We start from the raw sequence: 56,774 nt of genomic DNA, 5'->3' as shown, positions 1-56,774 counted from the left end.
GGTACGCGTAGATCGCGTCCGAATCGGCGCGCGTGACCTTGGTGTAGCTGGTGAAGGGGAAGCCCGGGTAGAGCAGGCTGCCGTCCTTCGAGCGGCCCGTGTGCATCGCGCGATAGAAGTCGTCGGCGCTCCACTTGCCGATGCCGTACTGGTTGTCGGGCGTGATGTTCGGCGTGTACATGGTGCCGAACGGGGTGGGCATCGGCAGGCCGCCGGCGAAGGGCTGGCCGCCGCGCACCGTGTGGCAGGCCACGCAGTCGCCCACCCGCGACAGATACTCGCCCTTCTTGATCAGCGCGGCCTGGTTCGTGTCGGCGGCCGGCGCGGCGGCGCGCGCGGTGTCGATCAGGCTGCCCGCCCACTTGGCGGCGCCGGGCCAGACGGCGGGCGCGAGCGTCGCGGCGGCGGCGATCGCGAGGGCGCCGAAGGCATACAGGGACTGGCGTTTCATGGCGTCTGTCTCCTGGAGGTCATTGCGGTTCGCTGCCGCAGGCGAGCGGCAGCTTCAGCGAGCCGGCCGCCGCCGGGACCGGATTGGCCGGCGCCGCCTGCGCGGCGAGCCAGGCGGTCACGGCGGTGACGTCCTCGTCGGTGAGCCGCGAGGCGATCTCGTGCATGCAGTCGGGTGCCTTGGCGCGCCGGTTGCCCGAGCGCCAGGCGCCGATCTGCGCGCTGAGGTAGTCGCTGTGCAGGCCCACCAGGCCCGGGATCGCAGGTTGCATGCCCGTGAGCTGCGCGCCGTGGCAGGCGATGCAGGCCGGGATCTTGCGCGCCGCATCGCCGCGCGTGGCCAGTGCCTGACCGCGCGCCATCACCTCGTCCGACACGCTCGGCTTGGCCGGCGGCGGATAGGGCGGACGCTCGTTGGAGAAGTGCACCGCGATCGCGTGCAGGTAATCGTCGCTCAGGTAGGTGAGCAGGTAGTTCATCGGCGGGTACTTGCGTCGCCCGTCGCGGAAGTTGATCAGCTGGTTGTAGAGATATTCGGCGGGCTTGCCGGCCAGGCGCGGGAAGTAGTCGTTGTCGGTGCCCTGGCCGTGGGTGCCGTGGCAGGCGGTGCAGCCGCGCACGCGTTCGGCCATCGTGTCGGGTGCCTTCAACGGGGCCGCCGCGGCGGCGCCGGAGGCGGGAGCTGACTGGGCTTGCGAGCCGACCGGCAGGCAGGCGGCGCTGATGCACAGCGCGGCGAGCAGGGGACGGAATACACGTATTGAAGACACGCGAGGCTCCAATTTTTTATTCGTCGGGGACCTGGCCGGCTCTGTGTCGGCTCGGGCTTTGACTACACGTGTTTCGGCAGCCCTCTCCTGTCGGCTGCGCTGCGAAGTTTAGCATCGATGCCTGGCCACGGCTATTTGGGCAGGACCCGCTCGCGCCTCGCGATTCGATGCGGCAACAACAGGCGGATGCGGAAATCCTACGCTTTTTGGTGAACCCGTGTGGGCGTTCTCGATCGAAGGCCGTACACTCGCCACTCGCGCGTGGTCGGCCTGCCCCGGGCCGCGCCGCCGATTCGTTGCCACTCCGAAATACTGATCCCCGCCACGATGTTGCCGACCTCTCCAGCCTCAGACGATTGCCGTTACGCGTTTTCCCCGATTCCCTCTTGCGCGGCCTTGCCGTCGTGCCGCCGCGCGTTGGCGCAAGGCGGTGCGCGATGATGAAATTCGACAGCCTCTGGAGCGGCCAGGTCGCGATGGCCGCGCTCGCGCAGATCGCCTTCGCCGTCGCGCTGGGCTCGCTGCTGTTCGGTGCCTGGCTCGCCGCCGAGGGCGCGCGCGCCACCGTGTCTCCCGCGCATGGCGCATGGCGGCGCGCGCAGCGCTCGCTGGCGACGGCGGCCCTGGTGTTCGTGCTGGCCGAGCTCGGCTGGATCGTCTACGAGGCGGCCACCATGGGCGGCACGGGCCTGGGCGAGGCGTTCGGCGCGTTGCCGGCGGTGCTGGGCGACACCCATGTCGGCCATGCCTGGAGCCTGCTGTTCGGCGGCGCGCTGGCCTTGCTGGTGCTGGCCTTGCTGCGGCCCGGCGGCGTGGCCGGCAAGCTGCTGTTCTGGCTCGCGATCCTGGTGGTGGAGGCCGGCAATGCCTCGATCGGCCACGCGGCCGACGCGGGCCCCTGGTCGCCCGCGCTCGGCGTGCAGCTCTTGCACCTGCTGTCGACCGCCGTGTGGGGCGGCATCGTGCTGGCGGGCGGCATGGCGGTGCTGCCGGCGCTGGGCGCCTCGATCGCGCGCGGCGTGCTGATCCGCGTCGCGCAGCGCGTCTCGCGCGTGTCGATGGCGGCGGTGCTGGTGGTGATCGCCACCGGCATCTACAACGCGATCCGCGGCACCGGGGGCGACATCGCCGTGCTCGACGCCAGCACCTGGGGCCGCGTGCTGCTGCTCAAGCTGGTGCTGGTCGCGCTGGCGCTGCTGCTGGGCGGGCTGAACCGCTTCTCGGCCCTGCCGCGGCTGCGGCGCACCGCGGCCACCGAGGACGCACGGACCTTCGTCAACGTGCTGTACCTGGAGGCGGTCGCGATGATCGGCGTGTTCGTCGCGGCGGCCGTGCTCGCAGCCAGCGTGCCCGGCTTCGCCTCGCTCGCGCAATGACAGGGGCCGGCGCCGCGCGCCGCTGCCTGGCCGGAGCGCGCGGCCTCGCTGCCGGGCCCTGAGCCGAGCCCCGAACGCGAAGCGGGGGCGCCCCGATCAGGACGCCCCCGCCTTGCACCGCATCATCTTCCACGGCGCGGCTCGCGCGCGCCGCGCGCGATCACCACTCGGCGACGCTGCCGTCGGCGTGGCGCCACACCGGGTTGCGCCAGCGATGACCGAGCTTGGCCATCTCGCGCACCTTCTCCTCGTTGACCTCGATGCCCAGGCCCGGCCCTTGCGGGATGCCGACGAAACCATCCTCGTAGCGGAATACTTCCGGGTTGCGGATGTAGTCGAGCAGATCGTTGCCCTGGTTGTAGTGGATGCCCAGGCTCTGTTCCTGGATGAAGGCGTTGTAGCTGACCGCGTCGAGCTGCAGGCAGGCGGCCAGCGCGATCGGCCCGAGCGGGCAGTGCAGCGCCAGCGCCACGTCGTAGGCCTCGGCCAGCGAGGCGATCTTGCGGCACTCGGTGATGCCGCCCGCGTGCGAGGCGTCGGGCTGGATGATGTCGACGTAGCCGCCCGCGATCACGTGCTTGAAGTCCCAGCGCGAGTAGAGCCGTTCGCCCAGCGCGATCGGCGTGTCGGTCTGGTTGACGATGTCGCGCAGCGCCTCGGCGTTCTCCGAGAGCACCGGCTCCTCGATGAACATCAGGCGATAGGGATCGAGCTCCTTGGCCAGCACCTTGGCCATCGGCTTGTGGACGCGGCCGTGGAAGTCCACGCCGATCCCCACGTGCGGGCCCACCGCTTCGCGCACCGCCGCCACGTTGGCGATCACCTTCTCGACCTTGTCGTAGGTATCGACGATCTGCAGCTCTTCCGAGCCGTTCATCTTGACCGCCTTGAAGCCGCGCTCGACCACCGCGCGCGCGTTGTTGGCCACGTCGCTGGGGCGGTCGCCGCCGATCCACGAGTAGACCTTGATGCGATCGCGCACCTGGCCGCCCAGCAGCGCATGGACCGGCGCGCCATGGAACTTGCCCTTGATGTCCCACAGCGCCTGGTCGACGCCGGCGATCGCGCTCATCGTGATCGGGCCGCCGCGATAGAATCCGGCGCGGTACATCACCTGCCAGTGATCCTCGATCAGCAGCGGGTCCTTGCCCACCAGGTAGTCGGCCAGCTCCTGCACGGCGGCTCCCACGGTATGCGCGCGGCCCTCGACGATCGGCTCGCCCCAGCCGACGATGCCCTCGTCGGTCTCGATCTTCAGGAACAGCCAGCGCGGCGGCACGACGAAGGTTTCGAGGCGGGTGATCTTCATGGGTCTGTCTCCTTGGGTTGGGCGAACGGGGGACACATCGAGGCCCCGCCGGAAAGTCGATGGCGACGATCCTACACGATTCCGCGAAAAAGTAGTATTAATAGCACTATTGTGCACATAGTGGTCGGCCGCCCGCGGGCGGCGCCGGCCCACAGGGAGAAACGTGATTCAACGCGATCTGCATGGACAAACCGCGTACCGGCTCGCCACGGCGATCCTGCGCGGCGACTACACGCCGGACACGATCCTGCCGCGCGAGGCCGAGCTGATGCTCTCCTTCGGCGTGAGCCGCACCGTGCTGCGCGAGGCGCTGCGCACGCTGACCTCGAAGGGGCTGATCGAGTCGCGGCCCAAGGTCGGCACGCGGGTGCGGCCGCGCGATGCCTGGAACCTGCTCGACGCCGAGCTGCTCGACTGGTATTCGCAGGTGGCGCCGCCGCTGGCCTTCGCGATGAAGCTGCAGGAGATGCGCGAGATGGTCGAGCCGTACGCGGCAGGGCTGGCCGCGCGCGCGCAGACGCCGGCCGCGTTCGCCGCGATCGAGGCCGCGCACGAGGCGATGCGCGCGGCGCGCCATGTCGACGAGTGGGTGAGGGCGGACCTGCGCTTCCACCTGGAGGTGCTGGCCGCCGGCGGCAACGAGTTGCTGATGCCGCTGGGCGCGCTGATCGAGCGCACGCTGGAGGCGCAACTGCGGCTCAACGCGAAGCGCGCCGAGATCTTCAATGCCTCGCTGGCCGAGCACACGCGCGTGTTCGAGGCGATCCGCGCGCGTGACGCGAACGCCGCGCGCGCGGCGATGGCGGCGCTGCTCGGCACCACGCGCGCGCGCATCGAGCGCTAGGACACCAGGGCGCCCGCCGCGCGATGCGGCGAGCGAAAACCACGGACATGAAAAAACGGGCCGGCGTGTGAAGCGCCGGCCCGTTGCGTTTGCGGTTCGCGAGGCGTCAGCCTGCCGGCTTCGTCTCGACGGAAGCCGTCGGAGCGGTGGCCGCGCCCGGGGCCGAAGTCGCCGCCGCGTCGGCCCGCCCGCTCTGCCAGCCGAGGCCGAGGCTCTTCTGCAGGGACACATAGTCCTTGATCAGCTCGGCCTGCCCCGCGATCACGTTCTGCTGCGCCGACAGCGCGTCGCGCTGCGTGTCGAGCAGATCGATCAGCGAGGACACGCCGGCGCGGTAGCGCTGGTCCATCAGCGTCGCCGAATGCACCGCCGAGGTCTGCACCTTGTCGAGCGCGACCACGTGATCGCGCTGGTGACCGTAGCGCGACAAGGCGGTATTGGCGTCCTGCAGCGCGCCGAGCACGGCCTTGGTGTAGTTGGCCTCGGCCTCGTCGCGCGAGGCTTCGGCAGCGCGCACGGCGCCGCGCGTGCGGCCGAAGTCGAACAGGTTCCATTGCAGGTAGGGCGCGCCCACCCAGGTCCAGTTCTGCTTGCGGAACAGGTGGCCCGGGTCGCCCGCGCTGAAGCCCAGATCGCCGAGCAGGGTGACCTTGGGGAAGTAGTCGGCGATGTGCTCGCCGATCTGCGCATTGCTCGAGGCCAGGCGCCGCTCGGCCGCGCGCACGTCGGGGCGCTGCTTGAGCAGGGCGGCCGGGTCTCCGATCGGCACCGATGCGGGCAGGCTCGGCAGCGCCGGGTTGGCGCCCGAGAGCTGCGCATCGAGCGCGCCCGGCGCGCGCCCGGTGAGAGTCGCGAGGCGGTCCAGCGATTCGGTCACCTGGGCATCGAGCGGGATCAGCGAGGCGCGCGTGTTTTCCACCTGGGTGGTCAGCCGCTCGATGTCCGCATCGGCGGCCACGCCGCGTCCGCGCCGCTGCCGGGTCAGGTCGAGCTGCTGCTGCTGGAGCTCGGCGGTGCGCCGCGAGAGTGCCAGGCGCTGCTGCTGGTCGCGCAGGTCCACGTAGGCATTGGCGACCTCGGCCGCGATCGAGACCTGCGTGTCGGCCAGGTCCGCGTCGACCGCCTCGGCCTGTGCCGAGGCCGCCTCGATCGCGCGGCGCGTGCCGCCGAACAGGTCGATCTCCCAGGTGGCGTCGAAGCTGGCCGTGTAGAGCTGGATCGGGCCGGTGCCGGCCTGGCTGTTGCCGCCGTTCGCGTTGTTCGCGCCGGTGAGCGCCGACAGCGCGTTCATGTCGGGCGCGCGGGTGCGGATCGCGGCCAGGTCCGCCGAGGTCTTGGGCAAGGCGTTGGCGCGCTGCTGGCTCAGTTGCGCGCGGGCTTCGCGCAGCCGCGCCTGGGCCGCGTGCAGGTCGGGGTTGTGGGCCAGCGCCGCAGCGATCAGTTCGTCGAGCTGAGGGTCGTTCAGGCTTTGCCACCAGGCGGCGGGCGCGGGCGTGGCGACGGCCACGCCGGTCTGCGGGGCGCGCACGAAGGTGGCCGCGCTCGGCGCGGCCGGCGCGCCCTTGTAGTTCGGGCCGACCGTGCAGCCGGCGAGCGCCAGCGCGGCGGCGGCCAGCGTCAGCGCGTGACGGGGCGCCAGGCTCGGGGACTTCATGGAGGACTTCATCGAGGACTTCATCGTGTCAGTGGCCGGACGAGGACGGCGGCGGCGCGTTGCGCGGCGGCGTGCGCAGCAACAGGGCCAGCGGCACGCAGGCGATCAGCGCCAGTCCGAGCAGGTAGAAGGTTTCGGAATAGGTCATCACGGTCGCCTGCACGTTGATCTGCTGGGCGAGCTGGCCGAGCGCGCGCATCTGCGAGTAGGCCAGGTCGCCGGTGTGCGAGAACCAGTTGGCCGCGTACTGCGAGATGCGGTCCTGGCCGATCAGCGAGTTGGCGGTGACCGACTCCCGGATGGTGGCGGTGTGATAGGTGGTGCGCCGGTCGATGATGGTGCCGATGATGGCCAGGCCGATCGAGCCGCCCAGGTTGCGGGCCATGTTGTAGAGGCCCGCCGCGTCGCCCGATTCCTCGCGCGAGACGGCCGCCATCGAGGCCTGGTTGAGCGGCATCATCGCCAGCATCTGCGCCACGCCGCGGATCAGCTGCGACCAGACGAAGTCGTGGCCGACGCTTTGCGCGGTCAGCGAGATGTCGAGCATGCAGCTCAGGAAGAACAGCATCAGCCCCGAGATCACCAGGATCCGGTAGTCCACCTTGCCGAGCAGCTTCGGCAGGATCGGCATCATCAGGAAGGCGGGCAGGCCCGAGAGCAGCATGATCTCGCCGGCCTGCTCGGCGTTGTAGCCCGAGACGATGGCGAGGAACTGCGGCAGCAGGTAGGACACGCCGTACAGGCCCGCGCCCACCGCCGCGACGATCACGATCACGCTGGCGTAGCGCGGGTTGCGCATCAGCGAGAGCCGCAGCATCGGCCGCTTGGCGGTGAACTGCGAGATCGCGATCAGCACGAAGCCGGCGAAGGTGATCCAGCTCAGCGTGGTGATCATCGACGATTCGAACCAGCGCTCGCGCTGGCCTTCCTCGAGCACCACCGTCAGCGACGAGAGCCCGATCGACAGGCCCGCGATGCCGACCCAGTCGGCGCTGAAGAACTGCGGCCACTGCGGCTTGTCGGAAGGCAGGCCGAGCACCAGCAGCGCGATCAGGATCAGGCAGACCGGCAGGTTGATGAAGAAGCACCAGCTCCAGCTCACGTTCTCGGCCAGCCAGCCGCCCAGCACTGGGCCGAACAGCGGCCCGAGCAGCACGATCAGGCCGAACAGGGTCATGCCCACCGGCAACTGCGAGACCGGCAGCCGGGTGCGGATGATGGTCTGCGCGGTGGGGATCATCGCGCCACCGGTGAAGCCCTGGCCGATCCGGCCGGCGATCATCAGCGCCAGCGTGCTCGACCAGCCGCACATCATCGAGAAGGCGATGAACAGCGCCGCCGAGACCAGCAGGAAGTTGCGCAGCCCGAACACGCGCGTGAGCCACGCGGCCAGCGGGATCATCACGATCTCCGACATCAGGTAGCCGGTGGAGATCCAGGTGCCCTCGGTGCCGGTCGCGCCGATCTCGCCCTGGATCTGCGGCAGCGCCGAGTTGGTGATCGAGATGTCGAGCGTGGCCATCAGCGCGCCCAGCGAGCCGGCGGCCACCGCGATCCAGTCGGTCGCGCTGGCGCGCTCGGGATGCGGCGCGGCGGCGGGCGTGGCGGCCTCAGCCATGATGCTGCCCGTCGTCGCGGGTATCGACGTCGACGTCCACCGACAGGCCCGGCAGCAGCACGCGGCGGGTCTCGTCGTCGGTATCGACGTGGATGCGCACCGGCACGCGCTGCACGATCTTGGTGAAGTTGCCGGTGGCGTTGTCGGGCGGCAGCAGCGCGAACTGCGAGCCGGTGCCCGGCGAGAAGCTGTCGACCGTGCCGTGCAGCGCGCGATCGGGCAGCGCGTCCACGTGCAGCGTGACCGGCTGGCCCACCCGCATGCGGCCCACCTGGGTTTCCTTGAAGTTGGCGACCAGGTAGATGTCCTGCACCGGCACCACCGTCAAGAGGCGCGTGCCGGGCTGCACGTACTGGCCGACGCGCACCGTGCGATCGCCCACGCGGCCGTCCAGCGTGCTGCGCACCACCGTGTTGTCGAGGTCGAGCTGCGATTGCGCGGCGCTGGCCTGGGCCGCCTCGAGCTGGGCCTGGGCCTGCTGCAGCTGGGCGGTGCTGGAGTTGATCTGGGCGCGGGCCGCCGCGATCGAGGCATTGTTCGCCGCCAGCGTGGCCTGCGCTTGGTCGCGCGTGTTCTTCAGATCGGCGATGCGCTCGTGCGTTTCGGCGCCGGTGGCCGCCAGCGGCGCGTAGCGCGCGTATTCCTCGCTGGCGTGCTTCAGGTTGATGCTCGACACCTGGGCCTGCGCCTGCGCCTGTTCGAGATTGGCGCGCTGCTGGGCGATGTCGGCCTGGGTGCGCGCGATGTCGGCGCGCCGCGCATCGACGCTTGCCTGCGAATTCTGCAGGGAAACCTGATACTGGCGGACGTCGAGCTTCACCAGCGGGTCGCCGGCCTTGACGCTCTGGTTGTCGCGCACGTAGACGTCGGTCACGTAGCCCGACACCTTCGGCGCGGCCGTCATGCTGTCGGCCTGCGGTAGGCATCGTTGGTCGATTCGATGAAGCGGCCGACGGTCCACCAATGGACCAGCCAGACCAGGCCGGCGATCGCCGCGACGATCGCGATGAGGATCAGGATGTTGCGCCGGCGCGAAGGCCGCTTCGGCGCAGGTTCCGAGGTTTCCTGACGATTGCCTTTCGGCGGTTCTTGAGTGGTCGACGACATTCCGGGATCCAAATTATTCCGAGCGGAAGAATTATTCCAGTTGGAAAATTTGTGTCAAGTAGAATATCGTTCGGATGACAGTGAGGGGTCTATGACGGAAGCGAAGAAATTGCGTCGCACGTCGGCAAGCGGATATGCGCGGGGCGACGAGACGCGGCAGCGGATCATCGAGGCCGCGATCGAATTGTTCGGCGAGCGCGGCTTCGCCGGCGCGTCGACGCGGGACATCGCCGCGCACGCGGGAGTGAACGCGCCGGCGCTGCAGTACTACTTCGAGAACAAGGAAGGGGTGTTCCGCGCCTGCGCGGACACCATCGCCGAGCTCGGCTGCGCGGCCTTCGGGCCGGCGCTCGACCATGCGCGCGAGATGCTGGCGCGCGAGGCCGACGTCGAGACCCTGATCGAGTCCTTCCTCGGCATCATGCATGCGATCTCGGCCAAGATGTTCACCACGCCCAAGAACGCGCACCAGCGCATGTTCTTCGCGCGCGAGCAGGCGGGCCTGGAGCCGGCGATCGCCACCGAGATCCTGATGCAGCGGATTCGTCGGCCGCTGCACGACGTCTGCACCGCGCTGGTGAGCCGCATCGCGAACCAGCCGGCCGACAGCAACGCCACCAGGATCCGCGCCTTCAGCCTGCTCGGTCAGTTGTCGGTGTTCCACATGGCGCAGCGCTCGGCGCTGGCGATGCTGGGCTGGGAATCCTACGAAGGCGAGAACGGCGATCTGCTGCGCTCGGTGGTGGCCGAGCAGACGCGCGCGCTGCTGCGCCAGTGGCATGTCGAGGGCCAGGCGCGGGCCGGCGCGCCGCGTCGCGCGCTTGCCTCCCCGCTGGGCGAAGCGCCTGCCGCGCGCCGCAAGGGCGCCGCGCCGAAAGTCGCCGCCAAGCCTGCCGCCAAGTCCGCCGCCGCCAAGCCTGCCGCCGCGAAACCCCCGGTGCCCAAGGCCGCCGCTGCCAAACCCGCCGCGCCGCGCGCCTCGCGCGGCGCCAAGCACTCCTCGCACTGAATCCGCGCGCGGGCGCCCGGCGCAAGCGTCGGCCGCCCCCCGTTGCGCGACCTCGTTCATTACGACATCCTTACCGTCGAGCGCGCCACCGGGCGCCGCCGCCGGGTTCGCGCGAACAGGCCGTCGGTCGATGACATCGGCACGTCACGATCGCCGGTCTATCGTCGTGGTCCGAGGCGGCGAAGTTGGCGAAATCGGCGAAGGTGAGGGCCCTCGCTGCCTGTCCCCGTGTTTCCATCGCGATGCGGCGCCCGATCGGCGCCGCGCGTCAGCAGAACGAAAAATCGGAGCGAACCCGATGTCGAACCCGAATCTTCCCGAGACGTCTTGCGCGGACCATCACGCGGACTCGTACGAATACGCGCCCGTCACGCGCCGCGGCTTCCTGAAGCTGGCTGGCGTGTCGGGCCTGGCCACCGCCAGCGGCCTGGCCGGCACGCGCGCGGCCGCGGCCGTGCCCGACGGCACGCCCGAGCAGATCCACCTGACCTGGGGCGACGATCCCTGCTCCGAGGTGACGGTCTCGTGGGCGTCGCTGGCGCCGGCCGCCAATCCGCGCGTGCGCGTGTCGAGCGACCATGGCCGGCCGTTCACGGTGCATGCGGTGCAGCGCACCTATACCGACGGCCTGAACGGCGCGGTGGTGTTCACCTATCACGCGCGCCTGCACGGGCTGCGCCCCGGCGCGAGCTTCCGCTACGAGGTGACGGCCGACAACGACGCGAATGCCTCGCAGCCGTTCTCGGCCGGCTTCCAGACCGCGCCGCGCGGGCGCGCGCCGTTCCGCTGGACCAGCTACGGCGACCTGGCCACGCCGAACACGGGCTGGGTGCTGTCCTCGCCGCAAAGCCGCTACGCGGTGCAGGCCGTCGAGCGCTTCCAGCCGCTGTTCCACCTGCTCAACGGCGACCTCTGCTACGCGAACCTGAATCCGACGCACCAGCCCGACGTCTGGCGCGACTTCGGCAACAACAACCAGAGCTCGGCCGCGAACCGCCCCTGGATGCCCTGCCCGGGCAATCACGAGATCGAATTCCACAACGGCCCGCAAGGGCTCGATTCCTATCTCGCGCGCTACGTGCTGCCCGACAACGGCACGCGTTTCACGGGACGCTGGTACAGCTTCCGCGTCGGCGCGGTGCTGTTCATCTCGCTCGACGCCGACGACGTGGTCTACCAGGACGCGGCCGCCTTCGTGGCCGGTCCCGCGCCGCTCGTGCCGGCCGCCAGCACCGGCAATGCGCCGATCGAGCCGGGCACCTCGTTCTACGTGCGCGGCTACAGCGGCGGCATGCAGACGCGCTGGCTGGAGGACACGCTGCGCCGCGCCTCGCACGAACCCGGCATCGACTGGATCGTGGTGCAGATGCACCAGGACGCGCTGAGTTCGTCGAAGTCGGGCAACGGCTCGGACAAGGGCATCCGCGAGGCTTGGCTGCCGCTGTTCGACCGCTACGGCGTCGACCTGGTGCTGTGCGGCCACGACCACGACTACGAGCGCAGCTTCCCGGTACGCGGCTGCCGCCATCACGCCGGCGTCGACGCGGCCACCGGCTCGGTGGTCGACACCATGCAGCCGCAGCCGGTGGTCACGGTCGATCCCGAGGATCGCACCTTCGACACGCGCCACGGCACCATCCACCTGATCCTCGGCGGCGGCGGCACCAGCGCGCCGACCGACAGCTACGGCGACGATCCGGCCACCGGCCAGCCGCAGGCGATGGTGTTCACCAAGTCGAACCGGCCGGTGCCGGGCGCCACCGCCGACACCTTCGCGCGGCCCGGCGCCGATGCGCGCGAGGACGCGATCTGGTCGGCGCGGCGCGATGCCGGCAACGGCTACGGGATCGCCGTGTTCGACTACGAGCCGGGCGAGGCGGGCGGCCATACCCGCATCACGGTGAACTACTACCACGCGGCCGGCGCCGACAGCGCGCCGACCAGCGACTACTCGCTGTTCGAGACCATCGTGCTGAGCAAGCCGCGCCGCGGCTGAGGCGAGGCGGGCGGGAAGACAGGCGGGAAATGAAGCGGGGCGCCGGTCGCATCACGACCGGCGCCCCGCTCCTCCTTTGGCGCGATCAGCCTTGCGCGGCTGCCTTGGCGGCGGCCATGGCCGGCACCGCTTTTCCGGCGCTGCCAGCGCCGTTGCCGCTGAGCTGCGCCGGACGCGCGCCCTTGTCGGCCTTGGTGGTGGCATCGATCGGTCGCGGCGGCGCGTCGACCAGCGGCTGCAGGGCCGGCGTGAGCGACTTCAGCAGTTGCACCGCCAGCGCGCTGGTGTATTCGTAGCGCGCCGCGTAAGGCTCGTGCGCGTTGGCGGTGAGGACCCCGAAGAAGCGGTCGCCGATCCCGAACACGAAGGTCGCGCTGCGATTGACCTTGCGCGACTCGATCAGCCGCGCGCCCGGCGCGTAGACGTTGAAGCGCTGGTCGCCGGTGCCGGTCTTGCCATAGACCTCCAGCGTCTTGCCATCCGAGAAGCTCAGGCCCTGCGCGAGCCGCTTGCCGGTGCCGTTGGCCACCACGTCGCGCAGCATCGGCTGCACGGCCGCCGCGATCTCGGGCGAGATCAACTGATGCGGCGGCGTGCCCGCATGCACGAAGCGCGTCTCATAAGGCGTGTCCTTGGCGAAGTCGAGCCGCGCGATGCTTTCGGTCGGCATCTGCGCGCCGCCGTTGCCGATCAGGCCGATCAGCCGCGCCAGTGAATCGGGCTGGTCGCCCGAGGCGCCGATCGCGGCCGCGTAGGAAGGCGTGAGCGCAGCGAACGGATAACCGAGCGCCTGCCATGACCGGCCGATCTCCTGGTAGGCGCGCAGCTCGACCATGCGGCGGATGCGGCGATCCTGGGTGGCGTGATACCGGGTCTTGTACAGCCAGGAGTAGGCGGCGATGCGCACGTCGTGGCTGGCGTTCTGCACGGTGTCGAGCGTCGCGTCGGGATGCTCGCGCAGGTAGGCGAGGGTCCAGAGCGCGAGCGGGTGGACGCTGGCGATATAGGCGCGATCGTTGAGGTTGAAGCGATCGGCGCCGTACTTCGCGTAGAGCTTGCCGAGATCCTCGTCGGTGAGGCCCGCGGCCGGCGTGTTTTTCAGCGCGCCGCGCATGTTCGCGTCGAACCACGGCCGCGGCGCCTCGGGCGCCACGCTGCGCAGCACGGTGGCCACCTTCGGCGGCGTCTTGCGCACGGTCTTGAGCATCAGGGCGAGCGCGTCGTCGGCGGGCTTGCCCGCGTACTTCGTGTAGAAGCGCTTCACGTAGACGCGGCTCTCCTGGTCGACGAACTGCCCGAGGTACTGCGCGCGCAAGGCAGGATCGCCGAGCCACTGCGAGGACAGGCCCGAGGTCTGGATCATCTCGTAACGCACGATGTCGCGCATCATCCGCACGAACACCAGGTTCACTGAATTGCGGAAGGCCAGGCGGATGGTCAGGATCTGGCCGTTCTCGCTCTTGTCGAAATTGGTGAAGGTCTGCGCGCCGCCGCCGGTGTAGAAGGTCTCGCCGGCCGAGGCCGAATATTTGCGATCGAGCGCGGCGTCGAGCATCGCCGTGAGCGAGCGCTCGCGCGTGTTCGCCAGGTAGTCGAGCGCCCAGCGCGTGAGCGCGTCCTGCGGGTCGGGCTGCACGCGCTTGAGTTCCTCGTTCGACATGCCCGCGTAGTCGTGATGCAGGCGCGAGACGATCTGCAGGTAGGTCACCACGGTGCGCATCTTGGCGGTCGAGCCGAGGTTCAGGCGCGCGCCGCGATTGACGTCGAAGGGCTGGTCGACGCTGTCGGTCTGCACCCGCAGCAGGTTCGCGCCGCCCTGGCGTTCGTAGAGCGTGAAGCTGTAGGAGATCTTCGAGGGGTCGTCGCCGGGGCGCAGCATCTGGAAGCCGACCAGGCCCGCCTCGCGGGCGCCGTCGCGGGTGGTGACGGCCGCCAGCTTGTCGGCCACGGCCTGCTGCACGGCGTTGTCGAGCGTGACGGTGGCGTCGAGGTCGAGCCGGTCGAGTTGGTAGACGCTCGACAGCCCGAGCGCGCCGAGTAGCCGCGAGCGTGTCGAGGTCACCGCCTTGCGCGTCACGTAGGAGGCTTCGGCCGGCGGAGGAGGCGCGGCGTGGCGCTCGATTCGCGCGGCCAGCGCCGCGTCGCGCAGCGCCGGCGAGATCGCGCCTTCGGTGGCGAGCAGGCGCAGGTAGCTGTCGGTCAGCTTCTGCAGGTCGGCGTAGCCGCGGTTGAGGAAGAACGACGGCGCGCGCTGCGCGATCAGCAGCGACAGCACCTCGCGATAGGCCAGCGCCTGCTCGTCGCGGTTCGCGTCGCTCGGCGGCGCGGACAGGATGCGGTTCACCTCGCGGAAGTCGCGGCCGTACCAGGCGGCCAGGCCGTCGCCGAGCCCGGTCACCTCGCCCACGTGGGCGCGCGCCGCGAGCGGCACCGAGTTCAGGTAGCGCACCACGATCTGGCGGCGCGCCGGCATGGTCTGCGGGCCGTCCAGGTAGGCGCGGATCGAGGCCGAGGCGATCTGCCGGAGCTTCTCGGGTGGCGTGGCGGTGCGTCCGTCGGGCGAGTGGCGGAACTTCTCGATCTGGGTGGCGAGCGTGCTGCCGCCCGGCGTCGACTGATGGCGGTTCACGAAGCGCAGCGCCTGGTCGGCCAGCGCGCGGCCGAAGCGGCGCCAGTCGATCGCCGGGTTGCGGTTCGGCGCGTCGGGGTCGAGCAGATAGCGATCCTCGATGAACAATAGCGAGCGCACCACCAGCGGCGGGATCGCATCGAAATCGGTGTACACGCGATGCGGGAAGGTGGCGTCGTAGATCGGCGCGCCGCTCGCGTCGCGCAGCGTGAGGCCGGCCTGGTCCTTCTCGTCGTATGGCAGGAACAGGCCTTCGTCGGCCAGCGAGAGCAGGCGCTCCGAGTCGCGTGCCTGCGCCGCGATGCTGTAGCCGCGCGCGGCGAGGCGTTGCTCGAAGGCGGGTAGCTGGGAATAACCGAGGCGGGTGTCGTAGGGCCCGTCGAGCGGATAGCGGATGCTGTCGCTGGGGCCGTCGCCGACTGTGTAGCCGACGTCGCTGGCCAGGCTGGAGAGATAGCGGGCCTGCCATCGCGAGGTCGCGAATTCGATCTGACAAAGCCTGACCACCACGACCAGTGCGATCAGCACGGCCGCGATGAGCAACCATTTCACGCGCTTCCAGACCGGCACGGGGCTGGTGGCGCGCAGCGGGATCCGAATGACGGGCCGATTCATGGCATCTCCCCGACGGCGCAAATCGTCCGACCCTCGCGCCGCATTGCAAGCAGTGTAGACCTGAATCAGGCGGCGCGTGCTGCGGAAAATACCGGACTGTGACGCGGATGCAACCCCGTGGTTTCGCGGGCGGCTTGACCTCGGCGAGGGCCGCTGGCGGGTGCCCTGGGCGGGGAATTGGGGGCGGATTTCGAGCGCGTCGCGACGCGCTCGGGGCGTTTCACCGCAAGCGGTTCGCGGCGCCGATGTTCATGCATGCGAGGCCAGGGCGCGCCGCTTGTTCAGCAGTCCGAGAAGGTCGAACTGGCGAGCCGCACGTCGAACAGTTGCGCGGCGGTGCTCAGCGCATGGAGCAGGGCGAAGGAGTGGCGGTCGGCATAGGGCAGCGAGGGCTGGAAGGTGCTGCCGTGCCATTGCCATTCCGCGTCGGCCTCGGTATCGCGGCGCGGGCGATCGAAGATCGTCTCGATCTCGTAGCCGCCCGGGCCCTTGGCCGGGATCCCGACGTTCAGCGCGAAGCCGCACAGCCGCTCGAGCGGCAGGCGGAAGCTGTCGCGGCCGAGCCGGAAGCCGGCCCAGCGCGCGTCGCGCGTGCGGAACGCCACGAACAGCGTGTCGTCGACGCGCCGCTTCGCGTCGAAGTGCTCGGGAAGGTCGTCGATGGGGGCGATGTCGGGCTGGGATTCGTCCTGGTTGATGTCGAGGTCGACGTGCTTGGCGCAGGCCTCGCGCAGGCCGTCGTAGAGCTGGCGGTAGACGGCGGCGGCCGAGGTCGAGCGCGGGTCGAGATCGAGCGAGAGGCGCTGGTAGCTGGCGTATGCGCCGAGGTAGGCCGGCAGGCGCTGGCCGTCGTCGCCGTCGAGCCAGGCCGGGCGGCTGCCGAGCGGGCTCGGCAGCAGGTCGATCGCCCGCGTGCGGTCCTCGGGACGGCGCGCGCGCAGCTCGGCGCTGCGCGCGGCGGGCGGTGGCGGCACATAGGGTTTCGATGCGTCCGCATCGATTGTCTCGGCGCCGGCTGCTGCCTGGGTGCTTGGCGCGGCCGGCGTTTCGAGGTCGGCGGCGTCGGCCGCCGCGGCCTGCCTGGCCGCGGCCTGTTTCGCGTCGCGCCGGCGCGCGGCCACGCCGGCGATCGACAGCAGCAGCAACTCGGCGATGGCGGCCACCGCGCCGGCCGCCAGGCCGGCCAGCACGCCATGTCGGGTGCCGGCCACCAGGCCGGCGAACAGGGGAATCAGCAGCAGGAGCGCGAGCATGGCGAGCGAACCGGTTCAGGAAACGGCGGCCGCGAGGGCCGCGTGGCGATCGTCCGATGATAAGCGTGCCGCGCCTTGCCGAACAAGCGGGGAAAGCGCGAGGCGGCTTCGGCCGCCGGGCGTACTGGCTACCTCCCGTTCGCCTTGCTCGGGCGCGGCCTGGCCGCGGCTGCCGCCTTTCAGCCGTCCCCGCGCGCGTGGCGCAGGAAGGCGCGCACCGCCTGCGAGCGCTCGTGCCGGCGGAACAGCAGGGCGATCTCGGAAGGCACTGGCTTGCCGGCCAGCGGGCGGCACACCACGCCGGCCAGCGTCACGCAGTCGAACACGGCGCGCGGCACGATCGCCACCGTGTCGCCCAGCGAGACGCGCGCGATCACCTCCACCAGCCGGCCCGGGCGCGATTCGATCTGCGGCGCGAAGCGGCCGCGCCGCGCCACCTCCAGCATGCCGCCTTCCTGCTCGGGCACGGTGAAGCGCGCATCGCGCAACTGGCGCGGCTGGATCGCCTCGCAGGCGGCCAGCGGCGAACCTTCGGGCAGGGCCACCACGAATTCGTCGGCATGCACGCGCACCGACTGGATGCCCTCGGGGCAGGCCACCGGCGGGCGCACGTAGGCGAGGTCGAGCCGGCCCTGGTCGAGCATCTCGGGGATCTCGACCAGCGGCAGCTCGGCCACCTGCACGTCGACCTGCGGGCGCAGCCGGCGAAAGCCGATCACGGCCTGCTGCATCACGCCGGTGAAGGCAGCCGAGCCGACGTAGCCGACCCGGATCCGGCCGATCTCGCCGCGCTCGGCGCGCTGGCCCAGTTCGTGGGCGCGCCCGAGCGCGGCCAGCGCGGCGGCCGCCTCGGGCAGGTAGGCGCTGCCGGCCGGGGTCAGCGCCACCGAGCGCCGGGTGCGCTGGAACAGCCGGAACTGCAGCAGGCGCTCGGCCTCCTGGACCTGCTTGGTGAGGTAGGGCGGCGCGATGCCGAGCGCCTCGGCGGCGCGCGCGAAATGCAGGTGCTCGGCGACGGCCAGCACGCAGCGGACATGGCGCAGTTCGAGCTTCACCGTGTGTTAATCGATTCGTGAATGAAGTTGTGATTTTATGATATCGACGGGAAATAGCCAGTTGCTTAGCATCGTCTCCGATCGACAAGGAATCCAGAGGAACCACGATGACGACGCGGCAGGCAGGCGGGAAGGCGATCCCCACGCAAGCACACGAACACCGACACGGGACGGCGCCGGCCGCCGCCGGCGCGCGGCGCGCCTCGCCGGCCTTCCTGCTGGCGACGGCCTCGGCCACCTGCGCGCTGATCACGCTCGACACCAATATCGTGGCGGTCTCGCTGCCCTCGATCGCGCGGGCCTTCCACGCCGGTTTCGCCGCCGCGGAATGGGTGGTGAGCGCCTACATGGTTTCGTTCGCCTCCTGCCTGCTGCCGATGGGCGCGCTGGCCGACCGCTACGGCCGCAAGCGCATGATGCTGCTGGGCCTGCTGGCCTTCGCGGCGGCCTCGCTGGCCTGCGGACTGGCGCCCTCGGTGCTGTTCCTCAACCTGGCGCGCGCCGCCAAGGGGATCGGCGCGGCGATGCTGCTGACCGCCGCGCTGGCGGTGATCGCCCATGCCTTTCCCGAGTCGCGCGCGCGGGCCCGCGCCTGGGCGATCTGGGGCATGACGATGGGCATCGCCACCACGGTGGCGCCGCTGGTGGGCGGCGTGATCACGCAATGGATCGGCTGGCGCTGGATCTTCCTGCTGAACCTGCCGGTCTGCGCGGTGCTGCTCGGCTGCGCCTGGAAGGCAGTGGGCGAGTCGCGCCACATGGGCGCCAGGCGTGTCGACGTGCTCGGCAGCGCGCTGTTCGGCACCGGGCTGGCGAGCGGCATCTGGGCCCTGATCGGCAGCCAGGGCGCCGGCTGGGGCAGCGCCGCGACGCTCTCGCGCTTCGCGGCCTGCGCGCTGCTGCTGGCCACCTTCGTGCAGGTCGAGCGGCGCCGCGAGCACGCCATGATCGATCTCGCGCTGTTCTCGCAGGCGCGCTTCGTGGCCGCCGTGCTCGGCATGTTCGGTTATGCCGCCTGCGCCCAGGTGATGATGACCTTCCTGCCGCTCTACCTGCAGAACGCCTTCGGCTGGGTCGCCGTGCAGGCGGGCCTGGGCATGCTGCCGTTCGCGGTGGCGATGGTGGCCGGGCCCTACCTCGGCACGCGCCTGTCGCGTCGCTTGTCGGGCGGCGCGATGCTGTCCGCCGGGCTGCTGCTGGTGGGCGCCGGCAACCTGCTGACGGCGGCCGTCGCGGCCGGCGGCGGCTACGGGCTGGTATCGCTCGGCATGGTCGTGACGGGGCTCGGCGCCGGCGTGCTGAACGGCGACACGCAGAAGGCCATCATGGCCTGCGTGCCGCCCGAGCGCACCGGCATGGCTTCGGGGATCAGCACCACCACGCGCTTCGCGGCCATCGTCACCTCGATCGGCGTGCTCGGCGCGGTGCTGGCCGCGCGCACGCACGGCGCGCTGGAGGCGGCGCTGTGGGCCCATCAGCAGGTTCGGCCGCAGCTCGACGCGGCCTTCATGTCGAGGCTGCTGGCGGGCGACCCGGCGCATGCGATCGCCGGCTTGCCGGCGCCGCTGCGGGCGCTGGTGGCCGCGGCCGCGCCGGGCGGGTTCGCCAGCGGGTTCGCGGCCGCGCTGACGGTGGCGGGATGCCTGGCGATCGCGGTGGCGGCCCTGGTCTGGGTGCTCGCGGCGCGCGGTCGGCGCGCCGAGCAGGCGGCTTCGATGGTGCCGCGCTGACGCGGGCGATCGAGGTCACGCCCTGGTGAGGGTGTTTTGCCTCCGGGCATCGCGGGTCGGTGGCGACTGCGATGGGCCGGAGGTCTTTTTATTGTCGGATCGCGGCTGCCGACGCACGGATTTCGAAGGGCTTTCGGCAATGGGCCGTGACGGGCGGCCGATCGACAGAAGCACGCCGATCCCCGACAATACGCGCCTTCCCACGCGCGCCGGCCCGGCCCAGGCAGATGAAACTCGACAAGTGGATCCTCGCGGTATCGTTCGGCTGCCTCGCGCAGGCCGCCTCGGCGGCCGGCTACGGTTTCTCGATCAACAACACCGCCAGCCTGCCGGAATGTCCCGGCCTCGACCGCTTCACGCCGACCCACAACGTTGGCGAGATGATGACGGAGCTGCGTGCCATCCCGCACGACGTCGAGGATGCCAACCCGGCCACGCAGAGCGTGTGCACGCCGCATTACGGCAGCTACCTGCAGATGTCGCGAACCGGCCCGAGTTGCCGCATCTTCGACGGCGAGGCGCTCGGCGTGGCGCTGTTCGGGATGGAGGATTCGCAGGTCAAGAGCCTGATGGGCAACGGCGCGCTGCTGTACTTCCTGTCCGACGCGGGCGACGCTGCCCAGCGCGTCGCCAGGCGGCTGCGCGCCGACGGCTTCGCGCGCCTGCCCGATGCCGACTATGCCGGCCTGATCGGCCGCAAGCGCTCGCCCGACGAGCAGCTCGACATCTATCGACGCGGCGACCTGCTGGTCACGCTCACGCGCGACGCCAGGCAGCATCGCTTCTCGGCGATGATCTCCGATCGTTCGATGCTGAAGATCGTCAACCGCGACGAGACCGCCTGCGCGAAGCCGTGAAGGCGGCGCGGCGATGCGTGAGCCGCGCCCTCAACTGCTGATCTGCAGGCAACCATCAATCACCGCGATCCTGCCGCCGCTGCCCGAGATCGCCACCGTCGCATGACGGAACGGATGCTCGGGCGCGTCGGTGGGGCGCCAGGCATGGCGGCGCAGCAATTCCAGGTAGCCGCCGCGGATCAGGAAACCATCGCATTTCTCGACATAGGCCTCGCGCCGCATCCGGTAGGCGGCCGGCAGGTCGAACCACGCCACGCCGGGCAGGTCGTGGTGCACCAGGTGGTAGTTGTTGTTGAGGTAGAGCAGGCGCATCGCGAAGCCGGCCTCGTTGATCGCGATGCGCGCCTTCGGATGGGCCGCCGCGCGATGCTCGTAGAGCGAGCGGATCATCGCCACCGACAGCGCGGGCCAACTGACGGCGAGCAGGTAGTACCACCAGGGCATGCCGGTGGCCCATTGCACCCAGGCCAGCAGCAGCGCCACGCAGGTGCCATGGGTCGCCCACATCCGGATCGTGCCGCGCTCGCCGCGACGGACCTTGGCGAACTCCCTGGCCAGCAGGGTGCCGACGCTCATCGGCGGTCCCACCACCAGCCGGCCGAGAAAGGTCTTGCGCAGCACCCACAGCGCCTTCAGCCAGCGCGGCAGCCCGGCCCACTGGCCGCGCGGCACGTAGTTGCCTTCCGGGTCGACGCCGGGCACGGTCAGGTCGTCGTCGCGGTGATGGGCGAGATGGGCCTCGCGATAGAGCGTGTAGGGATACCAGATCGCCAGCGCCGGATAGCCGAGCAGGCGGTTGAGCCATTCGCGCCGCGTCGGGTGGCCATGCAGCAGCTCGTGCTGCAGCGACATGTGCCAGGCGGCGATCAGGATCAGCAGCGGCGTGGCGAGGGCAAGCGACAAGGTGCCGGCGCGCAGCAGCAGCATCACGGCGAGCCAGCCGCCATAGACGGCGACGATCAGCAGCCAGGTGGGCCATTCGCTGCGCGCCGTGAAGCGTGCGCCGAGCCGGCCGATGGCATTGGCGTGGTCTACATCGAAGTATTCGGCCATGTCGTGACGAGATGGTGGAACGGGCGACGGCCGCGACGCGGCACGCCGGCTTGGATCACGACACGCCGCTCGCCGGCGCCCGAACTCATTTGACGAAACCCTTGGCCTTCAGATACTGCGCGGCCACGCCCGCGGCCGGCTCGCCGTTGAGCTGGATCCGGTTGTTGAGCGTCTGCAGCGTCTTCAGGTCGAGGCTGGCGAACACCGGCTTGAGGATGCCGTCGATCTCGGGATGCGCCTTCAGCACCGCCTCGCGGATCACCGGCGTGGGCGCATAGACGGGCTGCACCTTCCTGTCGTCGTCGAGCACCACCAGGCCGGCCGACTCGATCGCGCCGTCGGTGCTGTAGACCATCGCCGCGTTCACGCCGTCGGTCTGGCTGGCCGCGGTCTTGATGGTGACGGCGGTGTCGCCGCCGGAAAGCACCAGCAGCTGATCCGGCTTGAGCCTGAAGCCGTAGGTCTTCTCGAAGGCGGGCAGGGCCGAGGCGCTGTTCACGAACTCCGCCGAGGCGACCAGCTTGACCTTGCCGCCGGCCGTCACCCACTTGCCGAAGTCGCTGAAGCTGCGCAGGTGGTTGGCCTTCGCGAGCCCGGCCAGCAGCGCCACGCCCCAGGTATTGCTGGCCGGTGCCGGCGTGAGCCAGACCAGGTGGTTGGCCTGGTAGTCGAGCTGCCGGGCGGCGGCGTAGCCGCGGGCGGCATCGCGCCAGAGCGGGTCGTCGGCCTTGTTGAAGAAGAACGCGGCGTTGCCGGTGTATTCGGGATAGATGTCGATCTCGCCGGTGGTCAGCGCCTTGCGCACGATCGGCGTGGTGCCCAGGGAGATCTTGTCGGTCACCGCCAGGCCGTGCGCCTTCAGCGACTGCGCGATCAACTGGCCGAGCAGGCTGCCCTCGGTGTCGATCTTCGAGGACACCACGATCGGCGCGGCGGCCTGCGCGGGCAGGGCGGGGCCGAAGGCGGCGAGGGCCAGCAGGGAGAAGGCGGCGAGGCGCAGCGTGGGGGATGAGTTCATCTTGGTTTCGGATTCCTTCTCAATGCCCGATGGTCGGCCGCGCCTGTCGAGCGGCGTGGTCCGCGGTGATCACGACGAAATGGGAACTCTAGCGAATCGTCGCCATGCGACCAATCAACGGATTCGCATTTGCTTATCACGGGCCCGGAGATTGGAAAGGCCGCATTTCGTTAGCGGCATGCCTTACCCGGCGGAGGCCCGCCGGGTAAGGCATCGACGAGGAAACCGGCGTCGCGTCCAACAGCAAAACCGTAAAACCAATCCGGAATTCCTTGGTTGCCACGATGCCAAGGCATCCTTATAGTCGGCCGTCCGTCGACACGACCTTCAATCCACTCCAACAACGGGTCATCCACAATGAAGAGAATCCTGCTCGCGCTGCCGCTGGCCGCGGCCGCCGGCGCGCATGCGCAAAGCAGCATCACGCTCTACGGCATCGTCGAGGACGGTGTCGACTTCGTCAGCAACGTGCAGGGCCACCACCTGCAGCAGCTTGCCTCGGGCGTGACGGCCGGCAGCCGCTGGGGCGTGCGCGGCGGCGAGGACCTGGGCGGCGGCACCTCGGCGATCTTCCGCCTGGAAAGCGGCTTCGACATCAACTCGGGGCGGCTGGGCAGCGGGCTCGGTTTCTCGCGCAATGCCTACGTGGGCTTGAGCAACACCCGCTACGGCACGCTCACGCTGGGCCGGCAATGGGATTCGATCGTCGACTTCGTCGAGCCCTTCACGCTGAACGGCAACGTCGGGGGCTATTATTTCGCTCACCCGAACGACATGGACAACACCGACAACGGCTTCCCGATCGCGAACGCCGTCAAGTACCGCAGCCCGACCCTGGCCGGCTTCACCTTCGGCGGGCTCTATGCGTTCGGCGGCCAGCCGGGGCGCTTCTCCGACAACGCCACCTTCAGCGTCGGCGCCAGCTACGCGGGCGGCCCGTTCGGCTTCGGCGTGGGCTACCTGCGCATCAACAATCCCGGCGTCTCGACCCAGGGCTACCAGAACTATCCCGGCTTCACCAACGCGATCTACGGCGACTACCTGAACGGGGCGCGCGCGCAGAAGGTGTTCGGGGTGGGCGCGTCCTACCAGGTGCTGCCGATCGTCAAGCTGCTGGTGGACTTCACCAACACCAACTTCCAGCAGGGCAGCGCCGGCCACGATGCCACCTTCCAGAACTACGAGATCTCGACCATCGTCACGCCTACCCCGGCGCTGACGCTGTCGGCCGGCTACACCTACACCACGGGCCGCGATCACGCCACCGGCGGCGTGCCGAAATACAATCAGTTCAACCTGAGCGCAGAATATGCGCTGTCCAAGCGCACCACGGTCTATGTGATGGGCGCCTACCAGAAGGCGGCGGGCGACGCGGCGGTGGCGCAGATCGCCGGCTTCAATCCCTCGTCGAACCAGAAGCAGGCGGTGGGGCGCGCGGGCATCCGTCACGTCTTCTGATATCGGGAGTGCAAACGCATGAGCCAGTGGGTCGCCGGGTTGCCGATGTACAACGTCACGCCGCGCCTGGGCGCGGCCTGGCGCGCGTTGCTGGTTGACACGCTGGCGGCCTTCGCACGCGCGGGTGGCCCGCGCGGGGTTGAACTGCTCGGCGAGCCCTTCGGCGAGTTGCTGCCGCTGTGGCGCCGCGAGGACCTGCTGCTGTCGCAGACCTGCGGTTACCCGTTCCGCATGCTCGGGCTCGATGCGCTGACGCATCTGGTGGCGACCCCGGTGTTCGACGTCGAGGGCTGCGAAGGCGCGCGTTATTCGAGCTGGCTGGTGGTGTCGGCCGCCGCGCATGCCGGCGGCGCGACCACGCTGGCCGGTTGCCGCGGCCTGCGCGCCGCCTATAACGGCGAGGATTCGCACAGCGGCATGAATGCATTTCGTCATGCCGTCGCGCCGTTTGCGCGCGGCGAGCGTTTCTTCGCCTCGGCCACCGCCTTCGGCTCGCATCGCCAGGTGCTGGAGGCGCTGGCCGCGGGCCGGGCCGATTGCGCGGCGATCGATTGCGTGACGTTTGCCTGTCTGCGCGACGCGCTGCCCGAGCGGCTCGATGCGATCCGCGTGATCGGCGCCACCGCGAGCGCGCCGGGCCTGCCGCTGATCGCCTCGCGCCGGCTCGACGGGGAGCAGGTCGCGAAGCTGCGCGAGGCGCTCGATACGGCGCTCGCTGCGGACCCGGCCCGCGCGCGCGAGCTGCGCCTGCTGCGCTTCGAACGGCTCGCGCCCGCCGATTACGAGACCATCGCTCGCTTCGCCGAGGAGGCGACGGCGTTGGGTTATCCGGTGCTGGCCTGAAGCGGCACAGGCGCGCGCGTTCGGTGGTTTTCCACAGCGTTTGCCGGCTGGCGCCGGCATGTGCTGACGAGTTTGCTGTCATCGCAGGCTTGTCCACAGGCGCGCGCCCTCGTCTTGCTGTGCGCTCGCACTTCCATCGTCGCTTGATCCGCCGATAAAAAAACCGCCACGGCGAGATGACTCGCAGCGGCGGCCAAGGGAACTGCCAGGACGTGTCGCTATCGCGGGGCGCCTCAGCCCGGCCGCTTGAACTCGGGCAGGCCGTGGTCCTCGCGGATCATCTGCACCAGATGCACCAGGCTCGCCGACAGTTGCCGGCGGCTCGGGTAGTACATCACGAAGGGCTCGACGGGCGGCGCCCAGTCGGACATCACCAGCAACAACCGGCCGCTCTCGAGATGGCGCGAGATGCGCTGCTTCAGGCAGTAGGCGATGCCCACGCTCGCCAGCGCGGCCTCCACCACCGCATCGGTCTCGTTGAGGATCACGCGGCCCGGCACGTCGATCCGGCAGGCCCGCTTGCCGGTGCCGAGCTCCCATTGATAGAGCGACTCGTCGCCGAGCCGCATGCGGATGCAGGAATGGGCGAGCAGTTCGGTGGGCTCGCGCGGCGTGCCGTGCAGGCGCAGGTAGTCGGGCGAGGCGGCCAGCACCCATTCGAGATCGGGCGTGAGCGGAATCCCCACCATGTCCTGCGGCACGCTGCGGCCGTAGCGGATGCCGGCGTCGAAGCCGCCCTTGACGATGTCGACCATGCCGTCGTCGACCACCACCTCGATCTGCGACTTCGGAAAGCGGTTCAGGTAGCGGCCCAGGATCGGGCTGATCAGCAGTTGCGAGGCGTCGCGCGGCACGTTCAGGCGGATCAGGCCCGAAGGCGTGTTGCGGAACTGGGACAGCTCGGCCAGCGCGCCCTCGATATGCTCGAAGCCGAGATCGAGGCCGCGCACCAGCGCGGCGCCGGCATCGGTCGGCGAGATCGCGCGCGTGGTGCGGTTCAGCAGCTTCACGCCGAGCTTCTCCTCCAGGCCGCGCAGCGCGTGGCTCAGGGCGGAGGCGGTCACGCCCAGTTCCGCGGCGGCAAGCCGGAAACTTTTGCGGCGGCAGATCACGCTGAACGCATTCAGCGTGGCCAGGTCGTTGCGGCTATAGGTGGGCACGGTGGTGTCCTCGGGGACGGACGGTTGCGCGCGTTGCCGCGCGCTTGCCCGTCAGATTCTTGAGGGCCGTTCATCGGAAGTCAATCGCGACGAGCGGTGGAATGCGCATGGCCGTCGCCCGCCTCGCACGCCGCGGCGACGGCCGTGGCCATTCCCAGGTGGCGTGCACCAACTTCGGCGTGGCCGGCCGCGCGACGCGGGGTGATCGCCGCCGGGCGCGGGCGCGGGTCGGGGCGCGGCGGGCGTGCCGGCGCCGGATCGCCGTGGCGATCGCGCTCGGCCGCGCAGGGCGGGCGGGACGGGCAGGCCGCGGCGGGCTTCATGACGGGAGCGCCGCGAGCGCGCGCGCGGCGGCCTCGGCGATCGCCTGGTCCTGCTCGGCGCTCGCGCCCGATACGCCGATCGCGCCGAGCACGCGGCCCTGCGCGTCGCGCAGCAGCACGCCGCCGCCGAAGCCGATCAGGCCGCCATTGGTGTTCTCGAGCGCGTAGGCGGGGCCGCCGGGCTGGAAGTTCGCGCCCACCTCGACGCTGTCGGCGCGGAACAGCGCGGCGGTGCGGGCCTTGCGGTAGGCCACGTCGATCGCGCCGAGCAAGCAATCGTCCATGCGCGCGAAGGCGACCGGGTAGGCGGTCGCGTCGACCACCGTCACCGAGACCGGCGGCAGGCCGTGTTCGCGGGCGTGGTGCGTCGCGGCGGCGATGAGGGCATTGGCGTGATCGAGTGGCAGCATGGCGATGGTTCGGATGACGTAGGAATCGGTTCGGGCGGCGGCGATGGTCCGGGGCTGGCGGGTCAGTGCCGGGGGGAGGGCTGCGGCGCCGGCCGCCGACGCTGGTCGGCGAGCGCCCAGCTGTGCACCGCGATGCCGGCCAGCGCGAGCAGCGCGCCCACCCAGCCGGTCGAGGACCAGCCGAGCCCCGCCGAGATGGTCAGGCCGCCGAGCCAGGCGCCCAGCGCATTGGCGATATTGAAGGCCGCGTGGTTGAGCGCGGCGGCCAGCGTCTGCGCGTCGCCAGCCACGTCCATCAGGCGCGTCTGCAGCGTCGCCGACAGCGCCACCAGGGTGCCGATCAGCAGCACGTTGAAGGGTGCCAGCAGCATGCTGTGCGCCGTGAAGGTATAGGCGCCCATCACCAACGCGCCCCATAGCAGGGTCCAGCGGATGGTCTTTTCTAGCGCGCGGTCGGCGAACTGCGAGCCGGCCAGGTTGCCGGTCACCATGCCGAAGCCGAACAGCGCGAGCACCGCCGGCACCAGCGCGATGGGCAGGTGGGCCAGCTCGGTCATGGTCGGCTTCACGTAGCTGAACACCGAGAACAGGCCGCCCGAGCCGATCGCGCCGATGCCGAGCGTGAGGATCACCTGCCGGCGGCGCAGCGCGCCCAGCTCGCGCAGCGGGCTGGCCTGCGCGTTGCCCGGCACGAAGGGCACCCACAGCCAGACCAGCAGGGCCGTCAGCGCGCCGATCGCGCCCACGATCGCGAACGCGCAGCGCCAGCCGAACCATTGGCCGATCGCGGCCACCACCGGCACGCCCAGCAGGGTGGCCAGCGTCAGGCCGAGCAGCACCATCGCCACCGCCTGGGTGCGCCGCTCGCGCGGCACCAGGCCGGCGGCGACCAGCGCAGCCACGCCGAAGTAGGTGCCATGTGGAAAGCCGGTCAGCAGCCGCGCCAGCGCCATCGAACCGAAGCCGGGCGCGATCGCGCTGGCCAGGTTGCCGAGCGCGAATACCAGCATCAGCCCGACCAGCAGGCTGCGGCGCGGCCAGCGCGCACCGAGGATCGCCAGCAGCGGCGCGCCGATCACCACGCCGAGCGCGTAGATGCTGATGAGGTGGCCGGCCTGCGGGATCGTGATGGCCAGGTCGCGCGCCGCGTCGGGCAGCAGGCCCATGATCACGAATTCGCCGGTGCCGATGCCGAAGCCGCCCACGCCGAGCGCGAACAGGGCGCGGCGCGTGTGCGCCGGGGACGGCGCGACGACGGGGCGGCTCGGGCCGTCGGCGATGGCGGAAGCGGTGGACATGGGGCAGCGGGTTCGGCGAGTGGAGGGGGCCTGCCTCGCGCGAGGCGGGGGCCCAAGCGGCGGATCGTAGCGCCGAAACGCCCTGGAATTAATGAATTATGTTCAACGTAACGTTGAGCTCAATTCATTTCCAATGCCGGGCCGTCATGCTGGCTTGCCCAGCCGGCGGGAAGGTCGAGCGCGAGCTCGTGCCATCCAATGACGATGGCTACGCGGACCGGATGGCCCCGATCACGCTGGCCGTCGCGAGGCGCCGCCGGGCGAATGCGTGCGCTGGCCGATTTAGGCAGCACGCCATCGACGAGCCGCCCTCGTCTCAACGTGGCGCCAGATCGAGCCGGAAGAACAGCGAGTTGCGATCGGGGAAATCGTATTTGACGGGCACTTCGTGAGCGGCGATCTGCACGAAACCCTCGCGCCGGTAGAAGGCGTGCGAACGTGTGGAGACAGCGGGCGTGTCGAGCACGATGGTCGAGACGCCGGCCTGCCGCGCATGCGCGAGCAAGGTCCCGAACAGGCGCGCGGCGCAGCCGCGATCGGCGCCGCGCCAGTCGGCCGCGACGAAGAACTTCTTCATCACCGCGATGCCCTGGCCCTTCAACTGCAGGGCGATGGTGCCGACCACCCGACCGGCTTCATCGAGGGCGACCCAGAAGCCGCCGCCGGTCGCGGTGTAGTGAGCGGGGATGTCGAGCAGGTCGGGCTGGTCCTTGATGGGGATGCCGACCCCGCCCTCGACGTTCTGGACATGCAGGATCAGCGCGACGGCGGGTTCGGCATGTGCAGGTTCGAAGGCGACGATGCGCGGCGCGGCGGGGGGGAGCGGTGTGGCGGAAGACGACATGATGTCCTGGTTCGACGGTGGAGAATGCCGTGAACCTTAGCGCCCGCGCGGCCTCGCGATCTAGAACGTTCCTGCGCGCCGTCGCGCGGCCAGGGTGCCCGGCGTCATGCCGAACATCGCCTTGAAATGGCGGCCCATATGGCTCTGGTCCGCGAAGCCGGTGGCGGCCGCCACCTCGGGCAAGGGCTCGCCCGCCAGCAGCCGGCGCTTGGCCTCGACCAGGCGCAGCACCAGTTGATAACGATGCGGGCTCAGGCCGTAGGCTGCCGTGAAGCGCCGTCCGAGCTCGGCCACGGACAGCGAGGCCTCGCCTGCGAGCTGTTCTAGCGAGACGTTGCGATCGTGGAAGCTGCGCAGGTAATCGGCGGCGCGGCGCAGCCGCACGTCGGGCGCGCCGGGCGCGGCTTGCAGCGCCGTCGTCTGGCCGGCGCCGAGCGCCTTCAGCACGCGTTCACAGAACAGCGACCATTCCCCGTCCCAGCTCGCGACGGCCTCGGGCTGCGTGAACAGGCGCGCGGCGAAATCCGCGAACTGCGCGGCCGCGCCGAGGTGGCGACGCGGCGTGAGCAACAGCTCGGGCGCGACGCCGTGCATCGCGCAACGCGCGCGCCATTCGGCATCGGGGATGTAGAACATGGTGTATTCGCTCACGCCGCCGTCGATGCAGCGGCCCGCGTGCGCGGCCTGCGGCGGCAGCGCATAGAGTTCGCCGGGCGCGACGATCACCGGGCGGCGCGCGCTCGCCGAGATGTCCTTGGTGCCGAGCTGCACGGCGGCCACCGCCCAGGTGTCGTGCGCGTGCGCGACGAAGCGGTGTTGCTCGAAGTGGGTTTGCATCAGCTCGACGCCGGCCGATTGCAGCTGGCCGTAGCGGACACGGTCGCGCGAGGCATCGGGGCGGGCGGAGTCGGGCATGGACGGGGTCACCAGGACAGGACGCGGCGGAGCAATGCCGGCCGCGGCGCGCGGCGGGCGCCACGCGCTGCGGCGCATTCTAGCGCGGCGCCGGGCCGGGTGCTGGCTGCCCTGGCGGTTGCTTCCCCGGCAGCGCACGGCGAGCCGCACCGCGGCCTTCCGCCTTCAGGCCGCCGCGCCGCGCGCCGCAAGCACCGCGATCGGTCGCGTGCGCCGGCCGGTGTAGGGGGCGAGTGTCGATCATGTCGGAAAGGCGTTGATTTACAGGATAAATGGCGTGGAACGACATAAACTCTGCCGCGAAACGGGCCAATGGCCGTTGGAGCCGCCGCCACCCGCGCCGAGGGTAAATACCGAGAAAACTGCGCAAGCGCTGAAGGGAATCAGAAGGCGTCGGATTTTTATACTGGGCACCGTTGACGCGGGCTTGCCCGCCACGATCCGGTGCATTCAGGAACCGGACGCGAAGCGCGGCCCGCATGCCGCGAGAAGGAGACAGATCCCCATGCATTCCCTGGTCCGCCACCTCGTTCGCCTGCTGCTGCCCGGCGCGCTCGCCCTCGCGTGCGCCGCGGTGCCGGCCGGCGCGAGCGCGGAGCCCATCAAGCTGATGATGGGCGGGATGTCGAAGATCGTCTACCTGCCCGCCGTGCTGGCCCAGCAACTCGGTTATTTCCGCGATGCCGGGCTCGAGGTGCGGATCCTGTCGGTGCCGGCCGGCATCGACACCTCGACCGAGCTGATCGCCGGGGCGATCCACGGCGCGGTCGGTTTCTACGATCACACCATCGACCTGCAGAGCCGTGGCCAGGACGTGCTGTCGGTGATCGTGTTCGTGCGCGCCGCGGGCCTGGCCGAGCTGGCCACCACGCGGCCGCGCGGCGGCGTGCCGATGCAGTCGATCGACGAGGCGCGCGGCCGCCGGCTCGGCGTGACCGGCTTCGGCGCCTCCACCTGGGTGCTGACGCGCTACCTGAGCACCCGCGCCGGCATCGCGCCGGGCGAGTACACGGTGGTGCCGCTCGCCTCGGACACGCGTTTCGTCGACGCGCTCGAACACGGCACGATCGACGCCGGCATGGTCGAGGAGCCGACCGCCACGCGCCTGCTGTCGAGCGGCGCCGCGCGCGTGCTGGTGGACCTGCGCAGCGTCGAGGGCACGCGCGCCCAGCTCGGTGGCACCTATGTGGGCGCCTGCCTCTACCTGCGCCGCAGCTGGGTGCTCGCGCATCGCGACCAGACCCAGCGTCTGGTGCAGGCCCTGGTGCGCGCGCTGCGCTACCTCGATACGCACAGCGCCGAGCAGGTCGTGTCGATCCTGCCCGACAGCGTGACCGGCGCCGACCGCGCCGGCTACACGCGCGCGCTGGCGCTGGCCAAGCCCTCGTTCTCGAGCGACGGGCGCATGCCCGAGGATGCGCCGCAGACGGTGCTCAAGGTTCTGGTGTCGAACGGGACCGGGCTGATGGCCCGGCACGTCGACTTGTCGCGTACCTATACGAATTCCTTCGTCGACGGCACGCAGCGGGACGTCTTCCACTGAGGCCTGCAAGGGGCGACGCGAAGACGGCAGGCAAGCGGATGAGAAGCAGCATGAAAGCGATTCGTATCGAGCAGTACGGCGGACCGGAGGTCCTGCGGCGCGTCGAGATGGCGGTGCCCCAGCCGGGCCCCGGCGAGGTGCTGGTGAAGCTGGCCTATGCCGGCGTCAATTTCATGGACGTGCACACGCGCCAGGGCAAGTACCGCGATTCGCGGACCTACCCGGTGCGGATCCCCTGCACGCTCGGCATGGAAGGCGCGGGCGAGGTGGTGCGGGCCGGCCCCGGCGCGAGCGGTTTCGAGCCGGGCCAGCGGGTGGCCTGGTGCATCGCCTGGGGCGCCTATGCCGAGTACGCCGTGGTGCCGGCCGCGCGCCTCGCTCACGTGCCCGAGGCGATCGCGCTCGACCTGGCCGCCGCCGCGATCTTCCAGGGCTCGACCGCGCACTACCTGCTCGACGACGTGGCCGACATCCGCGCCGGCAGCACCTGCCTGGTCCATGCGGCCTCGGGCGGGATCGGCCAGTTGCTGGTGCAGCTCGCGCGGCGCCGCGGCGCGACCGTGTTCGCCACCACCAGCAGTGCCGAGAAGGCCGCCGTGGCGAAGGCGCACGGCGCCCACCACGTGATGCTCTACGAGGACGGCCGCTTCGCCGACCGCGTGCGCGAGCTGACCGACGGCCGCGGCGTGGACGTGGTGTTCGACGCGGTCGGCCGGCCGACGCTGCGCGACAGCTTCCGCGCCACGCGCGTGCGCGGGCTGGTGGTGAACTACGGCGCGGTGGCCGGCTCGCTGAACGATCTCGATCCCTACGAACTGGGCGAGGCCGGCTCGCTGTTTCTGACGCGCCCGCGCCTGGCCGACCACCTGGCCGACGGCGACACCGTGCAGCGCCGCGCCGACGAAATCTTCGCCGCGCTGGCCGAGGGCGCGCTGTCGATCGAGATCAACGGCCGCTACACGCTCGACGACGTCGAGCTGGCCCACGCGGCGCTCGAGGAGCGTCGCCAGCTCGGCAAGGCGGTGATGCGGATCGGCTGAGCCGCTGCCCGCCCCGGGTTTTCGTTGTCGTTCCGTTTCAATCGTTTCAACCGTTTTCCGCCGCAACCGCAGCCCGCCGGGCCGCCGCGGCACCATGCGCGAGTCGCGAGGAAGTCCCCACCATGTCAGCAGTCAGTTCTGTCGAGCGTCGCGAATCCAGGGCGCGTTCGGTGTTCCGCGCGGTCAGCGGCAACTTCCTGGAGATGTACGACTTCACGGTCTACGGCTACTACGCGGCCGCCATTGCCGCCACCTTCTTCCCGGCCGGCAACGAGTTCGTCTCGCTGATGCTGGCCTTCTCGGTGTTCGGCGCGGGCTTCCTGATGCGCCCGATCGGCGCCATCGTGCTGGGCGCCTACATGGACCGCCACGGCCGCCGCAAGGGGCTGATCCTGTCGCTCACGCTGATGGCGATCGGCACCATGTGCGTGGCCTTCGTGCCGAGCTATCACGCCATCGGCCTGGTCGCGCCGGCCATCGTGCTGTTCGGGCGGCTGCTGCAGGGCTTCTCGGCCGGCGCCGAGCTCGGCGGCGTGTCGGTCTACCTGGCCGAGATCGCCACCAAGGGCAACCGCGGCTTCTACTGCTCCTGGCAGTCGGCCAGCCAGCAGGTGGCGGTGGTGTTCGCGGCCTCGCTCGGCGTGCTGCTGAACTCGGTGGTGCCGGCCCAGGAGATGACCAGCTGGGGCTGGCGCGTGCCCTTCGTGATCGGCTGCCTGATCGTGCCGTTCCTGTTCTACATCCGCCGCACCCTGCAGGAATCCGACGAGTTCGTGGCGCGCAAGCACCATCCGAGCATCGGCGAGATCACCCGCGCGATCTTCGCCAACTTCGGGCTGATCCTCGCCGGCATGGGCCTGGTGATCATGACCACCACCTCGTTCTACCTGATCACCGCCTACACGCCGACCTTCGGCAAGGTGGTGCTGAAGATGTCCTCGTTCGACGCGCTGCTGGTGACGGCCTGCGTGGGCATCTCGAACTTCGTCTGGCTGCCGATCTCGGGTGCCGTGTCGGACCGTTTCGGCCGCCGCCCGGTGATGCTCGCCTTCACGCTGCTGACCGTGTTCACCGCCTATCCGGCCATGCAGTGGCTGGTGGCCGGCCCCTCGTTCGGCAAGCTGCTGGCCGTCGAGCTGTGGCTCTCCCTGCTCTATGCGTGGTACAACGGCGCGATGGTGGTGGCGCTGACCGAGCTGATGCCGGTGAAGGTGCGCACCACCGGCTTCTCGATGGCCTATAGTCTGGCCACCATGATCGGCGGCTTCACGCCGGCGATCTCGACCTGGCTGATCCATGCCACCGGCGACAAGGCCGCGCCGGGCGCCTGGATGGGCGTGGCCGCCGTGTGCGGCATGATTGCGACGCTGCTGCTGTACCGGACCAAGGGTGCCCGGGAGCAGTACAAGCTCGCGTGAGCGGAGTGACAAGGAGAAGGCGTGAGGCTGCTGCTCGTCGAGGACAATGAAGAGCTGGCGCACTGGCTGGCGATGACGCTGACGGACGATGGCTTCATGCTCGATCGCGTGTCGAGCGGCGAGGCGGCCGAGGACGCGCTGCGCGCCTCGGCCTACGACGTGGTGCTGCTCGACCTGAACCTGCCCGGCATGTCGGGCAAGACCGTGCTGCGCCGCATGCGCGAGCGCGGCGACGCCACCCCGGTGCTGATCCTGACGGCCACCGGCGCGGTGGACGAGAAGGTGGTCTGCCTCGGCGCCGGCGCCGACGACTACATCGTCAAGCCCTTCGACGCGCGCGAGCTGGTGGCGCGCATCAAGGTGCTGGCGCGGCGCCAGGCGCCCTCGCGCTCGAACCGGCTGCGCTGCGGCAACCTGGTCTATGACATGGACCGCCTGCAGTTCGCCGTCGACGACGCGCCGCTGGTGCTCACGCCGCGCGAGCACGCGGTGCTCGAGGCGCTGATCCTGCGCGCCAAGAAGACCGTCTCCAAGACCACCCTGGCCGAATCGGTCAGCGCCGCCGACGCGCCGACCAGCGAGGACGCGATCGAGATCTACGTGTCGCGGCTGCGCAAGAAGCTGGAGGCCAGCAGCGCCACCATCATCACGCTGCGCGGGCTGGGCTACCTGCTCGAGGACGGCGCCGCCGATGAATAGCCTGCGCGTCAGGCTGCTGCTGTGGCTGGCGCTGCCGATGACGGTGTTCATCGTCGCGGCCGGGCTGATCACGCGCAGCAATGCCTGGCGCACCGCCAACCTGCTGCAGGACGAGGTGCTGCTGTCGGCCGCGCGCGTGATGGCCGGCAACGTCGGCTGGGACGGCAAGGACCTGAGCGCCTCGATCTCGCCGAGCGCGATCGAGATCCTCAGCACCGCGCGCGAGGACCAGGTGTTCTTCCGCGTGCAGGAGGTGGACGGGCCGATGATCGCCGGCACCTCGGACTTTCCGCAGACCGTGCCCGACGTGTCGCCCAAGTGGTACGACGCGGTGATGAACGGCGAGCCGGTGCGCGCCGTGTCGGTGATCCGGCCGATGTACGACGCCGGCTTCACGCGGCGCGTGGTGATCTCGGTGGGCCGCACCCTGCACGAGCGCGATGCGCTGGTGCTGGCGCTGTGGCGGCCGCAGATGTTCTATTTCTCCGCCATCCTGACGATCGCCGTGGTGCTGGTCTGCCTCGGGCTCACGCTCGAGTTGCGGCCGCTGGCGCGGCTCGCGCGGCGCATGCCCGAGCGCGTGCTGACCTCCTCGGTGCGCATCCAGCTCGAGCCGCTGCGCAGCGAGTTGCGGCCGATCGTCGGCGCCTTCAACCAGTGCCTGGAGATCATCGAGAAGCAGACCGCCATGCAGCGGCGCTTCGTCGCCGATGCCGCGCACCAGTTGCGCACGCCGCTTACCCTGCTCGGCACCCAACTGCAGTACGCGCGGCGGCAGAGCGATCCGGCCCAGGTACAGGACACCCTCAAGGCGATGCACCGCAGCAACCGCTCGCTGGTCGCGCTGACCAACCAGTTGCTGACGCTGGCCCAGGCCGAGGCCGCCGATTACGCGCAATACCCGGGCGTCGAGGTCGACCTGCGCGAGGTGGCGACCGCCACCATCGAGCAACTGGCGCTGCTGGCGCAGCGCCGCCGGGTCGAGCTCGTCGCGACGCTGGGCGAGGGGGGCGAAGTGGCCGTGGCCGGCAACGAGCAACTGCTGTCGGTGCTGGTGTTCAACCTGGTGGACAACGCGATCCGCTATTCGCCGGAAGGCGGCACCGTGACGGTCTCGCTCGAACCGCTGCCGGGCGCGGTGCGCCTGCGCGTGCGCGACGAGGGCGCCGGCATCGAGCCCGCCCTGCGCGAGAAGGTGTTCGAGCCGTTCTTCCGCGCCTCGCCGCAACCGGGCAGCGGGCTGGGGCTGGCGATCGTGCGCGAGATCGCGCGCGCGCATCGCGCCACGCTGCGGCTCGAGGATGGCGAGCCCGGACGCGGGCTGGTGGTGGTGGCGGAGTTTCCGCTCGCCTGAGCGGGTCGATGGTGCCTTCCGGGCGCCCGCGTTTGTCCGCGCGCTTCGTGCCGCTTCTTTATACGGTCTGTTCGCGCCGATCCTCACTCTTTACGCGCCCTTGATGCCGATCCGACCAGAATCCTCCGCTGGATTCCGGGAGATCGTCGTCATGTCTCGCATCGCTTCCTGGCCGCCCGCGTCGGCGGCATTCGCCTCGTTCCGTGCGCGCGCGCTCGGCCAGCGCTCGCTTGCCCTGGGCGGCGCGGCGGCCGCCGTCGTCGCGATCGCGCAAGGATGGACCGGCCTCGGGCTGTTGCTGTTCGTCGCGGCGCTGCTGCCCTTCGTGCTGGTCGGGCGCCGCGCCGCGCGTGCCTGCCCGCGCAACCTGCGCGCGCGCCGCCCGCGCGCTGCTCGCTGCGGATCCGGCGCCTGGTCTAGGCGCGGCCGCTTCCTCGTCTGCTTCCTTCGATACCCCTCTTCATCATGAGCCTCGGCAAACCGGGCAAGCTCGGGTCGGTCGCGTCCGACCCGCCGTCGATGTCCCCGCCGCGCGTGTCGACGCCGCCGCCGGTCCACACGCCGGCCCGGCAACGTCCGCCGACCCGGCAAGGCGGCGCGGCGCTGATGCCGCTCGCCGATCTCGCCGCGCAAGGGCGCGCGCAGCGCACGCGGTCTCCCGCGCCGGCGGAGGTCGAGCCTTCGACGCGCGAGCGCGCGATCGGCATCGCCGCCGCGTATGGACCGCCAGCCTTGCAGGCTTCGGCCGCGGCGCTCTCGCTGGCGACCGGCGCGCTGTCGCGAGGCAGCGCGACCACCACCACGCTGCACGCGACCGGCGCCACCAGCGGCGCGGCCTGGGCTGCCGCCGATCTCGCCGCTGAACTCGACAATTGGCTCGGCACGGCGCCGCACAATGCGGCGGCTTCGGCGGCGAATGCGCTGGGCGTGATCGCTGGTGCCTTGAGCGCGGCCGCCGCGCTGACGCCGGGACGCGACGGCATCCCGACCGGCTTCGCCTCGGCCTCGGCCTGGGCGGGCGGCGCGCTGGCCTCGGCGGCCGCCGTCACGCGGCTGCAGGACAGCTTCGCGCGGATCCTGCAGGGCGGCGGCGCGCTCGCCAACGGCACGGCCGCGGCGCTCTCGGAACTGGCGACCCAGGCGCAGGCGGCCGGCGATGGACAGCGCGCGGCCGTCTATACGATCGCCGCGGGCGCGCTGTGGCTGCTGGGGGCGACGCTGGCCGGCGGGGCTGCCGCGCGCGAGCGGCAGGTCGGCGCGGCGGTGCAGCGCCGCGCCGCGACCCCCGACGAGATGGCGTGAACGGTCGCGCGCGCCCGCTCAGGCGCTCGTGCGCGGTGTCCAGCCCAGCTCGCGCCGGGCTTTCCGGTTGGAAACCTGCTCGTTGTCGTCGACGATGTTGAAGATGCCCGTCGCGTTGCCGCGCAGTGCCAGCAGCGCGGCGCGCGCCGCATCTTCGACATGCACGGCCGGCGCGCCCGGCGCCGTGTCGGCGCCGGTATCGGGGCCGTACAGGCGCCCGTAGCGCAGCACCGTGCCGCGCAGCGGCGGGGTGGCCAGCACCGCATGTTCCAGGGCGACCACGCCGCCCACCGAGATGCGTCGCGCGCCTTCGGCGTCGGTGTCGAGCGGCTGCTCCTCGCGATACGGCTGCTCGCCCGGCGCGTAGGCCCAGGCGATGCTCTGCGCCACCATGCGGCGGCAGCCGGCCGTCAGCGCGGCCAGCACCAGGTTGAAGCTGCCCTGGCTGCGGATCCGCGCGTTGTCGACCACCGCCTGCGCCATGCGCGCCGGATCGAGATCGCGCGGCAGGTCGGTCAGCTGGTGGATCACCGCGTCGGGGGCGATGCGGCCCAGTTCGCGCGTGAGCGCGTCGACGTCGAACACGTCGACCACCACCGGCCGCGCGCCGAGGCTTTCCAATTGGGCCGCGCGCTCGGCCCGGCGGGTGGCGCCATGCACCTCGTAGCCGGCCTCGACCAGCAGCGGCACCAGCACACGGCCGATTACGCCGGAGGCGCCGGCGACGAACAGTCTTTCACTCATGAGGGGACTCCCGAACGGTTGCCGGTCGCCGCCGGGATCGGGCGCGAAGCGCGCGAGGCGGCGAACCATTGGGGCTAGCGTAAGGGCGCGCATGGCCTGCGCGATAGAGCCAATTTCGATCGAAATGGGCAGGACATCGTCCATGACACGAAACCCGCCTTCGTGCTTCGTTGCACGCGCGGGAGCGATGTGCCAACCTTGACGGCCGGATCACGCGGCGCCCGGCGCCGCCCCTCAGGAGTGCACCGAATGCGCAATTCATGCCGGATCGAGACCAAGCTGCCGCAAAGCGGCATTTCCGTCTTTTCCAGCATCGCGGAGCTGGCCGCGAAACACGATGCCGTGAACCTCTGGCAGGGCGCGCCCTCGTTCCCGACCGACCCGGCGCTGCTCGCCATGGCCGGGCGCGCCATGCAGGCCGGCTTCAACCAGTACGCGCCGATGGCCGGCTATCCGCCGCTCAAGGCGGCGCTGGCCGAGAAGACCGAGCGGCTGCACGGCGCGCGTTATCGGGCCGACAGCGAGATCACCGTGACCGCCGGCGCGAGCGAGGCGATCTATGCCGCGATCACGGCGCTGGTGCATGCCGGCGACGAGGTGATCTTCTTCGAGCCCGCCTTCGAGGTCTACGAGCCTTCGATTCGCCTGCAGGGCGCCACGCCGGTGGCGATCGGCATCCACCTGGATACGCTCGCGATCGACTGGGACGAGGTGGCCGCCGCGATCACGCCGCGCACGCGGATGATCATCGTGAACACGCCGCACAACCCGACCGGCGCGCTGTTCGGCGCCGAGGACATCGCGCGGCTGATCGCGCTCACGCGCGACACCGACATCGTGATCCTGTCGGACGAGGTGTACGAGCACATGGTGTATGACGGACGCGAGCACCTGAGCCTGGCGCGCTACCCGGAACTGGCCGAGCGCAGCGTGATCGCGCTCTCGCTGGGCAAGACCTATCACGCCACGGGCTGGCGTGTCGGTTATTGCCTGGCGCCCGCCGAGCTGAGCACCGAGATCCGCAAGGTGCACCAGTACGTGGTGTTCTCGGCACCGGCGCCGTTGCAGGCCGCGCTGGCCGAGCGGCTGGCCGCGCCGCGCAGCTATCTCGACCTGGCTGCCTTCTACCAGGCCAAGCGCGATCGGCTGGCGGCCGCGATGGCCGGCTCGCGGCTGGAACTGCTGCCTTGCGGCGGCAGCTTCTTCATGCTGGCGCGCTTCGAGCGCTTCTCCGAACTCGGCGACCAGGACTTCGTGTTCGAGCTGCTGCAGAAGCACGGCGTGGGCGCGATCCCGCTGGCCAGCTTCTACCAGGACCGGCGCGATACCGGCATCATCCGCCTGAGCTTCTGCAAGGACGACGCCACGCTCGACGAGGGCGGGCGCCGGCTCGCGGCGGTCTAGTCATCATGGCGACGCGCCGCCCGGCGCCGCGTCAGCAGTTCATCAGGATCTTGCCGATCGCGTTGCGGCTTTCCAGGAAGCGATGCGCCTCGGCGCCTTCCGACAAGGCGTAGCGCGCGGCGATCACCGGGCGCACCTCGCCCGCGCGTATCTGCGCGAACAGCTCGGCGGCGCGCTCGCGACGGATCTCGGCGCTGGTCAGCACGTTCCATAGATCGCCGCCCGTCAGTGTCAGCGAGCGGTCCATCAGCAGGCGCGGATCGACCGGATCGGGGTCGCCGGCCGCCATCCCGTAGAACACCACCGTGCCGCCGATGCGCGCGGCCGCCAGGCTCGCGCCCAGCGTGCGGCCGACCGAGTCGTAGACCACGTCGGCACCGCGCCCGCCGCCCAGCGTGGCGAGCGCGGCCGGCCAGTCGTCGTAGCCGGCCACCACGTCGGCGCCGGCCTCGAGCACGGCCTGGCGTCGCGTGCGGCTGGAGGCGATGCCGAGCACCGTGGCGCCCAGGCACTTCAGCATCTGCGTCAGCAACAGGCCCACGCCGCCCGCCGCCGCGTGGACCACGGCCAGGTGGCCGCGCGCGACGCGAAAGCTGTCGCGCACCAGGTATTGCGCGGTCAGGCCCTGCAGCAGCGTGGCCGCCGCGATCTCGGCGCCGATGTCCTCGGGCAGCGGGATCAGGCGATCCACATCGACCGCCACCAGTTCGGCGTTGGCGTACGGCATGTCGGCGAAACCGACGCGCGTGCCGCGCGGGAAACGCGTATCGCCCGCGGCGGCCGCTTCGATCACGCCCGCGCCTTCGTAGCCGAGGATCCAGGGCGCGCTGCCGCTCAGGTGGTAGTTGCCGTTGCGGCGATAGACGTCGGCGAAGTTCAGGCCGACGCTCTCGATGCGCACCAGCGCCTGGCCCGGCCCCGGCACGGGATCGGGACGCTCGCCCCACTGCAGGACTTCGGGGCCGCCGAATCGGTCGAAAAACAATGCGTGCATGAATGCGCCTCGTGGACGATGGACGGGCTGCGCGCCCGGCTGATGGAAACGGGTGCCGTCGTGCGGCTGCGAGAGCGTAGCGCATCGGCGCGGTAGCGTCGATGCGCGCGGGAGTGACCCGTGGCGGCGGCGCTTGCGCGTTGGCACCCGGCGGGCGGGTCGCTGGATAGGTGGCTTGGCAATTTCCTCCGTGGATACAAGAACCTGGCGATGACCCTATTCACCATCTGGGTAAATTGGTCTGGTGTTTGCTTGGAAACGACGGAAACAGCAGAAACAACAAGCAAGGCAACCGCATTAGCTACGGGCGACACCACCATGGCCAATCCACGCGCAATCGTCGACCTGACGCACGAAGTCAGGCGCCTCGCCACCGGCAAGATCGGCGACATCAACGACATCAATCGCGAAACCACCTTCCTCGCGCTCAACGCGCTGATCGAGGCGGCGCGCGCCGGCGAGGCCGGCAAGGGGTTCGCCGTGGTGGCCAACCAGGTGAAGCATGTCTCGAAGCGGATCGGCGAGATCACCGACATCCTCAACAAGGAACTGGTCGGTTCGCTGACGCGGCTGACCGAACTCGGCGACAGCATGATCGATCGCATGCACGCGCACGACGGGCAGCGTTGTGCCGATCTCGCGCTGAACATGATCGATATCGTCGACCGCAACCTCTATGAACGCTCCTGCGACGTGCGCTGGTGGGCCACCGATTCGGCGGTGGTGGATTGCGTGACCTACGACAGCGAGGAGATGAGCCGGCACGCGAGCGAGCGGCTGTCGGTGATCCTCGACAGTTATACGGTCTACAAGGATCTGTGGGTGGTGGACGCGCAAGGCACGGTGATCGCTAGCGGGCGCGGCGAGACGTATCCGGTGGTCGGGCAGCAGGTGGGCGGGGCGAAGTGGTTCGAGGCGGCACTGGCCACCGGCAGCGGGGCCGATTACGTGGCGTTCGACGTGGAGGCCCTGCCGCAGTTGAGGAATGCCCAGGTGGCGACCTATGCCACCGCGATCCGCGAGGGCGGCGAGGCGAACGGGCAGGTGCTCGGGGCGCTGGTGATCTTCTTCGATTGGGCGCCGCAGGCCGCGGCAGTGGTCAAGGGCGTGAGGCTGAGCGAGGAAGAGTGGGCGAGGACGCGCTGCCTGATCGTGGACTCGTCGTTTCGGGTGATCGCGAGTTCGGATGGGGAAGGGGTGTTGCAGGAGACGTTCCGGTTGAAGACCCATGGCGAGGCGACGGGGTTTTATCGCGAGGCGGATGGCGGGACGGTGTCGTTCGCGGCGACGCCGGGGTATGAGACGTATCGGGGGTTGGGGTGGTTCGGGGTGGTGTGTCAGCGGGCGGTGGGGGCAGGGTCGGCTGAGTTGATTTGAGTGCGAGGTGGCTTGCCGGATTCACGCTTCGTCTGCCGTGGCTCGAAAGGCTTCTCATGCACATGATGAGAGTTGCGCAAAACTCAACACCTGCCGGCCAAACCCTTCGGCCATCAGCCAATCGGACAAGAGCTTCATGAAGCAAGTCGCATGGATCGCCGCGCTCCGTCTCGCGCACAAACACCTCAGATGCTTTCGTGACCGCCTGCCACTCATTTTTTTCCAGAGACAAATATGCCGCGAAGACTGGTTCCGCTGTCGAGGCGTCAAGTCTTTGCTGCGAGGGTTTCGGTTGTTTTTCCATTGATCCTCTTCGCGTCACCGTGCCGCGCGAGGGGAGCGTCGATTTACCGATTCATGGCGGCGGCGTTGCGGGTGGGTCCGATTTTCTATGTCCGGCGGACGTGTTTTTAGCCAGATCAGGTGCCGCCGCGCGCGCTCTGCGCGAAGGCTTGCACGATGCCGTGTGAAGAAAGTCAGGGTCGTACTGGATTTTTGCCATGGCGACGGCGAAACCAAGCGCGCCAAGGGTTGCGATCGCATTCTTTAAGGTCACCCTCGAAAAAAACGGCAACGCTTGCGGAAGATCCTTTGTGGTGACGACGGCATAGACGACCCGATAGTTGCCCGCTTTGGGTTTCACGGACGGATCAGGAAGCTTGATCCGGGCGGGCAATCGATCGTTAAGCTTCGTTCGAAAGAGTTCGTCCGCAATGAACGTCTCAGCCGCCACGCTGCCTTGGGCGAACAGATGGCTCAGCGTAGCCGAGTTTTTATAGATCTTTACGTGGATCAGGTCGCGGCCGTCCCGGACCAAGTCGCAAAACTCGATTTTGTCGTAAGCGCCGCCAAACGGAACCGTCTTTCGGTCGAGCAGTTCATATGCAGCGGAATCGGCCGCCACGCTCTCGTTGTACGCGGCCTCGCCGGAATGCCTGAAAAGGGGCATCTCGATCTCGTCGATTTCAAGCTTTGAGAGCTGTCCATCCACTCGCTCGATGAAGCTTTGCTTGACCTCGTGCCAATCACCGTTGCGAAGAATGTATGTTTGCTCTCCGTTGGCGATTTCGGCATACAGGCAACGATAGGCCGACCATTTTTTGAGCGGCGAGAATCGGTCATCGATGGCGTAGACGTGGTGCCTTTTCAAAGCCTCGGCTGTGGGGTCGTCCCCGCGCTCGGCCATGTAGTCGAGCAGCGACGGCAGTTGAAGTGTTTTGTGAATGAGTGTGCGCTCGCGCAGATCGAACGAATAACCGATCTGCGACTCCCAATCGACGATTTCCGGCTCGCCCAGCCACACATTGTCGGGAGGCTGCTCAGATTGCAGGATCGAACAGAGTTCCATGTCGAGGATTTCCAGCGTGTCGCTCTCTTTGACGCGCCGCAGGTCTTCGACCCATGCAAAACTCTCCGGAACTCCACGTTCGTAACGGCGAAAGGCTTCGGCAAGGACGGCCGGCAGGTCGTCGAGCGTGATCTCCGGCGAAATGGTCAAGGCGTCGCGGCCCGTGACATGGCTGCCGAACAAAGGCTCCGTGGATGTTCCCGTTATCGCGTAGACCAGATCGGTTTCGGTGTTGATGAGCAAATCGAAAATGTCAGCGTCCCTTGGACTCTGGCTTCTCGTGTTCAAGGGGTTTGATTCGTAGCTCGACTTGTCCAAGCTCCGCAGCCTCTCCGGGTCGGAAGCGCTTAGCGCCACGCGCAGGCCAAAGTCGCGCATGACTAGGTCAAGGTTGATCATGTGAAAACCCGTTCCGAAAGTCAGGGCAAAGGCCGTCTCGTCATTGCGGAAAATCAAAACGGCGCCTTCTGATCTTCGGCCTTCGAAAAGGTCGTCGGGAGTTTCCTGACCATCGGTCAAAAACTTGGACCAAGCGGGCTTCGTCAGGGGAGGCGCCTTCTTGACGTATAAACGGGCGCTTCCAGACTCGATTTTCAGATCGACTGGGCGTTTCGCCGCGCTGATGTCAATGATCTGCTCGTCAAGGAGCATTGGGTCCTTGAGCAAGTAGATAGTCAGATGCTCGCTTTTGGCTGGATGCTCTTTCATCGTCGCCCCGTCACGCTCACTACTTTTTGGTTTTTCCTTAAACGGCTATATCCGTTTAGGCGCGTTTTCGGATTTTGCGCTCCTCGCTGTTGGCGTCAATAAATATATTGGCCCGCCAGGCCGACCAACTCAAAACGCAATTGGCAAGGCCATGTCGAATCTATCGAAAGTCGCTTTCAGCTCGTGGAGCGGCTTGGCGTGTTGGTAGTTGGCGAAATGAGGGCTCGAAAAATCGACTTTGGCTTGGTCGTAATGGCCGACCAAGGTCATCAACATCGCGGGGTGGACGTTCAGCTCAGTCATGCGGCCGATGAAGGTGTGCCGGAAGCTGTGGAAAACCTTGCGCTTGCCGAGATAGTCCGCGAAGCGCCGAGTGACGTTTTTCCCGTAGCCGTTCGCGCCGGGCTTTAGTTCTGGAAAAAGTTGGCTCGCGCCACGCCCGCGCAAGCCGTCCGCATAGGCCAGGAAACCGGATTCGACAATCGCGCTGTGCAGGGGGATGCGCCGCTGGGAGTTTGCGTTCTTCGCCTTATGGATGTCGAAAAACCAGATGCCCCCTCGCGTTGAAGCTGCTCGACCCGAAGGCTAGCAAGCTCTTCAAGGCTCGCGCCGGAATAGAGCGCGAGAAACGGCAGCCAGCGGTAAGCCGGCTTGTCCATCCGCGCCTCATAGGCCGCCGGGTCGAAGATCGTCGCCAGGTCGTCAGCGCTGAACAGTTTGTACGAGCGCTTTTGTTGTTGGAGCTTCGACTTTGACGACACCTTGGCCGCCGCAAACGGATTTGGTCCGTCTCGATGTCCATTTGCGATAGCGTAGGCAAAGATGTCTCGCAAAAACGAAAGCCGCGACTTCACGCGACTCGCGCTGCCGCCGTCGTCGATGAGCTTGTTCTTGTGCTCGACGGCGTCTTCCAGCGCGTAGTCGCCGATCGGTCGGGAGCCCCGATGTCTCTGGAAGTCGGCGAAGGCGCGCTCCTTCGCGACGATCGTGCGCGGCGTGTTGTCGAGGGCCTTTTCTTTCTTGTAGCGCGCCACGACTTCGGCGAAAGGCTTGCCCTTGCGGGCCTTCGCTTACGTGTGGGCTGCGTTTTGGGCGGCAATGGCGACCGCGACGGAATCGGACAGGGCCGGCAGCTCGATCGAGGCGGGGGCGAAGCGGTCGCCGAAAAGCTCCTTTGCGCGGCGCACTTCGTCGTCGCTATTGATGTCTTTGACTTGCGTGCCGTCGGGGAAAATCACGTCGAGCCGCTTGGCTTCGTCAGCGGTCAGTGCGAAATCGGCGGCCTTCGGCTTGTCGGCGGGCGTCTTTATGGCGAGTTCGAGATTGAACGCGAGTGCCAAGAGTGTAGCCTGCCGGAAATCCTTGGTGCGCAGGGAGCTCTTTGCCGGCGCGAACGAGCCGGAGGTAAAGCACGCCGTGGCGCGATTTGAACAGGTGCGGCAGCTTGTGCATCGGCGGATGGCTCACCGCGCGCCAAATGACAAAAGTCCGTGTTCGTTAGAACACGGGCTTTTGCGCTAATGATGGTGGCGAATCAGGGATTCGAACCCCGGACCTGCGGATTATGATTCCGTCGCTCTAACCGACTGAGCTAATTCGCCAACAGAAGAAAGATTATGCAGAAGACCCCAAACCCTGTCAACAACTTTGTCGAAGAATTTTCACGAATCGGCCGGGACGCCCGCCCGGCCCGGTTTCTCCTGGTCCTGCCTCAGTCCTGCGAGTAGATGTTGGAGCCCTTCGTCTCCTTGACGAACAGCAGCCCGATCACGAAGGTCACCAGCGCGATCACGATCGGATACCAGAGCCCCGAGTAGATGTTGCCCTTGGCCGCCACGATCGCGAACGCGGTGGCCGGCAGGAAGCCGCCGAACCAGCCGTTGCCGATGTGATAGGGCAGCGACATCGAGGTATAGCGGATCCGCGTCGGGAACATCTCCACCAGCATCGCCGCGATTGGCCCGTACACCATGGTCACGAAGATCACCAGGATGGTCAGCACCACGATCGCCATCGGCCAGTTGATCTGCGAGGGATCGGCCTTGGCCGGGTAGCCGGCGCCCTTGAGCGTCGCGGCCAGCGTCTTGTCGAACGCGCCGGCCTTCGCCTTGGCGTCCGCGGCCTTGCCGTCGTAGGTGTCCACCGCGACGTCGCCCACCTTGATCTGCGCGAGCGTGCCCGCCGGCGCGGCCACGTTCTCGTAGTTCAGGCCGGCCTTCGACAGGGCCGCCTTGGCGATGTCGCAGGAAGTCGTGAACTTCGCCGTGCCGACCGGGTTGAACTGGAACGAGCATTCGTCCGGGTTCGCGATCACGGTGATCGGCGCCTTCTGCGTGGCCGTTTCCAGCGCCGGATTCGTGTAGTGCGTGAGCGCCTTGAACAGCGGGAAGTAGGTCAGCGCGGCGATCAGGCAGCCGGCCAGGATGATCGGCTTGCGGCCGATCCGGTCCGACAGCGAGCCGAAGAACAGGAAGAAGGGCGTGCCGATCAAGAGCGCCACGGCGATCAGGATATTGGCCGTGGTGCCGTCCACCTTCAGCGTTTGCGTCAGGAAGAACAGCGCGTAGAACTGGCCCGTGTACCAGACCACCGCCTGGCCAGCGGTCAGCCCGACCAGCGCGAGGATCACGATCTTCAGATTGCGCCATTGGCCGAAGGCTTCGGTGAGCGGCGCCTTCGAGGTCTTGCCCTCGGCCTTGATGCGCATGAACACCGGCGATTCGTTCAGCTGCATGCGAATCCAGACCGACACGGCCAGCAGCAGGATCGAGGCGATGAACGGAATGCGCCAGGCCCAGGCGCCAAAGCTCTCCTCGCCCACCAGGGTGCGCACGCCGACGATCACCAGCAGCGACAGGAACAGGCCGAGCGTCGCGGTGGTCTGGATCCAGGCGGTGTAGAAGCCGCGGCGGTTGGCCGGTGCATGCTCGGCCACGTAGGTGGCCGCGCCGCCGTATTCGCCGCCCAGCGCGAGCCCCTGCAGTAGCCGCATGGCGATGAAGATCACCGGCGCGGCGATGCCGATGGTGGCGTAGCCGGGCAGGAACCCGACCACGAAGGTCGAGATGCCCATGATCACGATCGTCATCAGGAAGGTGTACTTGCGGCCCACCATGTCGCCGAGCCGGCCGAACACGATCGCGCCGAACGGGCGCACCGCGAAACCGGCGGCGAAGCCGAGCAGGGTGAAGATGAAGGCGGCGGTCGGATTGACGCCGGAGAAGAAGCTCTTGCTGATGTAGGCCGCGAGCGAGCCGGCCAGATAGAAGTCGTACCACTCGAACACGGTGCCGAGCGAGGACGCGAAGATCACGCGTTTTTCGTCGCTCGTCATCGGCGAGTGCGAGATGTGTCCGCCTACAGTCGCCATGAGTCGTCTCCTGAATCTTGATATCGGTGTCGGTTCGCCATCCTGACGAACTGGCGTCGATTATTGGCGGGCAAACTTACGGAGGTCTGACTGGAGCGGGGATCAGGGTTTGTCGGGAGTGCTTCTCGCTTGTTCGGCGATTGTTGGGTGAACGTCGGCGATCGGTGGTCGATGTTCCGGCAACGTCGCTGACGGCGCCTTGCAGGCCTGGCCGGCGGCGCTCGCCTCAGGGTTATTCCGGGGCGGCCTCGCGCAGCGCGAAGCTGACGCGCACCAGCGTGCCGGCCAGGCGCGGCGTGTCCTGGTAGACGTGGTCGTCGATCGCCAGCGCGCCGCCGTGCTGGGTGACGATCTCGCGCACGATGGCCAGGCCCAGCCCGCTGCCCTCGCCGTCGCGGCCGAGGATCCGGTAGAAGCGTTCGAGCACGCGGCCGCGCTCGTGGGCCGGAATGCCGGGGCCGGTATCTTCCACCTCGATGTGCGCGACGCCCGCCTGGCCGGCGCCGGCATTGTCGAAGGCGCGCACCACGGCGCCCGTCGCGTCGAGCCGCACGCCGGGTTCGACATGCAGGCGCACGGTGATCCGGCCGCCCTCGGGCGTGTAGCGGATCGCGTTGTCGATCAGGTTGCCGAGCATCTCGCGCAGCATCACGGCATGGCCGTCGATGATCGGCGCCGGCGCTTGAACGTCCTGGTCGTCCGGCCCTTCGTAGCCGAGGTCCATGTGCCTGGCGAAGGCGGCCTGCACCCAGTCGCGCACGGTCACGCGTGCCAGCGCGGCGAGATCGACCGGCTCGAAGCTCAGGCCGCTCGCGCGGTTCTCGGCGCGCGCCAGCGCCAGCAACTGGGTGACCAGGCGCGCGGCCTGCCCGGAGCTGGTGGCGATCTGCTCCAGCGAGCGCGCGACTTCGTCCGGCACCTCGTGACGCAGCGCGAATTCGGCCTGGGTGCGCAGCCCGGCCAGCGGCGTCTTCATCTGGTGCGCGGCATCGGCGATGAAGCGCTTCTGCAGCGCGATGTTCTGTTCGAGCCGGCCGAGCAGGTCGTTGAACGAGGTGACCAGCGGCTCGATCTCGGGCGGCGCGCGCTGCGGATCGACGGGCGAGAGATCGTCGGGGCGGCGGTTGCGGATATGGGCCTGCAGCGCGGTCAGCGGCGCGAGCCCGCGCGACAGCCCGAACCAGACCAGCACGATGGCCAGCGGCAGGATCACGAACTGCGGCAGGATCACGCCCTTGATGATGTCGTTGGCCAGCGCGTTGCGCTTGTCCAGCGTTTCGCCGACCTGGACCAGCACCGGCTGCGAGCCGCTCGAGCCGCCCAGCGCGACGGTGGTGTAGGCGACGCGGATGTCGTTGCCGCGAAGGAGGTCGTCGCGGAACAGCACCACGCCGGGCGGCGGCCGGTCGTCGTCGCGCGGCAGCGGCAGGTCGGCCTCGCCGGCCACCAGCTCGCCGCGCGTGCCGAGCACCTGGTAATAGACGCTGTCGACATTGTCGGCGCGCAGCAGGTCGAGCGTGGCCTTGGGCAGCACCAGCTCGGCCGCCCCATTGACGGGCGTGATCTGCCGCGCGAGCACATAGGCATCGGTTTCCAGCGCGCGGTCGAAGGGGCCGTTGGCGATGGTCTTGGCGACCAGGTAGGTGACGGCGATGCTCATCGGCCAGAGCAGCAGCAGTGGCGCGAGCATCCAGTCGAGGATCTCGCCGAACAGCGAACGCGGGCGCGCCGTGTCGGCGGATTCGCCCTCGTCGGGCGGGGCAAACGGATTTTCGTAGCGGGCGTCGCGTTCCGCGTCGCGCACGTCGGCCGGGCGGCGCGTGGCGTGCTTGCTGGTGCGGGCGGAACGAAGCGGCGTGGCCATGGCGGCGCGCTCGCGCGGCCCCTCAGCGCAGCGGCGAGGAGGGCGCCTGATGCTCCGGCGCGGCCGGCACCTCGGGCGCGACCGCGGCGCCCGATTCTGCCACGGCCTTCTCCAGGCAGTAGCCGAGGCCGCGCACGGTCAGGATCCGCACGCCGCTCGGCTCGATCTTCTTGCGCAGCCGGTGCACGTAGACCTCGATCGCGTTGTTGCTGACTTCCTCGCCCCACTCGCAGAGATGGTCGACCAGTTGCTCCTTCGAGACCAGTCGGCCGACGCGCTGCAGCAGCACCTCGAGCAGGCCGAGCTCGCGCGCCGACAGGTCCAGCACGCGCTCGTTGGCGTAGGCGAGCCGGCCGACCTGGTCGAAGCTCAGCGAGCCGTGGCGGATCACGGTCGGGCCGCCGCCGGCGCCGCGCCGGGTGAGCGCCCGCACGCGCGCCTCGAGTTCGTTCAGGGCGAAGGGCTTGGCCATGTAGTCGTCGGCGCCCAGGTCGAGCCCCTTGACGCGCTCGTCGACGCTGTCGGCGGCGGTCAGGATCAGCACCGGCAGCACCGAGTTGCGTGCGCGCAGGCGCCGCAGCACGTCGAGACCGGGCATCTTCGGCAGGCCGAGATCGAGGATCAGCAGGTCGAAAGTCTGCATCGACAAGGCGGTGTCGGCCTCGACGCCGCTCTTGACGTGATCGACGGCATAGCCCGATTGGCGGAGTGATCGGGTCAGGCCGTCCGCGAGTATGCTGTCATCTTCGGCAATCAGGATTCGCATGGTGCGTGGCCGTCGGCCGGCGGCGCGCTGGAGAGGCGCCGGCGCGGGTGTCTCCGGAAGGTCTGGGTGGGCTTGTGCGGAACCCGCAACTCGGGCTTGCACAAACCACTGTTTTTTTATACAGTGTCTGCATTCGTGCACCTAACGGCTAGTTAGGCCCGGTGCCCCCCAATCAGACGCTGCTCATCATAGCAAAGGACGATTCATGGAAGATAGCAAGAAAGGCGCCGGGATGACCGCGGAAAAGAGCAAGGCGCTGGCGGCAGCGCTGGCCCAGATCGAGAAGCAGTTCGGCAAGGGCTCGATCATGAAGCTCGGCGATGCCGAGGCCAAGGAAGATATCCAGGTGGTCTCCACCGGCTCGCTCGGCCTCGATATCGCGCTCGGCGTCGGCGGCCTGCCGCGCGGCCGTGTCGTCGAAATCTACGGTCCGGAATCGTCGGGCAAGACCACCCTCACGCTGCAGGTGATCGCCGAGATGCAGAAGCTCGGCGGCACGGCGGCCTTCATCGACGCGGAACACGCGCTCGACGTCCAATATGCATCCAAGCTCGGCGTGAACGTGCCGGAGCTGCTGATCTCGCAGCCGGACACGGGCGAGCAGGCGCTCGAAATCACCGACGCGCTGGTGCGCTCGGGCTCGATCGACATGATCGTGATCGACTCGGTCGCGGCCCTGGTGCCGAAGGCCGAAATCGAAGGCGAAATGGGCGATTCGCTGCCGGGCCTGCAGGCTCGCCTGATGTCGCAGGCACTGCGCAAGCTGACGGGCACGATCAAGCGCACGAACTGCCTGGTGATCTTCATCAACCAGATCCGCATGAAGATCGGTGTCATGTTCGGCAACCCGGAAACCACCACGGGCGGCAATGCGCTGAAGTTCTACGCCTCGGTGCGCCTCGATATCCGCCGGATCGGCTCGATCAAGAAGAACGACGAGGTGATCGGCAACGAAACCCGCGTCAAGGTCGTCAAGAACAAGGTCTCGCCGCCGTTCCGCGAATCGATCTTCGACATCCTCTACGGCGAGGGTATCTCGCGCCAGGGCGAAATCATCGATCTGGGCGTGCAAGCCAAGATCGTCGACAAGGCCGGCGCCTGGTACAGCTACAACGGCGACAAGATCGGCCAGGGCAAGGACAACGCGCGTGAATTCCTGCGCGAGAATCCGGACATCGCGCTCGAGATCGAGAACCGCATCCGCGAATCGCTCGGCGTGGCGGCCATGCCGCAGGAAGGCGCCGCCGGCCAGTCGGAAGCCGAGATCCTGGACGAAGAAGAGTGATGCGTCGAAGCCGGGGCCGCCCGGACGATTCGCCAGCCTCCTCGCCGCGCGAGCCTCGCGCGGGCGACGGCGGCCAGGCCGATCGACCCGGGCCGGCGCCGGTTTCACGCGAAGGGCGGCCGGCAGGTCGCCCGGAAACGAGGGCATCGGACGATGCCCTCGTTTCGTTTCAGCGCCCGCGGCGGGCAGCGGCCGATCCCGTGTACGCGAGCGACTCGGTCGATGCCGACGAATCCTTCGATGCGCATGACGTTGCGCGCGGCATCCGTGCCCGCAGCGTGCGTGCCGTGCGTGGGGAGGCGGGCAGGGCAGCGCCGGCTGTTTTTCCGGCTGATGCTGGCGCTTCATCGCAGCCTCGTCGACAGCCGACGGCCGGCCGGGTAGACGCAGCCGCCGGCCCGCGGCCCGCGGCTTCGCAAGCCCCCGTTACCGGCGGCCGCCCGGCATCGTCGAGCCGTCGCCGCGCCGCCCCCGATCCCTTCGAGGCGCCCGCCGCGCCCACCCACTTCGAAAACGCCGACGGCGACCAGTATTCCCGCACCAGCGAACACGCCACGCGCCGCAACCGGCGCCGCACGCGCGGCCCGTTCGACGAGCGCGATGCCTCGACGGCTTCCTCCGGCCAGGCAACCGAACCGGCAGGCGAGGCGCGCCGTGCCGAGCGGGAGCGCCCGACCCGCTCACTGAAAGGCCGCGCGCTTGGTTATCTGTCGCGACGCGAGTACAGCCGCAGCGAACTCGCGCGCAAGCTCGCTCCCTATGTGGAGGAGGGCGACGATCCCGAAGCGCTGCTCGACGCGCTCGAGCGCGAGGGCTGGCTGTCCGACGCGCGTTTCACCGAAAGCCTGGTGCACCGGCGCGCCTCGCGCCTCGGTAGCGCGCGAATCCTCGGCGAGCTCAAGCGCCATGCCGTCGATTCGGAACTGGTCGAATCGGTCAGCGAGCAGTTGCGCGAAACCGAGTTCGGCCGGGCCCAGGCGGTCTGGCGCAAGAAGTTCGGCAGCCTGCCGGGCACGCCGGCCGAGCGCGCCAAACAGGCGCGCTTCCTGGCCGCGCGCGGCTTCACGAGCGCCACCATCGTCAAGCTGCTCAAGGGCGGCGAGGACGAATTCGGCGAGTTCTGAGGCTCGCCGGGGCGCCGCGCTCACGCGGGTCCGACCCGTGATGCTGCACTGCATCCGCTTGCCAATGCGGGTCACACCGGATATTCGTGGCATCGCGACAAATACCCAATATGCTAAAATCCTTCGGTTTTCCAACTCGGCTTCAACCTTCCGCATGCCGTCATTCGAGCCCGTGTCACGCCAGTTGCGCCAGCCAGGCGCAGTCCCGGCGATCACCGACCAGCGCGGCGGCCGGCGAGGTGTCGTCACCGTTCCATCGTGTCGACCGCATTGCGCGGCGGGTTCGATGAAGGTCACGCAGCCGGGCGGACAGCCGATCCATGAACCCAGGCCCAGCATGACCTCCGATCGCGAACCCCATGTCGTCGACGCCGCCGCGTCGTCCGGCCGGGCATTCTGTTCCGGTCGCAGCGAAGCCGCCATTCCCGCCTGCCGAGCCCACCTCGCTCACCTCTCCCCCGTTTTTTCCCCGCGCATCACGCCCCGATCCCCGGATCGCGTGCTGCGCGGGCGGCCGGCCGTGATGCGGCGCGAAGCGGCGCGGCGCGGTGCTCACGAGGCGGCGCGCGACGCACGGCGGGCCGGCCGTTCATCCCGACATGGCTCGGCGCGAGCCCACCCGTGCCCGACGGCGCGGGTAGCGCGCACGAATGATCGGAAACATCAGTAGAAAGAAGCGACTGTCAATCGACTTTTAATCCAACTCTCAGACTGAAGGAATCACGCATGAAGATTCACGAGTACCAGGGTAAGGAAATCCTGCGGAAATTCGGAGTCGCGGTCCCGCGCGGCAAGCCGGCGTTCTCGGTTGAAGATGCCGTCAAGGTGGCAGAAGAGCTGGGCGGCCCGGTGTGGGTCGTGAAGGCTCAGATTCACGCGGGTGGCCGTGGCAAGGGCGGCGGCGTGAAGGTGGCGAAGTCGATCGAGCAGGTTCGCGAGTACGCGAGCCAGATCCTCGGCATGCAGCTCGTCACGCACCAGACCGGCCCGGAAGGCCAGAAGGTCAACCGCCTGATGGTCGAGGAAGGCGCCGACATCAAGCAGGAACTGTATGTCAGCCTCGTCGTCGATCGCGTGTCGCAAAAGATCGTCCTGATGGGTTCGAGCGAAGGCGGCATGGACATCGAGGAAGTGGCCGAAAAGCATCCGGAGCTGATCCACCAGGTCATCGTCGAGCCGTCGACCGGCCTGCTCGATGCACAGGCCGACGACCTCGCCGCGAAGATCGGCGTGCCGGCTGCCTCGATTCCGCAAGCGCGCGCGATCCTGCAAGGCCTGTACAAGGCGTTCTGGGAAACCGACGCATCTCTGGCCGAAATCAATCCGCTGAACGTCTCCAGCGACGGCAAGGTCACCGCCCTCGACGCGAAGTTCAACTTCGATTCGAACGCGCTGTTCCGTCACCCGGAAATCGTCGCCTACCGCGATCTGGACGAAGAAGATCCGGCTGAAATCGAAGCCTCGAAGTTCGATCTCGCCTACATCTCGCTGGACGGCAACATCGGCTGCCTGGTGAACGGCGCCGGCCTGGCGATGGCCACCATGGACACCATCAAGCTGTTCGGCGGCGAACCGGCGAACTTCCTGGACGTCGGCGGTGGCGCGACGACCGAGAAGGTCACGGAAGCGTTCAAGCTGATGCTGAAGAACCCGGACCTGAAGGCAATCCTGGTCAACATCTTCGGCGGCATCATGCGCTGCGACGTGATCGCCGAAGGCGTGATCGCCGGCTCGAAGGCCGTGAACCTCGGCGTGCCGCTGGTGGTGCGCATGAAGGGCACCAACGAAGACCTGGGCAAGAAGATGCTGGCCGAGTCGGGCCTGCCGATCATCTCGGCGGACAGCATGGAAGAAGCCGCGCAGAAGGTCGTCGCGGCAGCCGCCGGCAAGTAAGCATCGTTGCATTGAACACGCATGGCGGCGCGATCAAACGCGACGCCTATCGAACAGAGGTCAATACATGTCGATTCTGATCAACAAAGACACCAAGGTCATCACGCAGGGCATTACCGGCAAGACTGGCCAGTTCCACACGCGCGCCTGCCGCGAGTACGCGAACGGCCGTGAGGCGTTCGTCGCGGGCGTGAACCCGAAGAAGGCCGGCGAGGATTTCGAAGGCATTCCGATCTACGCGAGCGTCAAGGAAGCGAAGCAGGAAACCGGCGCGACCGTCTCGGTCATCTACGTGCCGCCGGCAGGCGCGGCCGCCGCGATCTGGGAAGCCGTCGAGGCCGACCTCGACCTGGCGATCTGCATCACCGAAGGCATTCCGGTTCGCGACATGATCGAAGTGAAGGACCGCATGCGTCGCGAAGGCCGCAAGACGCTGCTGCTCGGGCCGAACTGCCCGGGCACGATCACGCCGGACGAACTGAAGATCGGCATCATGCCGGGTCACATCCACCGCAAGGGCCGCATCGGCGTCGTGTCGCGTTCGGGCACGCTGACCTATGAAGCGGTTGCCCAGCTCACGGCACTGGGCCTCGGCCAGTCGTCGGCGGTCGGTATCGGCGGCGATCCGATCAACGGCCTGAAGCACATCGACGTGATGCGCATGTTCAACGACGATCCGGACACGGATGCGGTCGTCATGATCGGCGAAATCGGCGGCCCGGACGAAGCGACGGCAGCCGAGTGGATCAAGGACAACATGAAGAAGCCGGTGGTCGGCTTCATCGCCGGCGTCACGGCGCCTCCGGGCAAGCGCATGGGCCACGCCGGCGCGCTGATCTCGGGCGGTGCCGATACGGCCGAAGCCAAGCTGGAAATCATGGACGCGTGCGGCATCAAGGTCACGCGCAATCCGTCGGAAATGGGTCGCCTGCTCAAGGCAGCGATCTGAGCGAGCACGCGGGATTCGTCCCGCCGTGTCGAAACGCCGGCCTCGCGCCGGCGTTTTTTTTGTTAGTCTGCAAGGCTTGTGTAATTTGGACGCGGCGCGTGGGGCCCTCGCATGACCGGCCCGGCGATGGCCCGCGTCGTCGCGCGTACCGCCGGCTCGCACCCGGTACGCTCCTCGCCCTCGCGGGCCCTCTGTCTCCAGCCTTCATCCATGATCGAATTCCTCACCACGCTCAACTGGGCCGCCGTCGTGCAGATCGTCATCATCGATCTGCTGCTCGGCGGCGACAACGCGGTCGTGATCGCGCTCGCCTGCCGCAACCTGCCCGACAACCAGCGCCTGCGCGGCGTGATCTGGGGCACCGTCGGCGCGATCGTGCTGCGCGTGGTGCTGATCAGCTTCGCGGTGCTGCTGCTCGACATCCCCTTCCTGAAGCTCGCGGGCGGCCTGCTGCTGCTCTGGATCGGCGCCAAGCTGATCGCGCCGGCCGAGGAAGGGCACGACGGCATCCAGGGCGCCGACCGGCTGTGGGCGGCGGTGCGCACCATCATCGTGGCCGACGCGGTGATGAGCATCGACAACGTGATCGCGATCGCCGGCGCGGCCGAACGCGCCGATCCGCAGCACCGGCTCGCGCTGGTGATCTTCGGGCTGGTGGTCAGCATCCCGGTGATCGTCTGGGGCAGCACCCTGGTACTGAAGTTGCTCGACCGCCTCCCCGTCATCGTGATCCTCGGCGCCGCGCTGCTCGGCTGGATCGGCGGCGGGCTCATCATCGGCGATCCCGCGCTCGACCGTTGGCCGCAGCTCGACGCGCCGGCCCTGGTGCATGGCGCGAGCATCGCCGGCGCGCTGCTGGTGGTGGCGATCGGGCTCTGGTGGAAGCGGCGCCGCGCCGCCAAGGCGCACTGAGCGCGAGCCCTCGCGCCCCGCATGCGCGGCGCTGCCGCAGCCATCCGGCATAGGCCTTCCGGCCGACTACCCGGCGCGCGACGTGCTGGCTAGGATCGACAGGTCTGCCCAAGCGGCAGGCCTGTTTCGTATCCGGAGCCCCATATGTTCGAAGCCCTGTCCCTTGCCCTGTTCCAGCAGTTGTCGCGGCGCCTCTGCGCCAGGCGGATCCGCCCGCGCTCGCGCGGCCTTGCACGAACGCGAGAGGGCCCGGGCGGCTTCACGCTGATCGAATTGATGATCGTGCTGGCCATCGTCGGCGTGGTGGCCGCCTACGCGATTCCCGCGTACCAGGACTATCTCGCCCGCAGCCGCGTGGGCGAGGGCATTGCGCTGGCCGCCTCGGCGCGGCTGGCGGTGGCCGAGAACGCAGCGAGCGGCACGGCCTTCTCGGGCGGTTACGCCTCGCCGCCCGCCACGCGCAATGTCGAATCGATCGAGGTGGACGACACGTCCGGCCAGATCCGCATCGCCTACTCCACGCGCGTGGCCCCGGCCGGCTCGAATACGCTGGTGCTGGTGCCCTCGGCGCCCGACAATGCCGAGGCGCCCACGGGACGCGTGGAACTCGCGCAGGGCACGGTGCAGGCCGGCTCGATCACCTGGGAGTGTTTCGCCGCGGGCAAGGGCGCCTCGTCCCTGCCGGCGCCGGGTTCGGGGCCGGTACCGGCCGAGGCGCCGACGCTGGCAGGCAAGTTCGCGCCGCCCGAGTGTCGTGCTTGAATGGCTGGCCTGAGGGGTTGTTTGAGCGGCTTGCCCTGAGCTCGCCGGCGCACTGGTAAATGGGGGCGGACCTGCGTTCCGCCTGCCGCCGGCTGTCGATGTGCCGACAGATCTGCACGCGGGCGACTCAGCGGGGGAAATTTTTTGTATAGTGCGCCGGTTGCTGACATCCGGTTCGCTCATGCCTTCTTCCGTCCTGCGTTCTTTATCGCTGATTGCGCTAGCCGTTGCCCTGATCCTGCCGTACGCGGTCACCAACCATACCTATCCGATCCCGACGTTCTATTCCGAGTTCACGGCGTTCGGCCTGTACGCGCTGCTCGG

At 68.9% G+C, this 56,774-nt stretch carries 49 protein-coding genes, 1 tRNA gene and 1 pseudogene (2 of these 51 running past the window's edge); 24 read left to right on the top strand and 27 right to left on the bottom strand.

Translation table 11 applies throughout. The features are described from left to right. Positions 1–451, bottom strand: partial view of a cytochrome c gene (locus BM43_RS21185; RefSeq protein WP_036049261.1) — the start only. The gene continues 866 nt to the left of window position 1, outside the view; 451 of the gene's 1,317 nt are visible here — the first part of the coding sequence; its start codon is at positions 449–451; its stop codon lies beyond the left edge, outside the window. 19 nt (positions 452–470) lie between these two features. Further along, positions 471–1,232, bottom strand: coding sequence for a c-type cytochrome (locus BM43_RS21180; protein ID WP_063617726.1), 762 nt, complete (start codon positions 1,230–1,232; stop codon positions 471–473). Between the two features lie 428 nt (positions 1,233–1,660). Here BM43_RS21180 and BM43_RS21175 point away from each other — a divergent pair, with 428 nt between their 5' ends. Continuing rightward, complete coding sequence (locus tag BM43_RS21175) at positions 1,661–2,596, top strand: CopD family protein (protein WP_036053002.1); 936 nt, start codon at positions 1,661–1,663, stop codon at positions 2,594–2,596. A 160-nt stretch (positions 2,597–2,756) separates the two neighbouring features. Here the strand turns inward: BM43_RS21175 and dgoD are convergent, their stop codons facing one another. Then, complete coding sequence (dgoD, locus tag BM43_RS21170) at positions 2,757–3,905, bottom strand: galactonate dehydratase (RefSeq protein WP_036049262.1); 1,149 nt, start codon at positions 3,903–3,905, stop codon at positions 2,757–2,759. 163 nt (positions 3,906–4,068) lie between these two features. Between dgoD and BM43_RS21165 the strand changes: the two genes are divergently transcribed. After that, positions 4,069–4,749 (top strand): FadR/GntR family transcriptional regulator, encoded by a 681-nt coding sequence (locus BM43_RS21165; RefSeq protein ID WP_013699308.1) that lies wholly within the window; start codon positions 4,069–4,071, stop codon positions 4,747–4,749. A 106-nt stretch (positions 4,750–4,855) separates the two neighbouring features. On the opposite strand, the gene BM43_RS21160 is transcribed toward BM43_RS21165, so the two are convergent. The 3 genes and pseudogenes from BM43_RS21160 to BM43_RS21150 form a co-directional block, all read right to left on the bottom strand. Beyond that, positions 4,856–6,403 carry an efflux transporter outer membrane subunit gene (locus tag BM43_RS21160; RefSeq protein WP_036049265.1) on the bottom strand — a complete coding sequence of 516 codons (1,548 nt, stop codon included), beginning with the start codon at positions 6,401–6,403 and terminating at the stop codon, positions 4,856–4,858. A 28-nt stretch (positions 6,404–6,431) separates the two neighbouring features. Next, a complete protein-coding gene (locus tag BM43_RS21155) occupies positions 6,432–8,021 on the bottom strand; it encodes a DHA2 family efflux MFS transporter permease subunit (protein ID WP_013699306.1) in 1,590 nt (529 codons plus the stop codon). Continuing rightward, a pseudogene (locus tag BM43_RS21150) lies at positions 8,014–9,128 on the bottom strand (HlyD family secretion protein). The gene BM43_RS21155 and the pseudogene BM43_RS21150 overlap by 8 nt, the downstream one beginning before the upstream one ends. A 91-nt stretch (positions 9,129–9,219) precedes the next feature. On the opposite strand from BM43_RS21150, the gene BM43_RS21145 reads away from it, so the two are divergent. Continuing rightward, on the top strand, positions 9,220–10,137 hold the full coding sequence (locus BM43_RS21145) for a CerR family C-terminal domain-containing protein (protein ID WP_036049266.1): 918 nt from the start codon (positions 9,220–9,222) through the stop codon (positions 10,135–10,137). A gap of 298 nt (positions 10,138–10,435) precedes the next feature. Further along, positions 10,436–12,133 (top strand): purple acid phosphatase family protein, encoded by a 1,698-nt coding sequence (locus BM43_RS21140; RefSeq protein ID WP_036049269.1) that lies wholly within the window; start codon positions 10,436–10,438, stop codon positions 12,131–12,133. Between the two features lie 85 nt (positions 12,134–12,218). Here BM43_RS21140 and BM43_RS21135 read toward each other — a convergent pair whose 3' ends face one another. From BM43_RS21135 to BM43_RS21125, 3 genes are all read right to left on the bottom strand, one after another. After that, complete coding sequence (locus BM43_RS21135) at positions 12,219–15,377, bottom strand: transglycosylase domain-containing protein (RefSeq protein WP_036049271.1); 3,159 nt, start codon at positions 15,375–15,377, stop codon at positions 12,219–12,221. A gap of 281 nt (positions 15,378–15,658) precedes the next feature. Further along, entirely contained in the window at positions 15,659–16,630 is a 972-nt protein-coding gene (locus tag BM43_RS21130; RefSeq protein ID WP_036049273.1) for a hypothetical protein, read from the bottom strand. A gap of 179 nt (positions 16,631–16,809) precedes the next feature. Then, entirely contained in the window at positions 16,810–17,685 is an 876-nt protein-coding gene (locus tag BM43_RS21125; protein WP_036049274.1) for a LysR family transcriptional regulator, read from the bottom strand. A 107-nt stretch (positions 17,686–17,792) separates the two neighbouring features. Here BM43_RS21125 and BM43_RS21120 point away from each other — a divergent pair, with 107 nt between their 5' ends. Further along, the gene (locus BM43_RS21120) at positions 17,793–19,415 is read left to right on the top strand and encodes an MFS transporter (RefSeq protein ID WP_080742032.1); all 1,623 of its coding nucleotides are present in this window, start codon (positions 17,793–17,795) and stop codon (positions 19,413–19,415) included. Positions 19,416–19,642: 227 nt separating this feature from the next. Next, positions 19,643–20,272 (top strand): hypothetical protein, encoded by a 630-nt coding sequence (locus BM43_RS21115; protein ID WP_036033274.1) that lies wholly within the window; start codon positions 19,643–19,645, stop codon positions 20,270–20,272. Positions 20,273–20,302: 30 nt separating this feature from the next. Here BM43_RS21115 and BM43_RS21110 read toward each other — a convergent pair whose 3' ends face one another. Beyond that, positions 20,303–21,325 (bottom strand): fatty acid desaturase, encoded by a 1,023-nt coding sequence (locus BM43_RS21110; protein WP_036049275.1) that lies wholly within the window; start codon positions 21,323–21,325, stop codon positions 20,303–20,305. 85 nt (positions 21,326–21,410) lie between these two features. Continuing rightward, on the bottom strand, positions 21,411–22,343 hold the full coding sequence (gene osmF, locus BM43_RS21105) for a glycine betaine ABC transporter substrate-binding protein OsmF (protein ID WP_036049286.1): 933 nt from the start codon (positions 22,341–22,343) through the stop codon (positions 21,411–21,413). Positions 22,344–22,700: 357 nt separating this feature from the next. Between osmF and BM43_RS21100 the strand changes: the two genes are divergently transcribed. Further along, positions 22,701–23,801, top strand: a complete 1,101-nt coding sequence (locus BM43_RS21100) for a porin (protein WP_036049287.1) — start codon at positions 22,701–22,703, stop codon at positions 23,799–23,801. Positions 23,802–23,819: 18 nt separating this feature from the next. Beyond that, complete coding sequence (locus BM43_RS21095; RefSeq protein ID WP_036049288.1) at positions 23,820–24,644, top strand: phosphate/phosphite/phosphonate ABC transporter substrate-binding protein; 825 nt, start codon at positions 23,820–23,822, stop codon at positions 24,642–24,644. 233 nt (positions 24,645–24,877) lie between these two features. Here the strand turns inward: BM43_RS21095 and BM43_RS21090 are convergent, their stop codons facing one another. From BM43_RS21090 to BM43_RS21065, 5 genes are all read right to left on the bottom strand, one after another. Then, positions 24,878–25,804 (bottom strand): LysR family transcriptional regulator, encoded by a 927-nt coding sequence (locus BM43_RS21090; protein ID WP_036049290.1) that lies wholly within the window; start codon positions 25,802–25,804, stop codon positions 24,878–24,880. Between the two features lie 319 nt (positions 25,805–26,123). After that, positions 26,124–26,537 carry a GlcG/HbpS family heme-binding protein gene (locus BM43_RS21080; protein ID WP_172535115.1) on the bottom strand — a complete coding sequence of 138 codons (414 nt, stop codon included), beginning with the start codon at positions 26,535–26,537 and terminating at the stop codon, positions 26,124–26,126. A gap of 62 nt (positions 26,538–26,599) precedes the next feature. Then, complete coding sequence (locus BM43_RS21075) at positions 26,600–27,835, bottom strand: MFS transporter (RefSeq protein ID WP_036049294.1); 1,236 nt, start codon at positions 27,833–27,835, stop codon at positions 26,600–26,602. 316 nt (positions 27,836–28,151) lie between these two features. Continuing rightward, a complete protein-coding gene (locus BM43_RS21070) occupies positions 28,152–28,679 on the bottom strand; it encodes a GNAT family N-acetyltransferase (protein WP_036049297.1) in 528 nt (175 codons plus the stop codon). A gap of 60 nt (positions 28,680–28,739) precedes the next feature. Beyond that, positions 28,740–29,594: an AraC family transcriptional regulator gene (locus tag BM43_RS21065; protein WP_036049299.1), complete on the bottom strand. Its 855-nt coding sequence runs from the start codon at positions 29,592–29,594 to the stop codon at positions 28,740–28,742. Between the two features lie 505 nt (positions 29,595–30,099). Between BM43_RS21065 and BM43_RS21055 the strand changes: the two genes are divergently transcribed. The 7 genes from BM43_RS21055 (at position 30,100) to BM43_RS21025 (ending at position 36,950) form a co-directional block, all read left to right on the top strand. After that, positions 30,100–31,137 carry an ABC transporter substrate-binding protein gene (locus BM43_RS21055; RefSeq protein WP_036049304.1) on the top strand — a complete coding sequence of 346 codons (1,038 nt, stop codon included), beginning with the start codon at positions 30,100–30,102 and terminating at the stop codon, positions 31,135–31,137. Positions 31,138–31,187: 50 nt separating this feature from the next. Beyond that, a complete protein-coding gene (locus BM43_RS21050) occupies positions 31,188–32,177 on the top strand; it encodes a quinone oxidoreductase family protein (protein ID WP_036049307.1) in 990 nt (329 codons plus the stop codon). A 122-nt stretch (positions 32,178–32,299) separates the two neighbouring features. Next, positions 32,300–33,595: an MFS transporter gene (tcuC, locus tag BM43_RS21045; RefSeq protein WP_036049310.1), complete on the top strand. Its 1,296-nt coding sequence runs from the start codon at positions 32,300–32,302 to the stop codon at positions 33,593–33,595. 21 nt (positions 33,596–33,616) lie between these two features. Beyond that, complete coding sequence (locus tag BM43_RS21040; protein WP_025096935.1) at positions 33,617–34,294, top strand: response regulator; 678 nt, start codon at positions 33,617–33,619, stop codon at positions 34,292–34,294. Continuing rightward, positions 34,287–35,648, top strand: a complete 1,362-nt coding sequence (locus BM43_RS21035; RefSeq protein WP_036049313.1) for a sensor histidine kinase — start codon at positions 34,287–34,289, stop codon at positions 35,646–35,648. The genes BM43_RS21040 and BM43_RS21035 overlap by 8 nt, the downstream gene beginning before the upstream one ends. Positions 35,649–35,799: 151 nt before the next feature. Beyond that, entirely contained in the window at positions 35,800–36,117 is a 318-nt protein-coding gene (locus BM43_RS21030) for a hypothetical protein (protein WP_036049316.1), read from the top strand. Then, positions 36,114–36,950 (top strand): hypothetical protein, encoded by an 837-nt coding sequence (locus BM43_RS21025; RefSeq protein ID WP_052409126.1) that lies wholly within the window; start codon positions 36,114–36,116, stop codon positions 36,948–36,950. The genes BM43_RS21030 and BM43_RS21025 overlap by 4 nt, the downstream gene beginning before the upstream one ends. 18 nt (positions 36,951–36,968) lie before the next feature. Here BM43_RS21025 and BM43_RS21020 read toward each other — a convergent pair whose 3' ends face one another. After that, complete coding sequence (locus tag BM43_RS21020) at positions 36,969–37,694, bottom strand: NAD-dependent epimerase/dehydratase family protein (protein WP_036053006.1); 726 nt, start codon at positions 37,692–37,694, stop codon at positions 36,969–36,971. A gap of 249 nt (positions 37,695–37,943) precedes the next feature. Here BM43_RS21020 and BM43_RS21015 point away from each other — a divergent pair, with 249 nt between their 5' ends. Then, positions 37,944–39,098 (top strand): methionine aminotransferase, encoded by a 1,155-nt coding sequence (locus BM43_RS21015; protein ID WP_036049319.1) that lies wholly within the window; start codon positions 37,944–37,946, stop codon positions 39,096–39,098. A gap of 31 nt (positions 39,099–39,129) precedes the next feature. On the opposite strand, the gene BM43_RS21010 is transcribed toward BM43_RS21015, so the two are convergent. Then, entirely contained in the window at positions 39,130–40,092 is a 963-nt protein-coding gene (locus tag BM43_RS21010; RefSeq protein WP_036049321.1) for a quinone oxidoreductase family protein, read from the bottom strand. Between the two features lie 210 nt (positions 40,093–40,302). Between BM43_RS21010 and BM43_RS42505 the strand changes: the two genes are divergently transcribed. Next, positions 40,303–41,469 (top strand): methyl-accepting chemotaxis protein, encoded by a 1,167-nt coding sequence (locus tag BM43_RS42505; protein WP_080742033.1) that lies wholly within the window; start codon positions 40,303–40,305, stop codon positions 41,467–41,469. A 355-nt stretch (positions 41,470–41,824) separates the two neighbouring features. Here BM43_RS42505 and BM43_RS21000 read toward each other — a convergent pair whose 3' ends face one another. From BM43_RS21000 to BM43_RS20975, 8 genes are all read right to left on the bottom strand, one after another. Continuing rightward, positions 41,825–43,525: a TIGR04141 family sporadically distributed protein gene (locus tag BM43_RS21000; RefSeq protein WP_052409127.1), complete on the bottom strand. Its 1,701-nt coding sequence runs from the start codon at positions 43,523–43,525 to the stop codon at positions 41,825–41,827. A 129-nt stretch (positions 43,526–43,654) separates the two neighbouring features. Next, complete coding sequence (locus BM43_RS42325; protein WP_230676248.1) at positions 43,655–43,828, bottom strand: hypothetical protein; 174 nt, start codon at positions 43,826–43,828, stop codon at positions 43,655–43,657. A 104-nt stretch (positions 43,829–43,932) separates the two neighbouring features. After that, entirely contained in the window at positions 43,933–44,559 is a 627-nt protein-coding gene (locus tag BM43_RS42320; protein WP_230676249.1) for a site-specific integrase, read from the bottom strand. Between the two features lie 36 nt (positions 44,560–44,595). Further along, positions 44,596–44,865: a hypothetical protein gene (locus BM43_RS42315; protein ID WP_230676250.1), complete on the bottom strand. Its 270-nt coding sequence runs from the start codon at positions 44,863–44,865 to the stop codon at positions 44,596–44,598. Between the two features lie 184 nt (positions 44,866–45,049). Next, a tRNA-Met gene (locus tag BM43_RS20990) sits at positions 45,050–45,126 on the bottom strand. Positions 45,127–45,236: 110 nt separating this feature from the next. Then, a complete protein-coding gene (locus BM43_RS20985) occupies positions 45,237–46,895 on the bottom strand; it encodes an MFS transporter (protein ID WP_013699270.1) in 1,659 nt (552 codons plus the stop codon). Positions 46,896–47,127: 232 nt separating this feature from the next. Next, on the bottom strand, positions 47,128–48,759 hold the full coding sequence (locus BM43_RS20980; RefSeq protein ID WP_036049326.1) for a sensor histidine kinase: 1,632 nt from the start codon (positions 48,757–48,759) through the stop codon (positions 47,128–47,130). Between the two features lie 22 nt (positions 48,760–48,781). Further along, a complete protein-coding gene (locus BM43_RS20975) occupies positions 48,782–49,525 on the bottom strand; it encodes a response regulator transcription factor (RefSeq protein WP_013699268.1) in 744 nt (247 codons plus the stop codon). A 205-nt stretch (positions 49,526–49,730) separates the two neighbouring features. Here BM43_RS20975 and recA point away from each other — a divergent pair, with 205 nt between their 5' ends. Together recA and recX are read left to right on the top strand one after the other, a co-directional pair. Next, entirely contained in the window at positions 49,731–50,810 is a 1,080-nt protein-coding gene (recA, locus tag BM43_RS20970) for a recombinase RecA (RefSeq protein ID WP_013699267.1), read from the top strand. Further along, positions 50,810–51,934, top strand: coding sequence for a recombination regulator RecX (gene recX, locus BM43_RS20965; RefSeq protein WP_036049329.1), 1,125 nt, complete (start codon positions 50,810–50,812; stop codon positions 51,932–51,934). The genes recA and recX overlap by 1 nt, the downstream gene beginning before the upstream one ends. Positions 51,935–52,109: 175 nt before the next feature. On the opposite strand, the gene BM43_RS39250 is transcribed toward recX, so the two are convergent. After that, on the bottom strand, positions 52,110–52,490 hold the full coding sequence (locus tag BM43_RS39250; RefSeq protein ID WP_226284859.1) for a hypothetical protein: 381 nt from the start codon (positions 52,488–52,490) through the stop codon (positions 52,110–52,112). Positions 52,491–52,645: 155 nt separating this feature from the next. Between BM43_RS39250 and sucC the strand changes: the two genes are divergently transcribed. The 5 genes from sucC to BM43_RS20940 all read left to right on the top strand — a co-directional run. Then, positions 52,646–53,827: an ADP-forming succinate--CoA ligase subunit beta gene (gene sucC, locus BM43_RS20960; RefSeq protein WP_308015976.1), complete on the top strand. Its 1,182-nt coding sequence runs from the start codon at positions 52,646–52,648 to the stop codon at positions 53,825–53,827. A 67-nt stretch (positions 53,828–53,894) separates the two neighbouring features. Next, positions 53,895–54,776, top strand: coding sequence for a succinate--CoA ligase subunit alpha (gene sucD, locus BM43_RS20955; protein ID WP_013699263.1), 882 nt, complete (start codon positions 53,895–53,897; stop codon positions 54,774–54,776). Between the two features lie 210 nt (positions 54,777–54,986). Further along, positions 54,987–55,688: a TerC family protein gene (locus BM43_RS20950; RefSeq protein ID WP_036049332.1), complete on the top strand. Its 702-nt coding sequence runs from the start codon at positions 54,987–54,989 to the stop codon at positions 55,686–55,688. Positions 55,689–55,832: 144 nt separating this feature from the next. Further along, on the top strand, positions 55,833–56,450 hold the full coding sequence (locus BM43_RS20945) for a pilin (protein WP_025096951.1): 618 nt from the start codon (positions 55,833–55,835) through the stop codon (positions 56,448–56,450). A 181-nt stretch (positions 56,451–56,631) separates the two neighbouring features. Beyond that, positions 56,632–56,774 carry the 5' end (the start) of a PglL family O-oligosaccharyltransferase gene (locus tag BM43_RS20940; RefSeq protein ID WP_036049335.1) on the top strand. Its footprint extends 1,642 nt past the window's final position, so only the first 143 of its 1,785 coding nucleotides appear in the window; it begins with the start codon at positions 56,632–56,634; its stop codon lies off the right edge, out of view.

It is taken from the genome of Burkholderia gladioli (assembly GCF_000959725.1).
Classification (GTDB): Bacteria; Pseudomonadota; Gammaproteobacteria; order Burkholderiales; family Burkholderiaceae; genus Burkholderia; species Burkholderia gladioli.
This window is presented reverse-complemented; position numbering and strand designations above follow the sequence as displayed.

Bases quoted from the DNA above. Each gene is read 5' to 3' on its own strand.
- BM43_RS20945 (WP_025096951.1), top strand. From the start codon at position 55,833: ATGTTCGAAGCCCTGTCCCTTGCCCTGTTCCAGCAGTTGTCGCGGCGC.
- BM43_RS21095 (WP_036049288.1), top strand. From the start codon at position 23,820: ATGAGCCAGTGGGTCGCCGGGTTGCCGATGTACAACGTCACGCCGCGC.
- BM43_RS21140 (WP_036049269.1), top strand. From the start codon at position 10,436: ATGTCGAACCCGAATCTTCCCGAGACGTCTTGCGCGGACCATCACGCG.
- BM43_RS21025 (WP_052409126.1), top strand. From the start codon at position 36,114: ATGAGCCTCGGCAAACCGGGCAAGCTCGGGTCGGTCGCGTCCGACCCG.
- BM43_RS21130 (WP_036049273.1), bottom strand. From the start codon at position 16,630: ATGCTCGCGCTCCTGCTGCTGATTCCCCTGTTCGCCGGCCTGGTGGCC.
- BM43_RS42325 (WP_230676248.1), bottom strand. From the start codon at position 43,828: ATGACTGAGCTGAACGTCCACCCCGCGATGTTGATGACCTTGGTCGGC.
- BM43_RS21000 (WP_052409127.1), bottom strand. From the start codon at position 43,525: ATGAAAGAGCATCCAGCCAAAAGCGAGCATCTGACTATCTACTTGCTC.
- BM43_RS20985 (WP_013699270.1), bottom strand. From the start codon at position 46,895: ATGGCGACTGTAGGCGGACACATCTCGCACTCGCCGATGACGAGCGAC.
- BM43_RS20980 (WP_036049326.1), bottom strand. From the start codon at position 48,759: ATGGCCACGCCGCTTCGTTCCGCCCGCACCAGCAAGCACGCCACGCGC.
- BM43_RS21070 (WP_036049297.1), bottom strand. From the start codon at position 28,679: ATGTCGTCTTCCGCCACACCGCTCCCCCCCGCCGCGCCGCGCATCGTC.
- BM43_RS21135 (WP_036049271.1), bottom strand. From the start codon at position 15,377: ATGAATCGGCCCGTCATTCGGATCCCGCTGCGCGCCACCAGCCCCGTG.
- BM43_RS21115 (WP_036033274.1), top strand. From the start codon at position 19,643: ATGAAACTCGACAAGTGGATCCTCGCGGTATCGTTCGGCTGCCTCGCG.
- BM43_RS21030 (WP_036049316.1), top strand. From the start codon at position 35,800: ATGTCTCGCATCGCTTCCTGGCCGCCCGCGTCGGCGGCATTCGCCTCG.
- BM43_RS21075 (WP_036049294.1), bottom strand. From the start codon at position 27,835: ATGTCCACCGCTTCCGCCATCGCCGACGGCCCGAGCCGCCCCGTCGTC.
- BM43_RS21160 (WP_036049265.1), bottom strand. From the start codon at position 6,403: ATGAAGTCCCCGAGCCTGGCGCCCCGTCACGCGCTGACGCTGGCCGCC.
- BM43_RS21020 (WP_036053006.1), bottom strand. From the start codon at position 37,694: ATGAGTGAAAGACTGTTCGTCGCCGGCGCCTCCGGCGTAATCGGCCGT.
- BM43_RS21110 (WP_036049275.1), bottom strand. From the start codon at position 21,325: ATGGCCGAATACTTCGATGTAGACCACGCCAATGCCATCGGCCGGCTC.
- BM43_RS21065 (WP_036049299.1), bottom strand. From the start codon at position 29,594: ATGCCCGACTCCGCCCGCCCCGATGCCTCGCGCGACCGTGTCCGCTAC.
- BM43_RS21120 (WP_080742032.1), top strand. From the start codon at position 17,793: ATGACGACGCGGCAGGCAGGCGGGAAGGCGATCCCCACGCAAGCACAC.
- dgoD (WP_036049262.1), bottom strand. From the start codon at position 3,905: ATGAAGATCACCCGCCTCGAAACCTTCGTCGTGCCGCCGCGCTGGCTG.
- recX (WP_036049329.1), top strand. From the start codon at position 50,810: ATGCGTCGAAGCCGGGGCCGCCCGGACGATTCGCCAGCCTCCTCGCCG.
- BM43_RS21035 (WP_036049313.1), top strand. From the start codon at position 34,287: ATGAATAGCCTGCGCGTCAGGCTGCTGCTGTGGCTGGCGCTGCCGATG.
- BM43_RS20950 (WP_036049332.1), top strand. From the start codon at position 54,987: ATGATCGAATTCCTCACCACGCTCAACTGGGCCGCCGTCGTGCAGATC.
- BM43_RS21080 (WP_172535115.1), bottom strand. From the start codon at position 26,537: ATGCTGCCACTCGATCACGCCAATGCCCTCATCGCCGCCGCGACGCAC.
- recA (WP_013699267.1), top strand. From the start codon at position 49,731: ATGGAAGATAGCAAGAAAGGCGCCGGGATGACCGCGGAAAAGAGCAAG.
- BM43_RS21145 (WP_036049266.1), top strand. From the start codon at position 9,220: ATGACGGAAGCGAAGAAATTGCGTCGCACGTCGGCAAGCGGATATGCG.
- BM43_RS21050 (WP_036049307.1), top strand. From the start codon at position 31,188: ATGAAAGCGATTCGTATCGAGCAGTACGGCGGACCGGAGGTCCTGCGG.
- osmF (WP_036049286.1), bottom strand. From the start codon at position 22,343: ATGAACTCATCCCCCACGCTGCGCCTCGCCGCCTTCTCCCTGCTGGCC.
- BM43_RS21175 (WP_036053002.1), top strand. From the start codon at position 1,661: ATGAAATTCGACAGCCTCTGGAGCGGCCAGGTCGCGATGGCCGCGCTC.
- tcuC (WP_036049310.1), top strand. From the start codon at position 32,300: ATGTCAGCAGTCAGTTCTGTCGAGCGTCGCGAATCCAGGGCGCGTTCG.
- BM43_RS21100 (WP_036049287.1), top strand. From the start codon at position 22,701: ATGAAGAGAATCCTGCTCGCGCTGCCGCTGGCCGCGGCCGCCGGCGCG.
- BM43_RS21155 (WP_013699306.1), bottom strand. From the start codon at position 8,021: ATGGCTGAGGCCGCCACGCCCGCCGCCGCGCCGCATCCCGAGCGCGCC.
- BM43_RS42505 (WP_080742033.1), top strand. From the start codon at position 40,303: ATGACCCTATTCACCATCTGGGTAAATTGGTCTGGTGTTTGCTTGGAA.
- BM43_RS21010 (WP_036049321.1), bottom strand. From the start codon at position 40,092: ATGCACGCATTGTTTTTCGACCGATTCGGCGGCCCCGAAGTCCTGCAG.
- BM43_RS21015 (WP_036049319.1), top strand. From the start codon at position 37,944: ATGCGCAATTCATGCCGGATCGAGACCAAGCTGCCGCAAAGCGGCATT.
- BM43_RS20975 (WP_013699268.1), bottom strand. From the start codon at position 49,525: ATGCGAATCCTGATTGCCGAAGATGACAGCATACTCGCGGACGGCCTG.
- BM43_RS21055 (WP_036049304.1), top strand. From the start codon at position 30,100: ATGCATTCCCTGGTCCGCCACCTCGTTCGCCTGCTGCTGCCCGGCGCG.
- sucD (WP_013699263.1), top strand. From the start codon at position 53,895: ATGTCGATTCTGATCAACAAAGACACCAAGGTCATCACGCAGGGCATT.